31 protein-coding genes and 1 pseudogene (1 of these 32 only partly in view) are annotated in these 57,671 nt (G+C 45.7%); 17 read left to right on the forward strand and 15 right to left on the reverse strand.

Annotated features, from left to right (window positions below; translation table 11 throughout):
• The 3 genes from QUA36_RS19850 to QUA36_RS19860 form a co-directional block, all read right to left on the reverse strand.
• Positions 1 to 1,345: calcium-binding protein (locus tag QUA36_RS19850; RefSeq protein ID WP_333458817.1), on the reverse strand; the 1,345-nt coding region annotated here is incomplete at its 3' end.
• 34 nt (positions 1,346 to 1,379) lie between these two features.
• Positions 1,380 to 4,664, reverse strand: a complete 3,285-nt coding sequence (locus QUA36_RS19855) for an Ig-like domain-containing protein (RefSeq protein WP_333458818.1) — start codon at positions 4,662 to 4,664, stop codon at positions 1,380 to 1,382.
• A 379-nt stretch (positions 4,665 to 5,043) separates the two neighbouring features.
• A complete protein-coding gene (locus QUA36_RS19860; RefSeq protein WP_333458819.1) occupies positions 5,044 to 7,254 on the reverse strand; it encodes a recombinase family protein in 2,211 nt (736 codons plus the stop codon).
• A gap of 52 nt (positions 7,255 to 7,306) precedes the next feature.
• On the opposite strand from QUA36_RS19860, the gene QUA36_RS19865 reads away from it, so the two are divergent.
• Positions 7,307 to 8,674, forward strand: a complete 1,368-nt coding sequence (locus QUA36_RS19865) for a proton extrusion protein PcxA (RefSeq protein WP_333458820.1) — start codon at positions 7,307 to 7,309, stop codon at positions 8,672 to 8,674.
• A 116-nt stretch (positions 8,675 to 8,790) separates the two neighbouring features.
• Positions 8,791 to 8,991 carry a hypothetical protein gene (locus QUA36_RS19870; RefSeq protein WP_333458821.1) on the forward strand — a complete coding sequence of 67 codons (201 nt, stop codon included), beginning with the start codon at positions 8,791 to 8,793 and terminating at the stop codon, positions 8,989 to 8,991.
• 269 nt (positions 8,992 to 9,260) lie between these two features.
• On the opposite strand, the gene rodA is transcribed toward QUA36_RS19870, so the two are convergent.
• The 3 genes from rodA to QUA36_RS19885 form a co-directional block, all read right to left on the reverse strand.
• A complete protein-coding gene (gene rodA / locus QUA36_RS19875; RefSeq protein WP_333158680.1) occupies positions 9,261 to 10,520 on the reverse strand; it encodes a rod shape-determining protein RodA in 1,260 nt (419 codons plus the stop codon).
• 260 nt (positions 10,521 to 10,780) lie between these two features.
• Entirely contained in the window at positions 10,781 to 11,128 is a 348-nt protein-coding gene (locus tag QUA36_RS19880; RefSeq protein WP_333158678.1) for a VOC family protein, read from the reverse strand.
• Between the two features lie 61 nt (positions 11,129 to 11,189).
• Positions 11,190 to 13,601 (reverse strand): tetratricopeptide repeat protein, encoded by a 2,412-nt coding sequence (locus tag QUA36_RS19885; RefSeq protein ID WP_333458822.1) that lies wholly within the window; start codon positions 13,599 to 13,601, stop codon positions 11,190 to 11,192.
• 214 nt (positions 13,602 to 13,815) lie between these two features.
• Here QUA36_RS19885 and QUA36_RS19890 point away from each other — a divergent pair, with 214 nt between their 5' ends.
• From QUA36_RS19890 to QUA36_RS19900, 3 genes are all read left to right on the forward strand, one after another.
• Positions 13,816 to 14,022 carry an NfeD family protein gene (locus QUA36_RS19890; RefSeq protein ID WP_333036967.1) on the forward strand — a complete coding sequence of 69 codons (207 nt, stop codon included), beginning with the start codon at positions 13,816 to 13,818 and terminating at the stop codon, positions 14,020 to 14,022.
• A 29-nt stretch (positions 14,023 to 14,051) separates the two neighbouring features.
• Positions 14,052 to 14,240 (forward strand): NfeD family protein, encoded by a 189-nt coding sequence (locus QUA36_RS19895; RefSeq protein ID WP_333158673.1) that lies wholly within the window; start codon positions 14,052 to 14,054, stop codon positions 14,238 to 14,240.
• A 79-nt stretch (positions 14,241 to 14,319) separates the two neighbouring features.
• On the forward strand, positions 14,320 to 14,502 hold the full coding sequence (locus QUA36_RS19900; RefSeq protein WP_015175752.1) for an NfeD family protein: 183 nt from the start codon (positions 14,320 to 14,322) through the stop codon (positions 14,500 to 14,502).
• Between the two features lie 543 nt (positions 14,503 to 15,045).
• Here QUA36_RS19900 and QUA36_RS19905 read toward each other — a convergent pair.
• From QUA36_RS19905 to QUA36_RS19935, 7 genes are all read right to left on the reverse strand, one after another.
• Positions 15,046 to 16,368 carry an MFS transporter gene (locus QUA36_RS19905; RefSeq protein ID WP_333458823.1) on the reverse strand — a complete coding sequence of 441 codons (1,323 nt, stop codon included), beginning with the start codon at positions 16,366 to 16,368 and terminating at the stop codon, positions 15,046 to 15,048.
• A 23-nt stretch (positions 16,369 to 16,391) separates the two neighbouring features.
• Positions 16,392 to 21,329 (reverse strand): amino acid adenylation domain-containing protein, encoded by a 4,938-nt coding sequence (locus QUA36_RS19910; RefSeq protein WP_333458824.1) that lies wholly within the window; start codon positions 21,327 to 21,329, stop codon positions 16,392 to 16,394.
• Positions 21,329 to 24,754, reverse strand: coding sequence for an amino acid adenylation domain-containing protein (locus QUA36_RS19915; protein WP_333458825.1), 3,426 nt, complete (start codon positions 24,752 to 24,754; stop codon positions 21,329 to 21,331). Before QUA36_RS19915 ends, QUA36_RS19910 begins: the two co-directional genes overlap by 1 nt.
• Before the next feature lies 1 nt (position 24,755).
• Entirely contained in the window at positions 24,756 to 26,783 is a 2,028-nt protein-coding gene (locus QUA36_RS19920; RefSeq protein ID WP_333458826.1) for an AMP-binding protein, read from the reverse strand.
• 404 nt (positions 26,784 to 27,187) lie between these two features.
• On the reverse strand, positions 27,188 to 28,042 hold the full coding sequence (locus tag QUA36_RS19925) for a hypothetical protein (protein ID WP_333458827.1): 855 nt from the start codon (positions 28,040 to 28,042) through the stop codon (positions 27,188 to 27,190).
• 235 nt (positions 28,043 to 28,277) lie between these two features.
• The gene (locus QUA36_RS19930) at positions 28,278 to 28,502 is read right to left on the reverse strand and encodes a hypothetical protein (protein WP_333458828.1); all 225 of its coding nucleotides are present in this window, start codon (positions 28,500 to 28,502) and stop codon (positions 28,278 to 28,280) included.
• A 74-nt stretch (positions 28,503 to 28,576) separates the two neighbouring features.
• A complete protein-coding gene (locus tag QUA36_RS19935) occupies positions 28,577 to 29,677 on the reverse strand; it encodes a sigma-70 family RNA polymerase sigma factor (RefSeq protein ID WP_333458829.1) in 1,101 nt (366 codons plus the stop codon).
• Positions 29,678 to 30,248: 571 nt separating this feature from the next.
• Between QUA36_RS19935 and QUA36_RS19940 the strand changes: the two genes are divergently transcribed.
• Positions 30,249 to 30,374, forward strand: coding sequence for a hypothetical protein (locus QUA36_RS19940; protein WP_333458830.1), 126 nt, complete (start codon positions 30,249 to 30,251; stop codon positions 30,372 to 30,374).
• A gap of 107 nt (positions 30,375 to 30,481) precedes the next feature.
• On the forward strand, positions 30,482 to 31,681 hold the full coding sequence (locus tag QUA36_RS19945) for a response regulator (RefSeq protein WP_333458831.1): 1,200 nt from the start codon (positions 30,482 to 30,484) through the stop codon (positions 31,679 to 31,681).
• A gap of 182 nt (positions 31,682 to 31,863) precedes the next feature.
• Here the strand turns inward: QUA36_RS19945 and QUA36_RS19950 are convergent, their stop codons facing one another.
• Complete coding sequence (locus QUA36_RS19950) at positions 31,864 to 38,724, reverse strand: AAA family ATPase (protein WP_333458832.1); 6,861 nt, start codon at positions 38,722 to 38,724, stop codon at positions 31,864 to 31,866.
• Between the two features lie 468 nt (positions 38,725 to 39,192).
• Between QUA36_RS19950 and QUA36_RS19955 the strand changes: the two genes are divergently transcribed.
• Positions 39,193 to 39,426 carry a polysaccharide deacetylase family protein gene (locus tag QUA36_RS19955; RefSeq protein ID WP_333458838.1) on the forward strand — a complete coding sequence of 78 codons (234 nt, stop codon included), beginning with the start codon at positions 39,193 to 39,195 and terminating at the stop codon, positions 39,424 to 39,426.
• Positions 39,427 to 39,450: 24 nt separating this feature from the next.
• Here QUA36_RS19955 and QUA36_RS19960 read toward each other — a convergent pair.
• Positions 39,451 to 40,167 (reverse strand): annotated as a pseudogene (locus QUA36_RS19960) (lipid-A-disaccharide synthase-related protein); the annotation flags it as partial.
• Positions 40,168 to 40,289: 122 nt separating this feature from the next.
• Between QUA36_RS19960 and QUA36_RS19965 the strand changes: the two are divergent.
• The 9 genes from QUA36_RS19965 to QUA36_RS20005 form a co-directional block, all read left to right on the forward strand.
• Entirely contained in the window at positions 40,290 to 41,453 is a 1,164-nt protein-coding gene (locus QUA36_RS19965) for a GuaB3 family IMP dehydrogenase-related protein (RefSeq protein WP_333228620.1), read from the forward strand.
• A gap of 650 nt (positions 41,454 to 42,103) precedes the next feature.
• Positions 42,104 to 42,427 carry a thioredoxin gene (gene trxA, locus QUA36_RS19970; protein ID WP_006631199.1) on the forward strand — a complete coding sequence of 108 codons (324 nt, stop codon included), beginning with the start codon at positions 42,104 to 42,106 and terminating at the stop codon, positions 42,425 to 42,427.
• A 189-nt stretch (positions 42,428 to 42,616) separates the two neighbouring features.
• Positions 42,617 to 43,684 (forward strand): LOG family protein, encoded by a 1,068-nt coding sequence (locus tag QUA36_RS19975; RefSeq protein ID WP_333451710.1) that lies wholly within the window; start codon positions 42,617 to 42,619, stop codon positions 43,682 to 43,684.
• Between the two features lie 344 nt (positions 43,685 to 44,028).
• Entirely contained in the window at positions 44,029 to 45,234 is a 1,206-nt protein-coding gene (locus QUA36_RS19980) for an urease accessory protein UreH domain-containing protein (protein ID WP_333458833.1), read from the forward strand.
• Positions 45,209 to 45,682, forward strand: coding sequence for a hypothetical protein (locus QUA36_RS19985; RefSeq protein WP_333158660.1), 474 nt, complete (start codon positions 45,209 to 45,211; stop codon positions 45,680 to 45,682). Before QUA36_RS19980 ends, QUA36_RS19985 begins: the two co-directional genes overlap by 26 nt.
• Before the next feature lie 273 nt (positions 45,683 to 45,955).
• Positions 45,956 to 47,398 (forward strand): cytochrome ubiquinol oxidase subunit I, encoded by a 1,443-nt coding sequence (locus QUA36_RS19990; RefSeq protein WP_333158658.1) that lies wholly within the window; start codon positions 45,956 to 45,958, stop codon positions 47,396 to 47,398.
• A gap of 8 nt (positions 47,399 to 47,406) precedes the next feature.
• On the forward strand, positions 47,407 to 48,420 hold the full coding sequence (gene cydB, locus QUA36_RS19995) for a cytochrome d ubiquinol oxidase subunit II (protein ID WP_333458834.1): 1,014 nt from the start codon (positions 47,407 to 47,409) through the stop codon (positions 48,418 to 48,420).
• Between the two features lie 504 nt (positions 48,421 to 48,924).
• Positions 48,925 to 54,306, forward strand: coding sequence for an AAA family ATPase (locus QUA36_RS20000; RefSeq protein WP_333458835.1), 5,382 nt, complete (start codon positions 48,925 to 48,927; stop codon positions 54,304 to 54,306).
• A gap of 168 nt (positions 54,307 to 54,474) precedes the next feature.
• Positions 54,475 to 57,671, forward strand: partial view of an AAA family ATPase gene (locus tag QUA36_RS20005; protein ID WP_333458836.1) — the 5' portion only. Its footprint extends 2,197 nt past the window's final position; only the first 3,197 of its 5,394 coding nucleotides appear in the window; its start codon is at positions 54,475 to 54,477; its stop codon lies off the right edge, out of view.

Below are 57,671 nucleotides of genomic sequence, written 5' to 3' on the forward strand. Positions count from 1 at the left end.
TGGGATTCGTGGTTGTCCCCGTTGTGGGATTCGTGGTTGTCCCCGTTGTGGGATTCGTGGTTGTCCCCGTTGTGGGATTCGTGGTTGTCCCCGTTGTGGGACTCGTGGTTGTCCCCTCAATGGTGAAGGGATTGTCGTTTACGCGGGGTATTTGAGCTGTAGTGAACCTAGATTCATCTAGCGAGTTCGATCGAACATCAATCAAAACCGCCAAAAATTCCCCAGTTTGCCTGTCCCTAATAATCGTGTTGCTAGAATTCGAGCCTTGGCCCTGGAAAATTTCTAACTCTGTAAAGTTCAAACCTCCAGCCAGACCGATCGAATCTCCCGCATTAAAATCTCTAATTACATCAGCATCGCCGATTTCGCGGCCGCCAGTAGTAAGAAACCCGTTGCCATCAGGCGACGTGCCCACCCTACCGAGAACAAAGATATCCGATCCGTCGCCTCCTGTCAGAGTATCAGACCCGCGATCGCCCGAAAGAATATCATCCCCAGCATCTCCAGACAAAGAATCATTGCCGTCGCCCCCGAAGATCAGGTCATCACCCTCGCCGCCATCACCAGTATCGTTACCAATACCGCCGGTGATGACATCCCCGCCCTCCTGGCCCAACAAAATATCATTGCCCGCAGCGCCGATCAGGCAGTCATTACCCGTGTCGCCAAAAACAGTGTCACTGCCCTTGTCGCCCAAAATCAGGTCGTCCTCCCCACCACCGCGCAGACAGTCATTGCCTTTACCGCCGTACAGCGAGTCGTTGCCTTCAGCACCCAAGACAATATCGTTGCCCTGGTCGCCAAAAGCTACGTCACCGCCCTCGTCGCCAGAAACCAAGTCATCGCCTTTGCCACCCCGCGCCGTGTCATTGCCACGCCCGCCCTCAACAAAATCTTTACCAGCGCCACCGTTGAGATAATCGTTACCGTCTTCGCCCCTGAGTAGATCGTCTCCGTCCCGACTCAGAAGCGTGTCGTCGCCGGCACCCCCGGCAATCGTGTCATTGAACAAGCTGCCGATTAAATAGTTACTGCCCTCATTTGCGACAACTAAGCCATCGACAAAAAGTGGCTCTGGGGGAGGCGTGGGAACTGTCAGAGGTGGCCGCGGCACAGGCGTTACCGAAATGTCCGTGCCCGTCATCATCGGTTCCGTGCCCGTCATCATCGGTTCCGTGCCCGTCATCATCGGTTCCGTGCCCGTCATCATCGGCTCCGTGCCCGTCATCATCGGCTCCGTGCCCGACGACGGCGTAGGCTGCGGCACCGTCCCGCTATCCAAAGTATCCTCGTTCTCCTCGGGTAGCCGCCCTTCGAGAAAATTTAGTGATACTGCACTTGCCATTGTTCCGCCTCCTTGCGACGCTACTCAAAAACTACTAAATAAACTTAAAGTCAGATGCAGTAATGACTGTGCTGAGCGCTCCGGGCACTGTAGGAATAGAATTCAACACTGCCAAATCGAAAGCTGGGAGACTGTCATCTGCCACATTCGGGTCGAAGCCGAGAACGTACTTGTTAAAAGTATTGTTCAGGTACACGAAGAAAGCTCCCGTTTTGCTCGAACCCTTTTGATTCTTCAACACTGCATTTATTGCTTGAGCGTTATCAAATTTAGATTCAAACAAAATGACTGATTGCTTGCTGATGTCGTCGCCGCTAGACCCAATATTCCTGACGATAAAACTGGTGAAATCGAGAGTAGTTCCTGAGTTGGTTAAACCTGCGAAATTTGACGACCTGAACAAAAATCTGTCGGTCTCGCTGCCGTTAGCGTTAAAGTCAGCAATCACGTCCACGCCTTCGCTGGGAGTTTCATAGTAGAAGAAATCATTGCCAGCATCGCCCGTGAGCAAGTCAGAACCGGCACCGCCACCCAAAATGTCATTGCCTGCACCGCCGGAAAGCGAGTCGTTGTCATCGCCGCCCAATACCAAGTCATTGCCGAAGGCGCCGCTGAGACAGTCACTGCCGGCACCGCCATCGAGAGTGTCGTCGCCCGCTTGGCCGTCGAGGGAGTCGCTGCCGGCCTCGCCCAACACGTAGTCATTGCCCGAACCTCCGAGTCCCGTGTCGTTGCCTTGTCCACCCAAAATCGTGTCATCGTTGTCGCCGCCGGAGATGAAATCGTTATTGATACCGCCGTCGAGCAAGTTTCTGCCCAATCCACCGTCGAGGATGTCGTCGCCGGCACCGCCGTCGAGGGAGTCGTCGCCAATGCCACCAAGTAAGGTGTCGATCCCAGCGCCACCAAGTATCGAGTCCTCGCCGGATTCTCCCAATATCGAGTCATTGCCTGTTCCGCCATCAATGGTGTCGTTGTTGTCGCCGCCCAAGAGGTTGTCATTGTCATTGCCGCCGAACATCAGGTCGTTGCCCAGTCCGCCGATCAGCGAGTCTATGCCGTCTTCGCCGTCAACGGTGTCGTTGCCGAGTCCGCCGTCAACGGTGTCGTTGCCGATCGCACCCACCAGCGAGTCGTTGCCTGCTTCACCGAATACGAGGTCGTTGCCGCCATTACCATCGATCAGGTCGTCGCCGTCGCCCCCAGCGAGGGTATCGTCGCCTGCCCCGCCGAGGATGAAGTCGCTGAGGTTGCTGCCTGTAAAGCTGCTGGCCGGGAGTGCGCTGCGATCGACAATATTATCTACCACCGTGATGCTGAAGGATGCCGGCCCGATAGTTGCAGACCCGTCGGAGGCTGTAAACGTGAAACTGTCGCTGCCACCTGCTGCCAGCAAGTTGTATTTGACGATGTTGTTGTTGATATCGTCTTGGGTGAATTTGCCGCCCACGTTGAGAAAGGTGCTACCCCTTTGGACAAAACCTCTGGTAGCATCGGGGGCTTTAGTAATCGTGTAAACGATTTCCAAGGGGCTGTTGTCGGGATCTGTGACTAACAAATCGGCGGCAGTAATTGTCTGGGTAGGATTACTTTTGGCAACCACCACACCGTCGTTAATTATTAGCTGCGGCGGGTTACTGACGTTGATGGTTACTACCGCCTTACTTGTGCCGCCGCTGCCGTCTGAGATCGAGTAGCTGAAGCTGTCAGTACCCGAGAAGCCCGGATTCGGGGTGTATTTGAATACGCCGCCGCCCACGGGAACCAGGCTCCCTTTGTTTGCTGGAGCAAAAGTCGTGACAGTCAGAGCGCTTTGTTCCTGGTCAGTGTCGTTCAACAGAACGTTGAAACTGAGTTCTTCACCTGCAACCGTGGTGAAGTTGTCGTTAACTGCTCTTGGAGGTTGGTTAAAGATGGGCGTCGGACTTCCTGTCGGCGTCGGACTTCCTGTCGGCGTCGGACTTCCTGTCGGCGTCGGCGACCCGGGGAACATCGGCACCGGCTCGTCTGGCGGTGTTGGTGTCGGTGTTGGCGTCGGTGTCGGCGTCGGTGTCGGCGTTGGTGTCGGCGTCGGTGTCGGACTTCCTGTCGGCGTCGGACTTCCTGTAGGTGTCGGACTGTCTGTCGGCGTCGGTAGGGGAAGCGGAGTTGCGCTGCCGGGAACTGTGGGGGCAATTACAAATGAGCTTCGCCCTAGGGTTCTGCTGTCTACTCCGGGCAATACTGCTAAAAAGTCGCCGCTGACGCCGTTGCGAATAATCGTACTGCCGGCTTTCGTCTCAGTGCTTTGGAAGATTACCAAATCTTCAAACTTGAGGTCGCCGGTTAACCCGATTAAATCTTCGCCTTGGCGAAAGTCTGTGAAAATGTCGGCATCGGCGATGTCGGGGCCGCCTGTGGTGAGAAATGCCGCGTTAGTGCCGTCGCTGCTGCCGCTGGGGGAACTGAAGGCGCCGATGACGAAGACATCTCTGCCTTCGCCTCCTGCCACTACGTCTTTGCCTGCTTCGCCCCAAAGAACGTCATTGCCAGCACCGCCGTCCACGATGTCATCACCGTCGCCGCCGAATACGATGTCGTCGCCGTCGCCGGAAAAAAATGTATCCCCGCCGGCGTTTCCGTAGAGCCAGTCGCCTCCTTCGTTGCCAAATACCAAGTCTTCGCCATCGCCACCGAAGAGCGAGTCGTTGCCTTCGTCGCCCCAGAGGATGTCGTCGCCTCGATCGCCCAAAAAGCTATCGTCGCCAGAACCTCCACGCAAGCTGTCGCTGTCTTTTCCGCCGTAAGCCGTGTCTCTGCCTTCGCCTCCGATTACCGTATCGTTGCCGTCATTGCCATACAGCAGGTCAGGGTTATTTGCCCCCTCGATGGAGTCGTTGTCTTTGCCTCCGTACAGGGTATCGAGTCCTGAACCGCCGTCAAGAACGTCGTTGCCCTCATTACCGAACAGCACGTCGTCATCGTCGTTGCCAAATAGTAAATCGTCGCCTCGGACTCCTTGCAAGGTGTCGTTGCCTTGCAGCCCGGAAATCACGTCGGGGCCGGGACTGCCAGCTAAGGAGTCGTTGGTTTCGGTGCCACGGACTACGCCGCCGATGATTCCGGGCGAGGTACCTTGGCCTCCGCCCCCTGTGTCGTCTATGTCGCCAATTGTGTCGTCCCCGGAGGGAGGTGTTGGAGGTGTTGGAGTCGGAGTCGGAGTTGGCGTCTCTGGTGTTGGCGTCTCTGGCTCTGGCGTCTCTGGTGTTGGCGTCTCTGGTTCTGGTTCTGGTGTTGGTGTTGGAGGTGGTATAATTACTAATGGCACTGCACTTGGCATTATTTTGGCTCCTTTAAACGACGATCCCGATTTACTTTAAGAACTGATTAGTATCAGTTTGTTGCCACCAATCTGGCTTAAAATTGATTAATAACCCCATCATTTCTAACATACTAAATCAAAACTGCCACGGCTATAGATATTTTTTAAGCGGGACATCTTTTGATATCAAAATATTAATGATTGCACGTTTTGATGCCTATGTTGGGTATACTTTAATATCGCGCCATTTCGATAGAACGTAGAAGTCGGGCTTGGAGTGAGCCCGGTGTATTTATCCAGAATCAGAAAAAATAAAAATCTTCGCCGTCATAATTTTTTCTTTCCGAATGTCCAATGCTGAATACATCTGTGCCTCTTGCCTGCAGAAGCGAATGCCTTATGCTGACTGCTGACAAGAAACAGAGCTGTTAATTAGGGGCAGAAGCGGCCCGGTTTGTTCTTGTCCACTGACGGATAGTTCGCTGTGGCACAGGTAAAGCAGGGAACAGCGACTTAACAAATCTAGCAGAATTCGCCGCAGTCGCTGTTGGTCGGCCGCTGTTTCCTCTTCGGTTTCCCAGGGACGCCCCTGTTGCGATCGCAAAAATAAGGGAGCGCCAAACAATGTCGCCGCACCGCCGCTTAGCCACAGGGGCGAGCCGGCATCCAGCCAAAAGTGCCACTTGTGGGCGCGGCGGCTGCTGCGGTACTGGAAGATGTTGGCGAGGGTGACGGCTCTGGCTGCTGGGCCTTCTGGACGCACTGGAAAGGGGTTGGCGGTGACGGTTCCTTGCCGCAACAACTGGATGAACCGGGCGATCGTTTCTGAGTCGCCGCCGTTTGTTGGTTCTACGCGCTGCATTCGCCCGTTGATTTCCCAGTAGTGGGTGGCGGTTTCCATTAACTCGCGCAGGGCTGCTAGCCGATCGTAGGGGAGGTATCTGTCGTTCATGAGAAATTTCTGGATGGCTCGATCGAGCAGGGCAATTGGACTCGGCAACAGCCGCTCCTGCTGTTGCGATCGCTGTTGTTCGATCCACTCCACAATCTGCTCGTAGGCCCTGGCTGCTCGGTGTCCCAGTCTGTCCCACCGGGGAAAAGCTGTAATTGGCAGCAATTGAGGTCGATCGATATCTGGGCAAAAACAGTGATCGGCGATTAAACCTGCTCTCACTTGGTCGATCGATTTTTGATGGTGAATTTGAGATTTTAGATTGAACGTCGAGTTAGAATCTTCTGTTTCCAATGAACGGTGTTTCTGGCTGCCCAACACTACTAGCATTTCGGCGGCGCCGTCTCGATCGACTAAACGGCCGAGTCCCGGATAAACTAAGGCTAACAAAGTGAGTAAAGCTCGAATCTCTGGGGTAGTCGAGAGGGGGCGCTGATCGTTGAGAGATACGGCGGCGATACCATCTCGCGCCAGAATTTCCGTTAAACTGTAACGGGCGATCGCATCCATCCCAGGGGCAATTACGGCGATTTCCTGCGGTTCCACGGCTTGTGACTTCACCGCATCCACGATGATTTCGGCGGTTTCTCGCAGCAGTTGAGCCCGGGAAGTGGTTTGGAGCGATCGAACTTTACCGGGCAAACTCAAGCCTAGAGGATAAAAACCCTCAGTATTAACTGCTAAACTTACCGCTAAATCTCCAATCTCTGGGGCTAAACCGGCTTTGGCGTCCAAATTTACCACGCTTTGACAGCGGTCTTCGAGTCTGGCCAGGTATTCCGTGTCAGCCCCCAAGCCCAAACGCACTCCTCCCTCTGGATTGTAGGAGAAAGCCCCCGCTGCACCTTGGTCGAGCATTCGATCGAACAAATGGCGACTTATCGCCGGATAATCGTCAACATCGTCTGCGATCACAGCTTGATATCTAGAGGCCAAATGCTGCTGATAAGTGGCATCCGGCAACAAATCGCGCCAGTAGAGTTCGCAAACAATCCCGTAAGTCAGGAACCCCCGCGTCAAGCACCATTCCCGCCACCTTTCCAGCAACTCTCTCATGCTAGTCCACAGGTTGGTCGAGCCACCGTCACCAGCAAATCCCTGTTCTAGAATGCTGGGAATCTCTTCTCTCGGCGTACCGCTGACAGCAGCAAGTTGTAATAAGTCTAGAGTTCGACGCACCATTCGGTTTGGACTTACCCCTGTTTTTTGCAAAATCCCTTCGTCTAATTCGCGACGCCAGAGTCTCGCGGCAAGTTCCAGTTCTGTTTCAGGTTGCAGCCGTAGGGGAAATTGAGCCCTCAAATTCAGCGACTGAACTAGCAGGGGCCAAAATAACAATACTTCCTGCTCAAAAAAACCGAAGGGCGTTGTGGAGTGAAAGGTATATTTTCCTTCGGTAGCAACGGCGATGCGATCGGCCAATTCTAGCCGGTTGTCTCCGTTAGCTGCTAAGACTAAAATTGCTGGGGCAGTTTGTCCAGCCCGCCGCTGCCCGGAACTCGATCGCCCTGAAACTGTTGCAGGCAAAGGCTTGACAGTTTTGCTCCAAATGCAGAACTGCTCGACTAAACGAGTGGTTTTGCCGCTTCGGGCAGATCCGACAATCCAAATTGAATCCGAGACCTCGGTTCCCAATTTAGGTAAATTTGTTACCATACTGTGAATACTTTAATCACTAATGTCTACAGTCAACTAACAAGCTTTAGCTATGAATACTTCTCCGTGGAACAGGATTGTAAAATATCTCTACAGCCTTCACCAATGGTATCGAGAAACCCCTGAGAGGGCTATAGAACAGGCCTACGATGCTGCGTTAGCAATTAAGGCGATCGAAGACGAGCATTTTGGGGGTCAAGGAATCTCTGAGCGATCGTCGGGAGATTACGGACAAAGCACCCTGTCTTACTTTAAATCCGAACTGCAAAAATACCTCAAGGTCATCCAAACTAGAATGGTTGAGTTTAATGCTAGCCGTTCTTTTTTGGAACTGCCGGAGCGAGTGGGGGCAAAACCGAAAAGGGGGCAAAGCGCTGAGCCTCACCAGCACGGATTACACATCAATAATAAAGATAGAGCCTCCCTTGTATTTGAGAAGCTAGAGTTTATTGATGGAGTCATCGACAAGTATATTAATAATAGTAGATCGACGGCAATTGTTCCGGTTGTCAGTTCAGTAAATGTGCAGGCAAGATCTACAAATAGCAGCTCTCCACCTGACACAAGAAATAAAGGTTCAGCTAATTCTGTTCAAATTCACGATGGTGAGGTTGACACTAACTATGAAGAAGTGAATTTATTACCGCGATCGCTTTTGGGAACTTTGAATCGAATTACTAAAGATTTAGACCCGGAAGCAGAAAAAGAAGTAGTTAAGAATTTCCGCAATTCCAAAGTAAAAACAATTATTTCTCTGAGATTTATTTTGCTTTTGATTTTAGTTCCGCTGTTGACGAATCAAATTTCCAAAAACTTTCTAGTCGGCCCGGTAGTTGACCATTTTAGAGGTCAAGAAAATGCTCCAGTTTTCCTAAATGTTAACCTGGAAGAAGAAGCATTAGAAGAACTGCAAAGATTTGAGGAACACCTCAAATTTGAAAGGTTAATAGGCATTGCTCCGTCGCTTTCTTTAGAGGAAACGGAAAAGAAGATTGCCGAGAAAGCAGTTGAAATAGCGGAGGAATACCGCGGTGAAAGTGGTGGAGCTATTAAAAATATTTTTTCCGATTTGATCTCCTGCGTTGCCTTTGCCACGATTATCGTCACTAACAAGAAAGAGATTGAGATTTTAAAGTCTTTCATGGACGATGTGATTTACGGCCTCAGCGACAGTGCGAAAGCTTTCGTAATTATTTTGTTTACAGATGTGTTTGTCGGATTCCACTCGCCTCATGGTTGGGAAGTAATTCTCGAAGGTTTATCGAGGCATTTGGGACTACCAGAAAATAGGCAGTTCATATTTTTGTTCATTGCAACTTTTCCAGTGATCTTGGATACGGTATTTAAGTATTGGATATTCCGTTATTTAAACCGGAGTTCGCCTTCGGCTGTTGCTACGTACAAGAACATGAACGAATAATCAGAGGCGAAAGAAGTTCGGCAATGGATTCTTTAACGGATGTAACGGATGTAACGGATGTCATGAAGAAGGAAGTTCGGCAACGAGCAATGTACGGGATGTAACGGATGTAACGGATGCCAGTCCGATGGAAGTCGGAAGTTCGGCAACGGATTGGCTCGACGGATGAAACGGATGTCAGTCCGATGTCCGTCGGAAGGAAGAAGAAAGGAAGAAGAAAGGAAGAAGGAAAAAAAGATGTAATAAGAGCAATGGTTTCAGGCATTAAGAACGTCCTCAGTAGGGCGTTCACTGCACACAAAGTGGCTTACCCATAGCGCACAAAACCATTTATTGTTTGCGTCAGGAGTGGTTTAATTAAGTTGATGTACTTAAGGTGTTGGGCCTCTAAATTCTATTGGGGGGCGGGTTCTCGCGCGCGCACCACAAGAATTTTATCAAACTTGCTTGACTGTCATAAAAGCTCGGCTCAGGAACCGTAAAACTTAGATGCACCTTGGGAGATGAAAAAAAATACGATCGCCCGCAGAATTTCTCGAAAGAAATCAAAAGGGCGATCGCATTCCCAGAACCAATTACCAATGACCTAATTCCAACGCTTCTTGCGCTGTCGCTGGCTTGCCACCGCCTCCACCAGCCCCAGGCCGAGAAAATTACTCAGCAGCGACGCATTCCCGTAACTTAGGAAAGGCAGGGGAATGCCCGTAACCGGCGCCAAGCCAATGTTCATCCCAATATTTACGAACACCTGAAAAATCAACATTGACAGTACGCCGATCGCCAGCAAAGAACCAAAATTATCGTTAGCAGTTTGAGCGATCGTCACCAACCGGAAACAAATTATCCAGAACACCAACAACACGCCAATACAGCCAATAAAACCCAATTCTTCGCCAATAGCTGAAAAGATAAAGTCCGTATGCTGTTCGGGAATAAAGTTAAGCTGAGTTTGCGTTCCCTGAAACAAACCCCGGCCCTTCAGTTCCCCAGCGCCAATAGCAATCCGAGATTGAATCAAGTGATATCCGCTGCCTAAAGGGTCTTTCTCAGGGTTTAAAAACCCTGTCAGGCGCATTTTTTGATAATCCTTGAGTACATTCCAAAAAATATGTCCGAGGTGTCCAGAAACAACGTTCACCAACACAGCACCGAAAGTCCCTAACCAGGGCCAAGGCAGGGTTCGCCAAGCGATAATACCCGCAACAACTACCCAGGCTATCCAAATCGGTGTAGACAGGTTATTGAAGAGAACTGATATGAGAGGAGAGAATAGCAATATTAGCCAGCCGGGATTGACATTACCCCAGTAAAACATCCCCATTGTGATCGCGCCGAACACTAGGGAAGTACCTAAATTTGGTTCGGCAAATATCAATCCCCAGGGTACGGCCATAATCGCCAGCATCCTCAACATATTGCCCACCGTGGGAACAGTCTTGTCATGCAGGAGAGCTGCTAAAGTGACAATCATGCCTACTTTGGCAAATTCTGACGGTTGCAGGTAGAAGCCGCCGATGTTGATCCACCGCTGGGCACCGAGCCCTGTAGTACCGATAAAACGCACTGCGATCAGCGACAAATTGATTAATATGTAAATCGGCCATTTCCACTCAAGCAGTATTTGGTAACGGCAGCGGGAAATGATGATGGCGAGGAACAAACCGACTGCCCCAGTTACCCAGTGCCGCCACCAGTCGATCAGCCCCTGGTTGATTTCGACGCTGCGGATCATGATTCCCCCGAAGATGGTGAGGGCGATGCAAGCGGCCAACAGCCAAGGGTCTGCTTCTTCCCAGGGTTTGAAGATTGATTTCCAGCGGTTTCTGACTTGTATTCTCTGCAACATGAGGATTTTAGATTTTAGATTTTAGATTTTAGATTATCGAGCTGATTTTCGGAACTTGTGGATATATTTCAGATTCACAGCCTGCACCTTACTGTAGAAGCGTCGGTGTAAGTATGTAACTTTATTCGGCGAGTGTTAGGGAGGTTCCGGGCCGTCAGCAACGGGCCGCATCGTGCGCGGACACACTAATATGTAGGGTGCGCCAGGCCGCGCACCTTACGCGGATTTAGTTTGATCGCGATCCGCAAGTCCGAAAATAGTCAGGCCGGTTCGTAAAGATACTCGAAGCCGTTCCCATCTGGATCTCTGCCGTAAAAAGATGCAGTACCGTCGCGGTGTTCGTGAATGTGGGTGACGGAAACACCATCGGCTTTGAGTTGTTGGTAAGCCGATTCCATTTCGGCGCGATCGTCAAATACAAACCCAAAATGCGGCCCTGCTTGGTCGTAACTCGGACTCAACAGCGCCAATCCGTCCTCTCCTGCTTTCAAATAAGCCCAGTCTGCATCTTTCCAGACTAACTCCATACCCAAGTTGCGGTAGAATTCAGCAGACTTCTCTATGTCTTGCACGCAGACGGCTACGTGTCCCAATCGTTTTAGTTTCATATCTACAAACTTTATGGTTGTTCTTTCATTTATTGTATCTATTTTCTGATTTGTTGCTCGATTAATTAGGTATTTTTTCTGTTTTTTTTGTGGCGGCTAACTGGGCTTTTTCTACTTGTTTGCTAGCGTCCATTTCGCTGAACAGTTGAATGGCGCGCTCAAAATTTTCTTGACTTTTCTCGATGTTACCAAGTTTTTGTTCTGTTAGTGCTAGTTGATAGCAAGCTTCGGCTCGGTCTAATTTAGCGCTGGCTCGATCAAGTATTTCTATTGCTTCTGCATGGTGCTGCAGGGCTTGGTCAAATTCTCCCCGTTCTCGGTACAGCGCTGCTATACCACTGAGAGCTTTGGCTTTGATGGTGCTGTACTGGTTTTGGTCGGCCTGGGCGATCGCTTGGCGATACAAGCTCAAAGCTTTCTCTGTCTCTCCCAGGTTTTGATAGGTGGCGGCGAGAAAAACTAACTTGTATCCCGTACCTACCAACTGACTGTTTTCCCGATCGGCATAAAGTTTTTCGGCGAGCTCTTCCGCCTCTTTTTTGGCTCCGATACAGGAGTTGAGGAAAGCTAACCCGACATTGATCGAATAGCTATTACTCCCAATTTCGTCTCGCGAAGTTTTCAGCTTGACAAATATCTCCATAGCTGATTCCAATTCCCGCATTTCTATTTGACAAAAACCTATATTAATTGCAGCGTTAACTTTCCAAAATTCCAGATTAGCTTGTTTGCCGTTTTCAGATTCGCTGCTTTTCGCTATAATTTGCAAAGATTTAGTAGCTTTTATTTCTGACATTTGATGGCATTCTATGGCTTGATTGATTTCGCCTAATATCCGATAACAAATGCCTAAAAGACTGTATAAACCGCTCAAATAATAATCAGAAGTCACATTGTTGACGATGCGAGTAGTTGCTGAAATTATTGGCTGCAAGAAACCTAATTTGTAGAGCGCTCTACCGAGCTTGTAATCTTGGGCAAACTGGATATTGATTTTTTTGAGGATGACGCTCGCGGCCTGCTCGAAACAGCTAATTGCCACATAATGATAGTAAGCTTCAAAAGCTTTCAGGGCATCTTCTACAGTTTCAATATTTTCAACACTCTCTGTCCAGAACTCGGCTGCTTTGCGGTTTGCAGTTTCCCAGTCTCCGGGCGTGAGCCGATCGACCGCTTCTTCCCGAATTGCTGGATGCAGCCAGTATTCGCCCTTCTGAGACTCGACTAGCGATCGGTGCAACAGCGATTTAATGATTTGTCGGCGTCCGGCTTCGGGAACGTCCCACAGCAAGCACAAAAGTCCGTCAGTAGGGACTGTCGGCACGTCTTGATAGCGGTAACAGCCCAAGCGACAGAGGAGTTGATAGGCTTCAGGGTCGAGTTCGAGGAGGCGGTTAAATTGACTGGTAACTAAATTTTTTAAGTCAGTTTCAACGAGCGGATGTTGGCTGTTTTCCAGCCAGTAAGCCGCCATATCTCCGTCAAAATCTTCTCGGATAGTGCCGCAAATAATGCCCATTGCTTTAGCATTGCCGCCGTAAACTTTGTGCATTTCCTTGAGGGCGACATCATCTATATTGATGTTGCGGCAGCTAAAAAATTGCTGCCAAACTTCCACATCTAATCCCGGAAGCAAGTAGTGTTCGACGGTGACATCAGAATCGCAAAGTCGATCGCGACTGGTAATCAGCGTTACCGACTGCACCGCTGCGTCAGCCAAAACTCGCAACAGTTCCACGTAAAGCCGGTGGGGTTCAATAAACTTACCTTGTCCGTCGAGTGCGGCTTCCAAATTGTCAATCAATACGCCGACTTTGTGAGTCTGAAGCTGTCGCTTCAGCCGCCCCAGGGTGACGCCAAAGTCTGGCCCTGGTTCTTCCTGAAAGTCTTGCTTGAGCCATTCTTCGATCACGCTTTCCAAGGCTGTGATGTTTTCTGTCTCTTTTGCCATCAACAGTTCAATGGTTCGATCGAACCCTTGAGATTTGAGATACTGTCTGGCCAAAGTTGTTTTGCCGATACCGCCGGCACTTTGGATGACAATCACTTTAGCACCTTGGGCGACAAGAGTATTGAGATCTTCGATCGCCCCGAACCGGCCCAAAAAGTTCGGGTTTTCGATTTCCAAATCCGCATCAAGTCCGAGAGATACTTGGGCCGGAACAGTTTGTCCCGACTGCGGTTCTACTGTCGAGTAGCTGCGCCAATACCGTTCTACAACCGCTTGAAGGTTGTCTCTTTTAACTTTTTCGCCTTCTCCAAACAGCGCTGAAAGCCGCTTCCACAAATTAGAGGCGGCATCTTTAACAGTCCCTACTCCATATCCTTCACTATCTGCAACCTGTTGGTACGTCCTGCCTTGCACTCCCATCCATGCTTCGCGAAAGATAGCGCTGTCAAGGTTGTCGAGAGTTTTCAGGTTTCGAGCCACAAGTAACGAGTTGGTAAAATCCAGTGCACGATCGGCTTCCATTTAGTCACCAGGTTTAGCGTTACCCATCTGAGACAACTTTAACAGACTTTTTCCGACTCGCTTACACGCTCAAACATTTGACTTGTATAGACTTTTACCGACTGACACGGCCGAGGTTGGCCGGGGATACTGTTGAGTGTGGAGGGGAAGTTGACAGACAAGCTTCTAACTTACACACCGATCGAGTCGAGTTTATATTCAGGAGCAAGCAGCGATGTCTATTAACGATGTTGAAACAGCGATCGTAGATGAACAAATTCGCCCTCAAGAATGCGGCCGCGTTCGTTTTCAAAACAGTTGGTGGCCAGCGAAGTGCGATAGAGACATGACTTTTGAACCCGGTGAGGTGGTTCGCGTCGTGGGAATTGAAAATATTACTTTGATCGTTGCAGCGTCGTTTGCGATCAATTCTGAAAGTTAAGGGAAATCTACAATCGGGAGTAAGCAATCATGAATTTTGACAATTCCGAAAAAGCGATCGTGGATGAAGAAATTCGACCTAATGAGTCCGGTCTCGTTCGTTTCCAAAACAGTTGGTGGCCGGCGAAGTGCGATAGAGACCTGACTTTTGAGCCTGGTGAGGTAGTTCGCGTAGTCGGAATTGACAATATTACTTTGATAGTTGAAGCGTCGTTATAAATCAAGGGGTTAGGGAGTCGAGCTATAAGTTTATAGCATCCCAACGTTCAGGCCAACCTAGAAGCAGGAGAAAGTAATCATGACTGTCAGCCATTTAGAAAGAGCGATCGTTGAAGAAGAAATTAAACCAAATCAGTCCGGCAGTGTGCGATTTCAAAGCAGTTGGTGGCCTGCCAAGTGCGTTCGAGAAATAACTTTGCAACCCGGTGAAGTTGTTCGCGTCGTGAGACTTGAAAACATTACTCTGATAGTTGAGGCGTAGTTGGGAAACAATCTGTAGGCGGGGAGTTATCGGAAGGCAAAAGGCACTTACGCTGAAGATAGAAGACAGAATTTAAATCTCATAGAGCCATTATTGGGATGACCAACCTCACACTTTTATCTGAAAGCATAAGCGCGAGGTTGGGCTATCCCAAAATTAAGTAAAACCAATCTTTAGCAGAAATTTATCATGTCTATTATACCGCAAAAGGTGGATCGGCAAAATTAAATTTCATACTGATTGTGATGTCGTTAAAGTCACCTTTAGCAACAGCACTGGGGGAATCTTCGAGACCAAAACCATTAGTTCCTAGGGAAATAATATGGCTTGAGCGATCAAGATTAGCTTCCTTATCAGCAAAATAAGTCGCTCTCTATTCAAGACCCTCACACCCTTTCTTTTCTTATACAGCGTATTCCAGGTTTATCAAGTAGGGACAAAGGCTTTCGCCGTGTCCCTACGGTGGGGATAGATCGATAGGCGGGGGCCCTTCATAAACATGGAATATGCTGTATTATGCAACGCCGAAAAACTAGGGTAATACTAAATCACATCAGGTAATTCGCGTTCTATAAACCACAAGCGAGGATAGCGGTAAATGGAAACTGTTACCAAGATGGCGATAATTTCCATCGTAATAAATAGGAGGCCAATCCCGCGACCTGGACCCACGCCCAGGATTTGTCCGATGCTGCCTGCAAGTAAGCCGTCAGCCGCCATGAGAGGTTCAAAGATGCGATCTGCTAAGGGGCCTGCTATAACATAAGCGAGAGGGATACAGGAGAGGGCGATCGCCTGCATTGTAGCGAAGACCCGGCCTTGAATAGCCGGAGGCACTTTTCTCAGCAAGATGGTAAAAACCGAGCTATTGATGATAGGTACACTCAAAAAAAATAAAAACATAGCTAATGAGAAAAGTGTGGCGTCAGTACGCAATCCCAATGCTAGGATACACAAATGAGCGAGAATATCGAAAACAAAAATGCCCCGGATGAGCGGTTTAGTTCCCCCCCAAATACTGATAGCTACACTGCCAACTAGCATCCCCGCACCACCCATAGATTGAATGGTTCCGAGAACGGTGACAGAGGTGAATGATAGTACCAAGGGGGTGAGCAAAGCTTCAACCGTTCCCGCAACAAAATTGTCCAGAGCGAATACAATTAGCAAGGCTAAAAATCCGGGGCAACCAAAAATATAAGTCGCACCTTCGATCGCCTCTTGCCAGAGAGAAGTTTTTTCCTCTTTTGGAATGGCATCAGTCTTAGTATCAGGAAAGCGAACCAATAATAACGTGGTGAGGGCAAATAGGAAAGTTGCAAAGTCAACTAAAATCACACCTTCAAGCTCGATAATTCCAAGCAAGACCCCTGCCAACAGGGGCGAGAGTAGTTGGGCGCAGGCTTGTGCTGATTGCACCATCCCATTGGCGCGAGGTAGGTCCTCTTTCGGCACCAGCAAAGCGGTGGAAGCAGTGTAGGCAGGTAGCTGAAAGGCTTTGAAGACGGAACTAAGACCAACAGCAAGATAGATGTGCCAAAGCTGAAGGTTGCCAGCAACGAGTAATAGGGCGATCGCCACAGTGGTTACACCAGCGCCCGAGTCCGATAGAATCATGCACCATCGACGGTTCCATCGGTCAACCATTGCACCAGCGATCGGGGAAACTACGATACTGGGTAGCAGACCAAATAGCAAAATTAGCGAAAATTGGGTGACTGAACCCGTGCGCTGGTACACCCACACTCCCAATGCGAAGTTAGTCAGACCCGACCCAATCAGGGATATTAGTTGTCCGAACCAGACTATAAGGAAAACGCGCATTTCGCCTGTAAAGAGTCGGAGATTTTTAAGACTACGCATCATAGCTAATTTCTGCTACTTAGGGGTTATTTTGACTCTACTTCCAACACATAGCCTTCGCAATGCAAGTCGGCTGCCTGGAAGCCCAACCGCTCTAAACCTTGATAATGGTGCACACAATTTTCTAGATTCGGCAATCCTACAGTCGGCTTCATATCGTCAAAACGAGAAGAGAGGAGACTAGACATAACGCAGCCCATAATATTCAGGGGATTGGTTGGCTCAAAAGAGGCTGACCATAAATTTTCAGCGATGTTATTTTTTATCCATTCCGGTAGGTAGATGACCGTTTCTATCGGGTCAGTTGATTGAAGCGCCCCTCCTTCAGTAAACCAAATATCCTTCTTCTCCTTAAAGCGCTGAATCGCCTGTTCTGGGTCAAAGCAATGTGGGCCAGAATCATCAACAATTAAAGTATGGGGTTTTATCCGCTTGATATCGAGGATATCGGGAACGTTGGTAGCCCCAACTATTAAACTAGCGTCGTAAATTTCCGGGGGCAGTTCTGATGAAGATGAGGAGGTGGCGATTTGAACGGAACCTCGAAATCCTAAATCATCGCTCAGTTCGCGTTGAAGATTTTGAAGCGATTCCAGTTTACTGTAAATATCGCACACTATAATCGATTGAGGATGTGGCAAACATTTTAACATCAGGCGCAGGCTATTAATTCCAATTGACCCCAATCCGATGAAAGCGACTTTCTCTCGCTGTAAAGAACGGTTACTAATCTGTAAAATTTTCTTAATGGTCAGGACGACAGCCGAGCAGGTAGTAGCGTGTCCTGTAGTGATTTTCGGTAAGTCAGTACGCCCCTCAATAGCTTGGGCAATGGCACGACCATAATCGGTTGCCGAGGGAATCAAACCCGTTAAGGAAACAGTTTTCGCCCCGAGTCGTCCTGCCATTTCTAAAGCGTCAACAACCATTTGTACGAGTTTCTGCTGGTCGCTGTATAGTTCATCCTCGAATATAGGGAGGATTAGACCCGCTATCCGGCCCCATTTAGTTTCCATAACAGCATCCCACATCGGAAGGTTTTCAAACCACTTTTGAAGGATTTCCTTGCGACTCAAGCTTGTTTCTTTTAGTAAGGAAAAGGGAATATAACCCAGAGCTGCTGAATCAACTGGTGCTATTTTTCCTACAGCTAACAAGGATAGCAAGGAGCGCTGTTCTAGTTTAAAAAATGGAGAGGAGTCTGTGATTTTTGGTAAAGAAGCAGTCATCGGTTTTTCAACTTCGGTTTGAAGTTCTTTTGGGTTGACAGATGGCTCAGTGGTGAACAGCGGCTCGATGGCTTTGGCTAATTTAGCTATAGTGGGATGCTCAAATAGAAGCTTGACTGAAACTTTAAGGTTCATCTCTACTGAGAGCTTGGATACCAGTGAAACTGCTTGCAGTGAATGTCCTCCTAGTTCAAAGAAATTATCATTAATGCCGACCTTTTCTAATCCCAGAACTTGAACCCAGATAGCAGCCAGTTTCGCTTCAGTCGGAGTGCCAGGACCAACAAATTGGTCTTCCTGTTCGTTGTGAAAGTTATCTGGTGCGGGTAAGGCGCGACGGTCTATTTTGCCGTTGGGTGTCAGCGGCAACGCTTTCATCAGCACAAACGCGCTCGGTATCATGTAATCAGGTAGCTTTTGTTTCAGGTAGTGGCGCAGGTTGCGAGTCACTGTGCGCTGCAAAGTTTTCCACAAGTCTTGAGTGTCCAACTGATAATCTACGCTTTGCTCGATTTGAGCCTGTTCGCTGGGTGTAAGATGAAAGCGAATCCCAGCCTGTGGTGGACGCGACCAAACTACTGTCCCAGAAAGCCAGCGCGGTTCGCTCTCTCCAGGTAGTTGCATCTGCACGCCGACGCTCTTACCTCGCTCGATAGCTGGCACCCCCACCAAACCAACGCCGCCAGTGGAGATATCCTGTGTGTGGATTGTGATGGTGTTACCGTCTAGTTCTAGTTGGCATTCACTGTGATAAGGGACACGTTCTGGAATAAGGTTAGAGACGAGATAAGCTACGAGGCGCTTGTTTCCAGGTGCATCTTCTCGGTCAATGGCTGTCACTGAGCGCACGTTCGGATGTTTTGCCAGTACAGCCTCAATTTCTCCGAGTTCGATGCGGAATCCGCGAATTTTCACTTGGTCATCTATCCGATCGAGGTATTCGATATTGCCGTCGTTCAGGTAGCGAGCCAAATCTCCAGTTTTGTAAAGGCGCTCAGTGGCGGACTCACTAAAAGGATTGCGAATGAACCGCTCACTGGTTAACTCAGGACGGTTGAGATACCCCCGTGCTAAACCAGCACCACCGATGTGCAACTCACCAGGAATACCAATGGGTACAGGCTGTCTGTTCCCATCTAAGATGTAGGTCTGGACATTCCCCAGAGGACGACCGATCGGCAACTCCTTCAATGTCGTGTCCGCTACCGATAAATCATATATCGTGGCTCCCACAGTAGCTTCTGTCGGGCCGTAATTATTCACCAGACGAACTCGCTCTCCCACACACTCAAGCCAAGTTTTCAGTCGATCGACCAGTGCTTTTTCTCCGCCAATGATTATTAAGCGCAATGATGGGGGTAATGCCACCGTTTTTTGACTCAAGAAAGCGGTCAGTTCATGCCAGTAGGCTGTCGGTAAAGCCATTACAGTGATTTCCCAATTCTTGCACTTTTGCAAAAATCCCTCAAGGGAGTCCAGCATGGAATCGGTACGCAATACAAGTGTGGCACCAGAAGTTAGGCTAGTATAAATTTCTTCGGCACTGACATCAAAACTAATAGAGGAGAATTGTAAAATGCGATCGCACTTCTGTATTCTATATTCAGCAGTCGCAACCGTTGTGTAATTGACTAGCGATTCATGTTGGATTAAAACGCCTTTGGGTTTTCCTGTAGACCCTGATGTGTAGATAACATAAGCCAAGTTTTTTGGCTTTACTGGGATGGAAGGGTTTTCTTTGCTGTGAACAGCAATTTTTGGCCACTCAGAGTCCAAGCAGACAACACACGCAGAATTTTGGGGAAGTTTCTCCAGTAATTTCTCTTGGGTAAGCAGAACGGGTACTGACGAGTCTTCCACCATGAAAGCTAACCGATCTTTCGGATATGCAGGGTCGAGAGGAACGTAAGCACCCCCAGCTTTGAGGATGCCCAACAAACCGATTACCATTTCCAGAGAGCGCTCTACACAAATCCCTACTAACACTTCTGGTTTCAGGCCCAAGCTTTGCAGGTAGTGCGCCAACTGGTTGGCTTTTACATTCAACTCTCGATAGGTGAGTTGTTTTTCTTCAAACACCACTGCTACGGCATCGGGTGTCCGTTCCACCTGTTCTTCAAACAACTGATGGATGCACTTATCCTGGGGGTACTCAGACCAAGTGTTGTTCCACTCCACTAATAGCTGCTGTCGTTCTGTTTCTGTCAACAGGGGTAATTCTGAAATCTCTTGTTTGGAATTGACGACAATACCTTCAAGTAAGGTCTGGAAATTCCTGGCTATCCGAACGATGGTAGACTCATCAAATAGATCCGTACTGTATTCCCATTCTGCTACCAATCCACAAGCGGTATTCTCCATTGATAAGCCCAAGTCAAACTTCGCTGTGCCGAGTTCCACTGGATAAGAACTTACCGATAATTCAGGCAGTTCCACAGAAGGCACTAAAGCATCGTCAAAGGCAAACATCACCTGGAACAGCGGTGTGTGGCTTAAGTCTCGTGTTGGGTGTAATGCCTCTACCAACTGCTCGAAGGGCAGGTCTTGATTGGTGTAGGCTTGCAGCGCCACTTCCCTGACTCTGCCGAGTAACTCCTCAAAACTGGGGGTACTTGATAAGTCGGTACGCAGAACTAAAGTATTGACAAAAAAGCCAATTAGCCCTTGAATTTCCTGCCGGTTACGACCTGCTACGGGCGTACCGACTACGATATTATCTTGCCGGGATAAGCGGTACAGAAATGTCTGAAACGCTGCCAAAAGCGTCATAAACAGAGTGACTCCCACTTGCTTACTCAAAGCAGTAAGTTCCGCGCTCAATTCCTGGGGAAGAACTGCATGGTAATATGCTCCCCGGAAGGTTTGAACCGCCGGTCGCGGTCGGTCTGTGGGCAATTCTAATAAATTCGGAGCGTTCTTGAGTTGTTCCTTCCAGTAGTGAAGTTGGGTTTCTAGTATTTCTCCAGTTACCCACTGTCGTTGCCAAACCGCAAAGTCGGCATATTGTACTGGCAAATCTGGTAAAACTGGATGCTTAAGAGTGCAAAAGCCTTTGTAAAGCTCTGTTAGTTCTTTGAGCAATACGCCCAATGACCACCCATCAGAAATAATGTGGTGCATGGTAAACAGCAAGACGTATTCTGTTTGGTCTAGCAGTAGCAACGTGACTCGGAATAAAGGTTCTCGCTCCAGGTTAAAAGGTCGATTCGCTTCAACCGTAACCAATCGTTGCGCTTCGGTTTTTCGCTCGGTTTCAGGCAGGTGCAACAGGTTTACCAGTTGTACCTGACAATTGAAACTTGAGGCAATAACTTGAACGGGTTGACCTTCTACCGTCGCGAAGTTGGTGCGTAAGGCTTCATGTCGCTGGATAATTTCGTTGATGCTGCTTTCTAAAGCCGCGATATTAAGCTGACCGCTCAGACGAAACGCCAGGGGGATGTTGTAAAAGGAACTGTTGGGCTGTAACTGGTCGAGGAACCACAGTCCCCGTTGGGCAAAGGAAAGAGGAAAGGTGTTTTGTTCTGTTCTGGATATCGGAGCGATCGCTGTGGTAGTGGTTTGAATATTGGCTTGTTGCAAAAAGGAGATTATCTCCGCTTTCCTTCCGCTCATCTCTGACTTCAGTTCAGCGGTGATAGCACCTTGAGGAGCGTTGCACCGCAGGCGATCGCCTTCGAGAAACAGGTTAATATCCAGCTTGCGTAAATAATTTACAAACTCAACTATATCCATTACAGTTCAAACTCCTCTCTTTCGTCACTTGTATTAATATTTTCGAGGTTTTCGCTTGTCCAAAGCGTGGCATCAATGTAGCTAGAAAGGCTGGCTACCGTTGGCAACTCAAACAACTTAGACAGAGGGAGATGCAGTCCCAAACTAGAATTCAATTGGGAAACGACTTGAGTCGCCAGTAACGAATGCCCGCCTAATTCAAAAAAATTATCGTTGACGCTTGCTTGCTCTACTCCCAAAACCTTTTTCCAGATAGATGCTACTAATTCTTCTGTCGGAGTCTGAGGAGCGACAAACTCTAGTGTTGGAATCAAACTATTGAGATCTGGTGCTGGCAACAACCGACGATCTACTTTGCCATTGGGCGTTATCGGCAGTGCCGGTAGGGTGACGAAAGCGTTGGGAATCATGTAATCGGGCAACTGCTGTTTGAGAAAGTCGCGCAGTTCGCTAACAGTGGGTGCTGCTGACTCCTGAACGGGGACAATGTAGGCGACTAGGCTTTTTTGGCCTGGAATATCTTCTCGAAGCGCAACTGCGACAGAGAGCAAGTTGGGATGTTGACTGAGTGCTGCCTCGATTTCTCCTATTTCGACTCGGAAACCGCGTATTTTTACCTGGTCATCTATCCGACCGAGATATTCGATGTTGCCGTCGCTCAGGTAACGAACCAAATCTCCAGTTTTGTACAGGCGATCGCTGGGAGAGTCACTGAAGGGGTTAGGAATGAACCGCTCATCGGTCAACTCCGGACGATTGAGGTATCCCCGTGCCAAACCAGCACCGCCGATGTGCAATTCTCCTGGAATGCCTATGGGTAAGGGCTGCCGGTTCTCATCTAAGATGTAGGTCTGGACATTACCAAGGGGACGACCGATCGGCAACTCCCTCAATGTGGCGTCGGCTGTCGATAGCTCGTAGATTGTGGCTCCCACAGTGGTTTCCGTCGGGCCATAATTATTTACCAGACGAACTTGCTGCCCCACACACTCAAACCAAGTTTTCAGTCGTTCCGGTAATGCTTTTTCTCCACCTATGATGATTAATCGCAATGATGGAGCAATGGCAACTTTTTCTTGACTCAAGAAGGTGGTAAGTTCGTGCCAGTAGGCTGTAGGAATTGCCAGAACGGTTATTTTCCAATTGTTGCACTTCTGCAAAAATCCCTCAACGGAGTCCAGCATGGAATCAGTACGCAAGACCAATGTTGCACCAGAAATCAGGCTGGTATAGATTTCTTCGGCACTGACATCAAAACTAATTGAGGAAAATTGTAGAATGCGATCGCACTCTTGTATGCCATATTCAGCACTGGCAACTGTTGTGTAGTTGACGAGTGATCTGTGTTCGATTAAAACGCCTTTGGGTTTGCCTGTAGAGCCAGATGTGTAGATAACGTAAGCCACATTATTTGACTTGACGCCACTACAAGGGTTTTCTTCGCTGTAAGCAACAATTTCTTCCCAGTCAGAATCTAGGCTGATAACACGAGCCGAATGTGGAGGAAGTTTCTCCTCTAGCTTTTCTTGGATCAGCAGCATTGGCACTGAGGAATCTTCTAGCATGAAAGCCAAGCGCTCGGAGGGATAGTTTGGGTCTATGGGAACGTAAGCACCGCCAGCTTTGAGGATGCCCAAGATTCCGACAAGCATCTCAAAGGAACGCTCTACGCATATCCCCACCAACACTTCAGGCCCTACTCCTAGCGATCGCAAATAGTGTGCCAACTGATTCGCTTTTGCATTCAATTCGCGATAGGTGAGCTGTTCCTCTTCAAATACCACTGCTACAGCATCAGGGGATTGTTCCACTTGCGCTTCAAATAACTGATGGATACACTTATCCTGCGGATACTTAGCCCAAGAGTGGTTCCACTCCACTAATAGCTGCTGTCTTTCTGTGGGTGTCAGCAGGGGCAATTCTAAAATCTTCTGTTTGGGATTGGCGACAATTCCTTCCAGCAAAGTCTGGTAATTTCCCGCCATCCGAGCGATCGTATCCGCTTTAAACAAGTCAGTATTATATTCCCACGAGCCTAGCAAGCCCGTTTTTGTTTGCCAAAGTGACAAGCTTAGATCGCACTGAGCCGTTCCCCGTTCCACTAGCTCTGGAGTCAGTATAATACCAGGTAACTCTAAAGCATCTAGTGCGAAATTTTCCAATACGAACATTACCTGATAAAAGGGATTGTAGCTGAGGGAACGCTCTGGTTGTAAAGCTTCTACTACTTGGTCAAATGGAACATCCTGGTGTGCATAGGCATCTAAGACAACTTGCTGTACTTGAGTGACAAACTCTGAAAAGCTCGGGTTCTCTTTAATTTGAGTCCGCAACACCAAAGTATTGACAAAGAAGCCTATTAGTGATTCAATTTCCGTGCGATTCCGATTGGCAAAAGACGAGCCAATACAAATATCATCCTGACCGCTATAGCGGTGTAGTAATACCGCAAAAGCTGCCAGTAACGTGACAAAAAAAGTCGCTTTTGATTGCTGACTAATTTCTTGAAGTTTAGCAGTTAAATCAAAATTGATTTTAAATTTTTTAATAGCTCCAGAAAAAGTTTGAATTGAAGGACGGGGATAATCTGTTGGCAATTCTAATAATCGCGGTGCATTTGCTAACTGCTCCTTCCAATAGTCAATCTGCCGTTGTTGCAATTCCTCAGTTAACCATTGGCGCTGCCAGACAGTAAAATCGCCATACTGAATAGCCAACTCTGGTAATGGATTTGCAGAACCACTAGAAAAGGCTTGATACAGAGCAGATAACTCTTCAATCAATATTCCCATTGACCAGCCATCTATAATAATGTGGTGCAAGGTTAATATTAATAGATGATATTCTGATCCCAGACGCAGCAGACTGAATCGCAACAAAGGGGGCTTGCTTAAATCAAAAGGTTGGCGAACTTTTTGGGTAATTATCTGTTGAACTTCCGCTTCCTTTAAACCTTGTAAATCTCTGACTGGTAGGTTGATATTTAAAGATAGAATGATTTGCTGTACGGGCAATTCATCAACCGTAGTAAAGATAGTTCGTAAAGCTTCGTGGCGGCGAATAATTTCCTTGATACTCTGCTCTAATGCAGCTATATTCAGCACTCCAACAATCCGAAATTGGCAACTCTCGTTATAAAATGGGTTTCGACTATCTAACTGATGGAGAAACCAAAGCCTTTGCTGAGGGAAAGACAAAGGTAAATCGTTATTCCTATTAACAGTTCTTATTGTTTTAGGGGTTAATATTACAGTATTTTGAGCCTCTTTTAGGAACTCAATGATTTTTGTTTTTTGCTCTAACAACTCCTCCTTGAGATTTGATGTCATTACTCCTTTGGGAGCGCGATAGCAAAGTTGGTTGCCTTCTCGGCAAATTTTGATACCTAAATCCTTGAGTGATGCCAAAAATTCAACTGCCGTCATTTTACAAGTACCCCCCTTCGTATTCTTCTTCTGTATTATTAATAAAGGCGCTTTCAGATTCTGCTGCCCAACGCAGTAACTCAATGTTAAAACTTAACTCAGCTACAGTAGGAGAAGCAAGTAAACGGTGTAAAGACAATTCAATAAACAAAGCATCTCGCAGTCGGGAAATAAGCTGGATAGCTAGAAGAGAATTTCCTCCTAATTCAAAAAAATTATCGTTGATGCTAATAAGCGGTACGTTTAAAACTTTTTGCCAAATTTGAGCGATTTGTTGTTCTACCTCGTTACGAGGTGCTACCAGTTCGCCTTCTTTTTGACGGTTCAATTGCCGCCTTATATCAACTTGTTTGAGAATAGGTTCAAATTCACCTCCATTGAAGCGTTGACTTAGTTGAGAACGCTGGATTTTTCCTATGGCAGTTTTGGGAATCATTTCTTTCTCTACTGGTATAAGATAATCTGGATTGATTCCCACTTTGTTTACTACTTTGGCGCGAATCTCTTTAAGGAGATTTACTAAGTCATCGCTATGAGAAAGTTTGGGATTGAAAAATATGGCTAATTTTTCAGTATTGCTTCCAGCACCTCTTACAGCACAAGCTGCTGTGTAAGAGACTTCTACTCCTTGAAGTTCTTCGACAGTTGCTTCTATTTCGTGACAGTAGTGGTTAACTCCATTGATGATAATTACATCTTTCTGTCGCCCGGTAATCGTTAATCGTTCTTTCCGAATAAATCCTAAATCTCCTGTGTAAAACCAGCCATCTTCAGTAAAAGCTTCTTGGTTTGCTTTTGTGTTCTCATAGTAACCAGAAGTAACCGAAGCACCTTTCACCTGCAAGATTCCAATCGTTCCTTCCTCAAGTACCTGGTTGTTGATATCCACAATTCGCATGGCAAATCCGGGAATAGGAGATCCTACTTCCACAAATTTTTGTTCATCTGTGGTTGAATTTAACAAAAAGGTTTCAGAATAGGTTACTCCTGAAGATGTCTCAGACATTCCCCAGGCAGGGTGCATTGCTGTATCAGGTAGTTGATAGGATATGAGCAACTGCAAAAATTTTCTGGCTGTTTTGGCGACGATAGCTTCCCCTCCATTGAGAATAAACCGCATCGAAGATAAATCCCATTTGGGGGTTGCTTGGGTGGGGAGGTTTTCTAGTTTTTCATTAAGCAGCCCGTAGGCAAAATTAGGTGCCCAGGTAATCGTAGCTCGATAGTGAGAAATCCAGTCCAACCATTTTGTAGGTTCTTGTAAAACTAATTCCGTGGGAGCATGGATTTGCTGACAGGCTACATACACATCCCGGAGGTGAAACATAATTAGTCCCCCAACATGATCTAGGGGAAACCAATTTACTGAGGTATCCTCACTGGTAAAACTGTTCATAGCAGCAGTACCCATGCAACGTGCGATGAGACTTGTATGGCTCTGCATAACGGCTTTGGGCGTACCCGTACTTCCAGAAGTCAAAAGTAAAATTGCTAAATCTTCTGGCTGGCTGTTATGCCAGTTCAAGTCCGGTTCAGAATTGTATAACTCATCAATAGTTTCGACCTGAAAGTTTTCTAAATTAAGAACTTTTGATAAACCACGAATCTTAGAAGTTAAAGAAGCACCTGTCAGCACGAGGGGATTCCCCAACATCTGCCAAGCATTCTGAAGTTTGCTTGTGGTACTGTTAACTTCCTCATAGGATGGAGCGATGGATAAGGGTACTGGCACAAAGCCCCCCAACACGCAGCCCCAAAAAGCAGAAATGAAATCTTGATTGCCTTTTAGTTGAAAAATTACTTTATCTTGAGGTTTGAGTTCTAGCTTTCTTAATCCAGCTAAAATTTTTTGGGCATCTTGCCATAATTCCCGATAAGATTGAAATTTCTCGGTGCCATCAGGCTGAATGTAGACAATACCTTTAGTTGACTGTTGAGCGGCTCGTTGCAGTACCTCTCCTAGACTTTTGGGAGTATCTTCCGAGTCTTGTAGCGGTTTGCCGTGACTGATTGCTAGATTTGGGGCCATACAAGTTTAGAATTTGTCTATTGACTGGACACTCATTTTTATCACCTGAACCTCTTATCAAAGCTACTGTGATACGGAATACGGTACTGACAAGTCTATAAAAACGAGCCGCGTCAAGGTGTATTTGTAGGGGCGCAATGCTTGCGCCCCTACAAGAAGTCTTTATAGACCTTTAAATAGCGGATTCCGTATAACGCAGTAAATAGGTTGAGCTTATGTAAACTAAGATCACGGAAGTGACTAGGCGGTGGGCTAAGAGTAGAAGGATTAAAGAGGCGATCGCTGGATGGATAAGCAGGGAAATGGGCAGGGGTAATGGCGTTTTTCACCGCTTACACCCGTTGCTTCAAGCACCGAGAGGTTCAAACCCCTGCACGATCGCTCGGTTGCAATTGCCATCAGAGCTATGCTTCAAGCATAGCTTCTCGCTTCTCTACCCGTAACTTATTCCATACCCGAATTAGCTCTTCGATATAAGCTTCAACGACTCGAATTGATGGTGGCGAACCGCCTGATGGGTTATTTAAATCAACAGTCCACTCTATCCAATTTGCGCCTGTATCATTCCCATTTGGATCCCTTTTTGCAGGATTTATACCGTCATAGGAAAGATACTTTTTTTTGTCAGCACCTTCTTCCTTTTCTATCCATGACTTACTTCCAGAGTTGAGGGCTTCCGATACTAGATAAATCAATTCATCGAGTTTCAATTCATTGTGGTCAATGACTGACTTACAAAGCACGTATGCAACAGCAGTATCATTATCCTCAGTTAACTGTACTGATGTCATATGGTATTTCCAGAGACAGATATCCGCTCGCACAAATGCATTGTTTTCAGGCACTACAACATATATTTTTTGTTCAGATTCCCCTGCTTCTGTACTTCCAATAAACCCATCAATAGCTGTTGAGATTAGTGCCTTAACCCCATTCTGAACAGCTTTTTTAGTATCTTTGTTTTCTCCCCCTATTGAAAAAAAACTATCTATAGCTTGTTCGAGATGGTCGCCACATTGTTGACTGAATTTTGACGTTGCAGCAACATGATACTGTTCGATAAAGCGAATAGCGCGGATTCCAGGTATTTGTATCCTGTTTACTTGTGCTGGATTCAAAAACTGTTCGTTTAACTCAGAGCGAAATGCTTGAAGTTTCGCTTTGGAAACCATTAAAAGTAACTCTAGCCGATCTTTTATATCCTTTTGGGCTTGATCCTGACCTGTAACGCTCTTTATTGCCTGTGTCATCGATCCCATTTTTTTCTCCTTAGCTTAGAATAGATTGTGAAATTAACGGTTTAGTTTTGTTAGGAAAAATCCCATCCTATTGATGTACAGTGCGACTGCTTAAATCACTCAAGTTTCTCAATAAGTTAGACTGCAATCGCCTCCCACAATTAAGAGAAGCGATCACCTTCTCATCCCAAACTCTACCAATTGCGATCGCACCCGTTAGTCTCAAATTCAACCAAAAAGTGATCGCCTTATTTTCTTAAACTATTTGGTTCACCATAAATACATTATTATTAACTACACCATAAGTTACCTGGTAATTTTGATTGTTGAAATTAAACTGCATATTACCCCCATTAGGATTAATATTTTGTCCATTCGGGTTGATAAATTGTTGCAAGTGATTTGTGAAAAGTTGCACATTAATATTGTTGTTTTTCAAAAATATTAGAGCATCTGGCTCATATTGCACAGTCATATTCATGGCTAGTTTTTCCTTTGTTAGTTTTTGGACATTAGCTATGGCATGGTTTGAAGATAATTATTTTATTTTACCTTCTACCCTTTTCTAAACATAAGGACGAAATATTGAGGGAACTTCTGAATTTTCCGAGAGCCGGGACACCATATAATTTCATGATTTCTTGTAACTCTGGGGTTGGGCTGCGGAGGGGAGCGGGACGATCGCACAAATTCTCCCCCAACTTTCCCCACCAGTAGTCTCCCCCAACTTCCAGTTTCTTCATCAAATTGTGTCAACGCCAAAATCAATGCTAGCAGCCTTTTACCTAGTGCCACCTCAACCCACTGACAACCATCACTCCTTACTTCTAGCCTCCCCCCAGGACTCACCGCCACAAAATCCGACTCAAACTCCTGCTCGGATACCACCTCCTCCAGCGATTCCTCAATCACAACACCCTCAGCTTCCCCCACCGCAACGGATAGCGTCACCGTCTCATCCACGATCGGCTCAACTCCCGCATTCTCCAGAGGAGTTTCCTCAATTACCGACTCTATTACCACTGGTGTGACTGACACTTCCGTATTTGTCTTTTCCTCAATAAAATAACCCCGCAATTCCTTTACTAGAATTCCCCGCGCCTGGGAGATGCGCTTGCAGACATTCGGGTAGGAAATTCCTTGCCTTTCGACTATCTCTTGATGAGACAGTTCTTCATAAAAATGCAGGATAAACGTCTCGCGCATTTTGGACGGTAACTCATCAATAGCGGCGCGAATGACCCGGTTTTTATCGTCACGCTCCAAGGCGCTTCCAGGCGTGTCGTCAACCCCAACCCATCCTAAATTCTCTCGCTCCGCATACACTTCTATATCCTCCACTTGGTTGGCACAAGGGCGACGTTTTAAATCGATCCAGAAATTCCGAGTCAGTGTCGTGACCCAAGACTTGAAGTTTTCGATTGTTTCCGCGTACTTTTGTGCTTTTTCAAACGATTTGAGCATCGCCTGACTCAGCAAATCTTCCGCTTCGGTTAAGTTGCCGTTTGTCCACTTGAGGCAGCACCGCAACAGGTAGTCTTGGCACGGTTGGAAGAGGTGCCAAAAGGCACGGGTTTCGCCTGCGGCAAGACGGTGTAAAAGTTGTTGTTCTTCGGCTCGGTTGGCAATGGGGTGAGTATGAGTAGTGGCTTGCATGATGATTTCACCTAGTCAATGGATTGAAAGCTAAGATGCACGGTTTATGGCGTTGCATATTTGCGGGATGGTTTTGAATTTGATCAAAGCTGAAAACCCTTATTGTTCGGGCGGGCTCTTCAGTCCACCCTACAAGATTCATCCCGAAATTATGCAATGCCTTTTTTTGAGGCTGTATCCTTTCCATATCTCTATCATTGCTCCCCTACCCTGCCACTGTCAGTCGGAAAAGTCGGATCATAAAGTCGGAAAAGTCGGATCTTTGCCTAATTGGCCTATTTCTGAGTGAGACATACCATATACAGCTCTAAAATACATCAGTAATAATACTGAAAATTAATCGAATAGTCGGCGCTAATCGGCCTATCTTTTTATTTGAAAATATAAAAACTAATCAAGCCTTGTCTTTTGGATAAATACAAGGCTTGATACTGATTTATAGGGTTGCCGCCTAGGTAGCGAGCTCAGATTCATGAAAGATGTACCAGTTTTTCAGATTTTTTAAGAGCTTTATATATGTCAAAGAGTCGAGGTTGTAGGCGTTCAGGGGGTGACAAGCAACTGAAAAGCTTTGCAATTAAAGGGTTTAAGCCGATCGCCCTCACAAAGAATTAGGCGGCCGCGATCGCCTTTTTCCGGTTGCGACAAGGTGGAATCAGGATCGGGGGCGATCGTCCCGGAGCGTAAGTGTCAATAAGTCTGTCATAATAGCTATTAGGAATTTCTCCACCGACTTACTACGGTGTATAACTCAAACTAGGGTGCAAAACTGGAAAAACCTTACCCGATGAGATTGATTTGTATATGACTTTTGAAGAAGCCTTAGAATTTATTGAATCAGCCTTAGAGTCCAAAACCAGTAAACCATTAAATTTTCTTGAGCAGGAAATCTTAAAAGCTGCTTGGAAAAACGCAACTTATAGTGCTGTTGCTGACAGCTTGTACCTCAGCGTAGGACATATCAAAGATTCATCTTCCATCCTGTGGCAGCGCCTTTCAGACGTAATGGGAGAAAAAGTTACTAAAAATAACTTCCGCTCTCTGCTAGAGAAGCAAAGCACCACAAGTGATCTCGCCGAAGCCGAAGTCGAAGGCGAACCTATGACGATGGCTTCGGTAGGAGAAAGTGACATCAATGAATTAGAAAATTACAAAGGCAACATTTTAATTGTTGATGACATCCAAGAGAATCTCCGTTTTCTAACAAGAATTCTCACTAAGGAGGGGTACAAAGTTCGCTGCGTCACCAATGGTTCTATGGCCTTGAAGACTGTTCGCCATTATCCCCCCGATGCTATATTGCTGGATATAAAAATGCCAGACATGGACGGTTATCAAGTCTGCGAAGCCCTTAAATCTGATGAAAACACCTCAGAAATTCCGATTATTTTCTTAAGCGCACTTGACCAAGTTTTTGATAAAGTTAAAGCTTTTAAGCTAGGGGGATCTGACTACATCTCTAAACCTTTTCAGCCGGAAGAAGTGCTAGTTCGCCTCGAAACTCAGGTCACTATCCAGCACCAAAAACGCCAGCTTAAAGAAGCAATCGAGCGACACCAGCAAACCGCAGAAATTGCCTACCAATCTCGCAGCCTGCTGGCAAATTTGCTAAACTCATCTCTGGATGGAATAGCCGCAGTGGAGGCGGCGAGGGGAGATATCGCTGGAGAAATTCAAGATTTTCGCTGCTTGGTAGTTAACCCTGTCTTTGCCAGACTCTTAGGGAAAAAACGAACAGAACTCGCGGCCGAACCCGTGCTGAAAAAACTGCTTAATCAATTGAGTCCAGGATTGTTTGATTTATTAGTAGAAGTTGTTGAGACTGGAGAATCGCTTGAAGGAGAGGTTCATCTAGAAAATGATTACCTTGGCAAATGCTATTATTTCACTGCTGTTAAATTGGGAGACGGTTGCTCAATTACCATCCGCGATCTTACAGACTTAAAACAGTCGGCATTAAAGTCAATGATGGAACTGAACCAACCGCGTAGTAGCATCAAATAGCATAAACGGGACTTACGCAATCCGATCCAAGAAATCTCGCTTTTAGCTGAGTCTCGATCCCCCTAAATCCCCCTTAAGAAGGGGAGTAGGGGTTGACTTTGAATACTCTTGTCCCCTGCTTCTTAAGGGGGGCTAGGGGGGATAGATCGAGAGTTTACTTCATAAACCTGCAATCTGCTGTCTCAAGATTCACCAACCAAGGGTTCAGTTAAATCTAGAATCTTCTCAAACTGAAACTTATTCACCCAATTTCTGAGAGTTTGAAGCTCGAAAGCTTGAGATTCAGGAATCTCCTCTAGGAGTTTAAAAACTAATTCCGAATCCGCGTCAATAGCTGCTTCATATAGTTTTACTATCCATTCTTTTGACATCGCTGCTAATAAATTAGTGAAATTTAACGGTTCTCCAGTCACATTAGAAGGGGGAGAGGGTAGCTCTTCTTCCTGATAAATATAACCGACTCCCAAATGTTTAGCCATAATGTCAAAGATGGCTTCTGTGTGGAACGGTTTTCGTACAAAATCATCACAACCAGCCGATAAAATAACTGCCTTTTCTTCTTCCCACACGCTAGCAGTAATAGCAATAACAGCAGTAGCTTGACCTTTAAGGGTGCCTTTAATGCGTTTCGTGGCTTCATAACCATCCATAACGGGCATTCTCATGTCCATCCAGATCAGATGGGGTGAGTAGGAATCCCAAATTTCAAGCGCTTCAATACCGTTAGTCGCTTCTTCCACTTCAAAACCAACAGGTTTGAGGAGTTTAACTAACAGTTGCCGATTGTAATCTCGATCGTCCACCACTAGGATGCGATATTGGGGTTGGTTAGGCGCTAAGGCAACGACGCGACGACTGTGGGGTTGATTTTGAATGGCGCTGGCATCAGCGATGCCCACAGGAATGTCAAATTTAAATGTTGTGCCCGTTGTGTCTTCTAAAAATTCCTTGAGAGGCATTCCAGGAGTGAAAGCTTTACCATGACTAATGACAGTTATTTCACCTCCCATCAAGCGGACAAATTGACGGCTAATCGTCAGTCCTAATCCGGTTCCTTGCTGCACTTTTTGACCGGATGCTGTTTGCACGAAGGGTTTGAATAGACTCTCCAGTTCCTCTGCCGCAATGCCAACTCCCGTATCTTTTAATTCAAAGGTAATGGTTGTTTGTTGTTGGTTGTTGGTTGTTTTGGTTCCGGCTTCACTTTGGGCTTTTACCTGTTTATTTTTTACTTCTAAAGACACCCCTCCCGAAGAGGTAAACTTAACGGCATTACTGACAAAATTAATCAGCACTTGCCGCAACTTAACTTCATCAGCGCAGATATATTTAGGAACATCTGCAGCACATTCAAATCGTAAGTATAAGCTTAGAGCGGTGGCTTTCAACGCAAACATATCCTCGATTTCAGCTAAAAAATGATGAAGGTTTAAATTGTTTTCAGATAGCTTCATGCCTCCTGCTTCAATTTTAGAAAGGTCAAGCACCTGATTAATTAGAGATAATAAATGCTCTCCACTGCGCTGAATGATGTTGAGGTTCTCTTTTTGTTCCGTTAACAGATTGGTATCCTGATTCATCAGTTGAGAAAAACCGAGAATGGCGTTCAGGGGAGTTCGCAATTCGTGGCTCATGTTGGCAAGGAAAGTGCTTTTGGCGAGGTTGGCGGCAACTGCTGCTTCTTTCGCTTGTTCGAGTTCTGCTTCAACTTTTTTGCGCGCGCTGATATCTCGTCCTACCGCCTGGAATTCAACAATGCAACCGGAATCATCAAATATCCCTCGGTTAACCCACTGCGTCCAACGCACTTGGGAGCTAACAATCACCCGATTTTCAATTGTGAAAACGGGATTTTCTGGGCTAATGGAATTGACGACTCGGGTTACATATTCGCGGTCTTCTTCAAACACGACAGGTTCGTAGTGATGCCCGATGAGTTGTTCCCTTGTCAGTCCAAAAAATCGACAGAAGCCTTCATTAACAAAGGTAACGGTACCATCTGGCAGATACCGGGCAATCAGTTCTGTCTGGTCTTCCAGAATACCAAGGTAGCGTGCCTCACTCTGCTGCAGAGCCTCTTCTGTTTTTTTGCGCTCGCGAATTTCCTGTTCTAAACGGACATTTTCAATGACCGTAATCTGTGCTTGCTGGCGTGAGCTAATATCTTGAAAAGCTGCGATCGCATATTCTACATTACCCGTGTCATCAAAAATTGGCGTGCTAGTTACTTCTAAGGGAACGATTCGCTCACTGTAGTGCAGTTCCAAGTCATCCGCCTGAGCTTTTTCACCGCGAAGCGATCGCACCAAGGGTAGCTGTTCCACTGGATACATCTCCCCAGTGCCTGCCCGATAAACGTGATAGGTTTGTGAGAGTTGCTCAATTTCGGCTTTGGGTAAATCTTGAATATTCAGTAACTGCTGTGAAACTGGATTGGCGTAAACCAGTTGTCCTTTGGCGTCGTGAACGGATATGCCAAAAGGAATGGCATTAAGGATTTTATTCAGGCGATTTTGCGTCGATTGTACCTGAGTGTAGAGTCTGGCGTTGGTAAGGGCGATCGCCGCCTGACTTGAAAGTAATTGAATCACTTGCAGGCGATCGAGTGTAAAAACCCCATCTGCTAAATTATTTTCCAAGTAAATAATTCCAATTAATTGCCCTTGATTGAGCAGAGGGGCGCAAAGGATAGACTTGGGCTGCTGTGTTTTGATATAAGCATCTTGGGTAAATCGGCCTTCACGGGCAACATTGGTTTCAATCAGTCCTTGTTTAGTCCTCTCAACATAGTGAATAATCGACAAAGGAAGACAGGTTTCTATAGGAGTCGATTGCAACACCATCACTTGATTTGAGTTAGCCTCACCTGACGCTTCGACTCGCAGTTGTCCTTGAGACTCTAAAATTAGATAGCCAGTTTCTGCCCCGCAGCTTTCCAGCAGAATTTTCATCAAAGTCGTGAGGAGTTTATCCAACTCAATTTCACTAGCAATTGCCGCAGATGCTTTCATCAAGGCTGCCAAATCCAGGAGTTCACCTGAAGAGCTGTTAGATGTATCAGACAGAGTGTTGCGGGAATTTATGGACATATTGGCTGTCGTAAAACGCTTTAAAAGTTCTGGATACTGCCGTTTCAAATCTGTCATTTTAGCGGTGGCGCCCCAACGTAAATAGCAGTAGTAAGCATTTGTCATATAGGCTTGAGCAACTTGCTCTTTTCCCCAAGCGAGGTAGAATTTGGCAGCCAATTCATTAGCCAAAGCCTCTTCGTTGATGTAGTCATGTTCTTTGGCTAAGGCAATGGCGCGATCGTAGTAGTCGATCGCCCTAGCATTTTCACCCAAAACTCGATATCGCTCTGCCTCCACTAGATAGAATTTATGGAGATGAGTCATCGGAGCAAACTGCGCCCATTTTTGAATTTTTTTCTGGTTGGCTTTCACCTTCGGGAGGATGAGTTTTTGCTCGGATTTTGGTGCGTCAGAATAGATAGCGAGATAAAGTAAAGAATTGTAGAAATGGTAGAGAGGAAGAGTACCTACAGCGCTATCGCTATATTTTTCGGCTAATTTAGCATTTTCTATAGCTTGCTGATAGTCTTGAAAAATATAGCAGAGAAATAGCTTATAAAAATAGACCGAGCGACAAAGATTTTGAGCATTCGCCTCTCGATGCAAGGGTAACATTTTTGTTTCATCATAGCTTTCACCGATTAAACGGCATTTATCTTCAGCCTGTCCCATCAAGTTCAATAAAACCTGTCGATTGAGTTGGTTATAGTAATATGATGTTTCTTGCTTAAGTTTGCTGAGTGTATTACTGTACATTGCCATCTCTGCCTCGACAGTTGCCAATTCCTTCCCCAATACATAGGAGTGATAGCAGTATACACAAACTGAATAAGCTGCATATTCTAAGTCTCCAGTCTCTAGGGCGATCGAGTAAGCATTCTGCAAAGGGTTTAAAGTTTCCCTAAGATGCTCTTTCCAATGTTTGACAAAGTAATTAACAATAAATATGGTTCTGGCTGCGAGTTCTTTAGTATTAAACTTATCGAGTAACAAGAGAGCAAGTTGCCCAAATTTATAACCAGTCTCAATGTCTCCTACAGTTTCCCCCGACAGAATTAGTCCGTAAGTAGCATAGGCACAAGAAGACACAGAAGTATTCCCGTATTTGATGGATAAATTGACCTGTTTAAACGCCATTAGCGCTAGCAATTCAGGCGTGGCAAAATGGGCAGCAGAAACTACACTTGATAGGATACGCATTGCTGCCAACTTATAAGGGTCAGTCATCACTGGTAAGTCGATTAAGTCCTCGATTCGCTTCCCTGCTAAACTTAACTTAGTCTTCATCAGTTCAAGGAAAATATTTAATTTTGTTGGCTTCTTGGGAAAACGAATCCCCAACAGCTTTAATACTGAAAGTGCCGTCTCTATCGCTTCTAACGGTTGGTTTTGTGCTGTATAGGCTTGAATTTTGACTTCATAGACTTTCACTTTGTCCAGCAATGAAGTAGCTTGTTGAAGCACAATGTCAGCCAATTTTTCCATTTCCTCAACGTGGCCACTTAAGATAGCAGCTTCTACTATTTCCACATAAAGTGCCAGAGTTAGGTCATACTGACGAAGCCAACTATCTGCACTCAGGCAATTTATACCAATTCTTAAGTAATTCCAGGCTGGTTTCCAAGCTGCTGATGCCTTCGCTTTTTTGCCAGCAATCAGATTTAATTGAGCAAGTTTATCTCTTTCTAACTGGATGTCAATTGTTTCAATACCGAAGTTTAGTTGATTGACAATATCAAAAATCTTTTGTTGGAGTACCTGTGGTGGCGTATTTTCTAACAACAGTTGCCCCACTTTCCAGTGAACCGCTTGCTTATCGTGTGGGGGAATTAGGGAATAGGCGGCTTGCTGGATGCGATCGTGAGCAAATTTATAAGTAATTTTTAACTCCTTTGTATCTCGATTGGTTTTCAGGAATTTGTAATCATCTCCAAGGGGTAATATAAATCCTGATTGAATAGCATTCCATAATTCATCCGCCGTTTCTTTTTGAGAAGTTTCATTAATAATTGAAAGGGTGGGTAAATCAAATTGGTTGCCAATGCAAGCGGCTAATCGTAAAATCTTTTGTGCTGAGTATGATAATGTTTTAATTTTATTTGCCATGAACTCAACAACGTTATAAGTAATATTTCTAGTTATAATTTCCTCTAAATTCCAATACCAAGCGCCAGCATTAGTATCAAATTTCAACAATTGCTCTGTATCAAGTGACTTGAGAAACTCTTTAATAAAAAATGGATTTCCTTGTGTTTTTTGCAAAACCAACTCGGCTAATCTTTGCGTAGGGACGCACTCGGTTTTCAGCGTATCCGCAATGAATTCATTAACCTGGTTTAAATTTAAGGGTGAAAGGGAGAGATGATTAATTACTACTCTCTGTTTTTCCATCTCAGATAAAGTCAGCATAGTAGGATGAGTTGCACTGACTTCGTTATCTCGATAAGCTCCGATTACAAACAGATATTGAGTAGTAAAATCGGTCATTATCAACTGAATCAATTGCAGCGTAGCGCTGTCTGTCCACTGAAGGTCGTCTAGAAATAAGACGAGGGGATGTTCTTTTTGGCAAAAAACTTGAATAAAGTTTTGAAAAGCTAAATTAAACCGATTTCTTGCTTCTGTTGCAGGTAATTCGGGGACTGGATTCTGTTTGCCAATAATCAGTTCCACTTCGGGGATAACATTAATAATAATTTGTCCGTTGATTCCTAATGCACGTCGAATCTTCTCTCGCCACAGTTGTAATTGGGGTTCAGTTTCGGTGAGCAATTGTCGCACCAATTCTTGGAAGGCAGCGACTAAAGCTTGATAGGGAATATCGCGTTGCAACTGGTCAAATTTACCTGCAATAAAGTAGCCGCTTTTTTGAGTGATGAGCTTATACAGTTCCTGAACTAAAGCTGATTTCCCAATACCAGAGTATCCAGAAATTAGCATGAGTTCTGTTTGTCCTTGTACGGGCAGATTTTGTGACTGAGTTGTCGTTGGGGTGCTCGCCCCTAGTTGTTTCTCTTCTCCCGACGCTACGCGAACAAATGCACTCAATAAGGACTCAATTTGTGATTCTCTCCCGTACAGTTTTTGAGGGAGTTGCAATTGAGGAGAGATATCTTGGTATCCCAATAAAAAAGCTTGAATTTTACCCTTTCTAAATTGATCGAGACAAGTTTTTATATCTGCGTTGATTCCCCAAGCACTCTGATATCTATCTTCCGCAGTTTTTGCCATTAATTTCATGACAATTTCTGAGACAGTAAAGGGAATTTCTGGATTAATTTCATGAGGTGGAGTGGGTTGTTTGGCAAGATGGCAATGGACTAACTCAAGTGCATCGACGGATGCAAAAGGCAACTGGTTGGTTAGCAGTTCATAGAAAGTAACGCCAAGAGAATAAAAGTCGGTGCGGTAGTCTAGTGAGCGATTCATCCTGCCTGTTTGTTCGGGAGATATATAAGCCAATGTCCCTTCTAGAAGATTAGGACTTTTGAGGCTGGGATTCTCTTGGGATAGGATGGTAGATAAGCCAAAGTCAATAATTTTTAATTGTCCGGTTTGAGGATTCAAGACAATGTTAGATGGATTGATATCTTTGTGAATGACGTTTTTTTGATGAACTTTGCCTAACGCATCTGTGATTTGGATGGCTAGGTGGAGAAAATCTGGTAAAGCCAAGGGATGACCTGACTGCAAGATTTTTAAGGACTCTCCTCCAAAATCTTCCAACAACATGACTTGTGTGTTTTCGTATTTTCGCAGTTCGTAGGCTTTAATCGTTTCATCTACGTTGAGAAGGCGAGTGATTTCGTATTCCTGTTGATAGCGGTAGAGTTCTGATGGTGTGGGATAATCCTCTTTGAGGAGTTTCAAAATTAAAGGTTGCTGATTTGATTTGAGGATGCCTCGGTATACGAGGGAATTAGCACTTTCGTAAATCTGGCTGACAATTGTGATATCTGGCAGTGAAATCATGTTGGGAATTATTGCTGCCTAAAAAAAATGAGTATACAAACAAATATAACATGGGTAGGAGCGGGTGAGAGCAGCAGTAAACTCGCTCCGAATATAAATCCTTGCCTGACCCCCCTACAACTCCCAATCTTTTATTATTGCTTTTTTGCTCTGGACTTACTTACACTATATTTAGCGTACAAGTGTACTACCACTTGAAGCCTCTAGCTACTGTCCGATCGCCAAAACTCGCAACTTGAGAAACCGACAATAATTAATGATAAAATAGCTTGAAGATTCAGCTCCCCAATTGTGGTAATCTGACAACAATCCACTTTCATTCTCGATCGAGTGCGTGCAGCTAGGCGAATCGGTAAAAATTTACAAAAGTTTCTGCTTTTTACCATAGCGTTATTTTTCGCAGTATCGCTGTTAATTAAAGTTACTAAATTTCACAATTATTTCGGCATCAACCGTGCCGATACCGAAGTGAAAGTTGTTGCCCTCACCTACGATGACGGGCCCTATCCTCCCTATACAAATCAGCTTTTAGATATCTTAGACCGCTATCAAGTTAAAGCAACTTTTTTTGAAATCGGCCGCAATATTGAGAAACATCCAGAAATCGTGAAAATGATTGTCGCGAGGGGAGAGGAGTTGGCAAACCATTCCTACTCTCACAAATCGCTGTTGCCATCCAGATCGCGTCGCAATATCATCTAATTGAGGCATCAAAGTCGGAACTAAAGCTGCCCAAAACTGCATCGGTACAGTAGAGTTAGTAGCAATTTTTTTAACCAGTTCCAGCAGCAAAACGAGGTTGTTAGTGGCTTCGGGGAGGCGAGAACCGGGGAGAAGGGCGATCGTCCGAACTCCGGGTATTAACTGCAAATCTTTGCCCGTAGAATTGAGGTTGTCCATGACAGGATTGCCGACAAACAGAGCTTTCTTTAAACCCTGCCGGTTTAAGTCAGCAGCAGTCAAAGCATCTCTAGTAAAAACCACCAGACATTTCTCGGAGCAAAGCAACTGCCACAAGATTAAACCCAAATTGACTCGCCCTTCGTAATAACGAGAATGAGCCGATAGAAAAATTATATAGGGGCGGTTGCTGGCATGGGCGATCGCCGCCGCGACAATATCCCCAGTTGCCACCACCAAATCGCAGTGGGGCGAATGCCTCCAAACAACCTGCAATTGCTGCCAAGTCAAAGCAATTAGCCCTGCCCCAATATCTTTGAGGAAAAACAAGGGATTCATGTAAAAAACTCCCCCAGACGGCATTTGACTGGTGGGCCCAATAATTGGCACGGTCGATCGGCGGTAAGCAGCCCCGTCACCAACAACCGGCATCGCCGAAACATCAACATCCACGCCAGATGCTCTCAAAGCTTTGAGAATTTGACAGTTAATCGCGTCTTCCCCGTGGCCGTTGCTGAGGAAAAGTATCCCCTTCGGTTTCATATAATCAGAATACAATCAGAATCAGTGCCGAGCTTTTTTTAAAGACAGCCGTGCGATAGCTAAACTCGGGCGGGCTAACTTTTTGTTAGTCTAATTTAAATACATTGTGGAAGTGAAACAGCGTGAATATTGAAATTGGGCGGGGCAAAAGCGCTCGCAGAGCTTACGGCATAGATGAAATCGCGCTTGTACCGGGACAGCGCACCCTCGATCCGAGTTTGGCAGATACCAAGTGGCAGATTGGCGGGATCGATCGAGAAATCCCGATTATCGCCAGCGCCATGGATGGAGTAGTCGATGTCCGCATGGCCATTTTGCTGTCGGAATTAGGAGCAATGGGCGTGCTCAACCTAGAAGGAATTCAAACCCGCTATGCCGACCCGCAGCCAATATTAGAGCGAATCGCGAGTGTCGGGAACCACGAATTTGTTTCCCTGATGCAGCAACTCTATGCCGAACCCATCAAGCCAGAATTAATCGACCTGAGAATTAAAGAAATTAAAGCAGGAGGAGGGATTGCCGCCGTCAGCGGTACACCAGCCGGCGCGAGCAAATACGGCCGGGCGGTTGCTGAATCTGGAGCCGATATATTTTTTGTGCAAGCAACAGTAGTCTCGACAGCTTTCCTTTCCCCTGAAGCGATCACGCCTCTAGACTTAACTCAATTCTGTCAAGAGATGCCGATCCCAGTAATTTTGGGCAACTGCGTGACCTACGAAGTCGCCCTGAATTTAATGAAAACTGGCGCTGCAGGCATTCTCGTGGGCATTGGGCCGGGGGCTGCTTGCACATCTAGGGGCGTATTGGGTGTCGGCGTTCCCCAAGCCACAGCGGTAGCAGACTGCGCCGCCGCGCGGGACGACTACTATCGCGAAACTGGCAAATATGTGTCGGTGATTGCTGACGGCGGTTTAATTACCGGCGGCGATATCTGCAAGTGCATTGCCTGCGGTGCCGATGCAGTGATGATTGGTTCGCCCTTTGCCAGGGCAGCCGAAGCTCCCGGCCGCGGCTTTCACTGGGGGATGGCGACTCCCAGCCCGGTTTTGCCGCGAGGCACTCGCATTCGCGTGGGGACTACGGGTACTGTGGAGCAAATTTTGCGGGGACCTGCGGTGCTAGATGACGGTACGCACAACTTGCTCGGAGCTCTGAAAACTAGCATGGGCACCTTGGGCGCTAAGGACATTAAGGAGATGCAGCAAGTGGAAGTGGTAATTGCTCCTTCTCTGCTGACTGAGGGTAAAGTCTATCAAAAAGCTCAGCAGTTAGGCATGGGTAAGTAGATTTACCGATCAAATACCAGCATACCTTGACAAAATTTGTTCAAGAGTCTCGAAATTTACAGAATATTGTGGAATTATCGAGAAGGAGATGTCACAATAGAAGAAGCGGAGACGAATGTTTCCGTTCACTCCTCACACCACACTCCGCCCGGACTACTGTTCGGGCGGTTCCTTTTTTGCCGGAAATCTTGGCTCTTGCTTACTAGATACAGAACTGAGGCTTGTAGCTCCGGAGAGGGGAAGAGTGGGAGAGTGGGAGAGTGGGAGAGTCTGGGAGTGGGAGAATTTTTCTTCTACATAAGTGCATTCGGCCTTGATAAGTGCATTCGGCCTTGGGAACATAAGTGCCTTCAGAAACCTTGTGCCTTCTTCCTTCTACCGTCTTCCTTCTTCCTTCAGAAGCCTTCTCTTAAAATCGTTGACAATCAAGCATCCAGGATACAAGCCCCCGGATTCATTCCAACGCGCAAACTCAGGACCCAGAAATCAAAAATCTGTATCCGATGAAACTTGCCCCCCGAATTTGTCCGTGGGGTCAATGCTTCAATTCTTTAATCTAAAATCTAAAATCTAAAATCGATTGACGCAAGTGGTTACACTTTTTGCTAAACTTGTTATCCGAGAAATAGTATTTACAAGGATGGCTAGGGATGTCAGCAGCCGCGCAAGTAACCGACTCTACCTTTAAGCAGGAAGTGCTCGATAGCGAAGTTCCAGTTCTAGTGGATTTTTGGGCTCCCTGGTGCGGGCCCTGTCGGATGGTGGCGCCCGTCGTAGACGAAATTGCCCAGCAATATGAAGGGCAGGTCAAGGTAGTAAAAGTTAATACCGACGAGAATCCTAACGTGGCCAGCCAATACGGTATCCGCAGCATTCCGACGCTGATGATATTTAAGGGCGGTCAACGTGTGGATATGGTCGTTGGGGCAGTTCCGAAAACTACTCTGGCCAACACTCTGGAAAAGTACATTTAACTGAACTACGAGCGGTTTCGCGCTGTTCTTTTTGGGCCGCGACAGCTAACTCGCTTCAGAACCGGGGCAAAGCTACTGGAAAAGTTATTAGTGGCCAGCAGGGTAATTTGCTGGTGGCTATTGGCTTCTAACTTTGGCTTGCCCCTTAATTTTTATTAGCGACAATTTGTTATCGTTTCGGAAAAATTCATGATTCGTTCTGGGTCTGGTCAAGGTTTTGAGTCCCTCCAAGCTGAAGTGATGGATTTGCTCGATCGCTTCCCAATGTTAAAGCACTCTGAGTGGATCGAACGATCGCTCTCTACAATAGTGCAAATGGCCGGAGAGGATCTCGATCGCCTAGACTGGAAGATTCTGGCTGCGTCGCTCCGAGATATGGAGAGCGCTTTTGAGATGTTTTATCCTTACCGACACGTTCGCAAAATTGTGATTTTTGGTTCGGCGAGGGTGTCACCGCAATCGGCAGAATATTTGATGGCCAGAGATTTTGCCAGGGCGATCGCCCAGCAGGGGTTTATGGTGATTACTGGCGGCGGTGGGGGAATTATGCAGGCGGGGAACGAGGGGGCGACTGCTGAACGTTCTTTTGGGCTGAACATTCAGTTGCCTTTTGAGCAGAGTTCTAATCCTTTCATTGCCGGCGATCCCAAATTGCTCAATTTTAAATATTTTTTCACTCGTAAGTTATTTTTTCTCCGGGAGAGCGATGCTTTAGCTCTGTTTCCGGGTGGTTTTGGCACTCTGGACGAGGCTTTTGAGTGTCTGACTTTGACTCAAACTGGCAAGTTCGGGCCGGCTCCTTTGGTATTGATCGATCGACCCGGAGGAGATTATTGGCACGATTGGAATTATTTTGTGCAAAAACAATTGCGGGGCCGGGGTTTGATTTCAGCCGACGATCGCAGCCTGTATACGATTACTGACGATATAAATGTTGCTTGCGAGGCGATCGGTAGTTTTTATCTGGTTTATCACTCCTGCCGTTACGTACGCGAAAAATTGGTAATTCGCTTGAAAACAGAGCTTTCTGAGGAGAAGGTCGATCGGCTAAATGCTGATTTTAGCGATATTGTTGTCACCGGAAAAATTGAAAAAAGTCAAGCTTTGGAACCGGAAATAGGAGATGAAACTTTCGATATGCCGCGCCTGACTTTGCATTTCAACCAGCGGGATTTTGGGCGGCTTTATCAGCTAATTGCGGCTATTAATCAAATGGGTGCAGCTTCGCCGACGGCGGCCCATCCAGAACAAAAGTAGTCATTAGTGATTAGTGATTAGTGATTAGTGATTAGTGATTAGTGATTAGTCATTAGTGATTAGTCATTAGTCATTAGTGATTAGTCATTAGTCATTAGTGATTAGTCATTAGTCATTAGTGATTAGTGATTAGTCATTAGTCATTAGTCTGTAGGGGTGGGTTTCACGAGAAATATTTCTAACTTACTCAGGGGATAAATAAACCCGCCCCTCTGAGGGAGATAAATTAGACCGACAATCTTTTGACAAAATTGATAGGCTGCATTTATGATAATCAACACTAATAAATTATCAATCAGCAGTAAAAAAACTAATAACTAATGACTGCTGACTACTGACTCCAGATGCTAGACCTGCTGCTAATTGCAATTTTGGGATTTCTCGGCAGTTTCGGTCACTGCGCTGGGATGTGCGGCCCGCTGACAATGGCGTTTTCTCTTTCTAATTCCCGCAACGATAAATTAGCTGCTTTCCGCTTTCATTTGCTGCTAAATTTGGGGAGAATTGCTGCTTACGCTTTGGTTGGTGCTGCAATTGGCGGACTGGGTTCGGTGTTAATTGCTGGCGGACTTTTGGCAGGTACGGGTAGCGAATGGCGGCGGGCGATCGCACTTCTCACGGGCACGATGCTGATTTGGTTCGGAGTAGTGCAAATTAAACCGAACTTGCTGCCGGGATTGCCGCTGCTGCACCCAATGTCGCACGATCGAGTCGGACAAGCAATGAACAAGCTTTCGGCGCAAAAAAACTGGTGGGTGCCGGTTGCTTTGGGTTTGCTTTGGGGTTTGATTCCCTGCGGTTTCCTCTACGCGGCGCAGATTAAGGCGGCGGAAACGGGAAACCCGGTTTTGGGTGCGGCGACGATGCTGGCTTTTGGACTCGGCACACTGCCAACTATGCTGGGTGTGGGTTTTTTTGCTGGCAGATTGAGCGCGGACAAGCGCAGTCAACTGTTCCGTGCGGGTGGTTGGGTGACGGTGGCGATCGGGATTCTTACCTTGTTGCGAACCGATGAAATGGTTGATTTTACTGGCCACGCAGCGCTGCTGTGCTTGATGCTAGCACTGTTGGCGCGTCCGGTTAGCAAGTTTTTGCCGCAACTGCTGCGCTACCGCCGCGCTTTGGGTGTGGGCGCGTTTGTCCTAGCAGTCGCCCACACGTTTCATATGCTGGATCATACGCTGAAATGGAATTTTGACGCGCTATCTTTTATGTTGCCGCAGCATCAGTTGGGAATGGCGGCTGGGATGCTGTCGCTGCTGTTGATGTTGCCGGCGGCGGTTACAAGTTGCGATCGCATTCAAAATTATTTAGGCCAACTGTGGCGAATGCTTCACCTATTAAGCGTTCCAGCTTTCTTGCTGTGCGCTGTACACGCGGCACTCATCGGTTCCCACTATCTCGGCGGTTTTGAATGGAAGTTGCACAATCAACTGCTGACAGCGGTGTTAGCGGTGGTTGTGGTATTAGTTGTGTTTGTGCGATCGCGCTTTTTTTGGTCACTTTTATCACTAGAAAATTTCTATGTTTCCCCTGTCAAACAAAAGTAAAAGTTTAGGATTGTTAGTATTTTTGGGAGTGCTAATTGAAGCAACAATTCCCAGTGCGTCGCAGTTAAACTCGATTTCAGTTTTGGCGCACGAAGTCGAAGTATCGGGAGATGTAGCCGCTACCTTTCACCTGGAACCCAACCACAACCCCCGCGCCGGACAGCCTGCGAGAGTGTGGTTTGCCCTAACTCGCAGGGGCGGTCAAATTATCCCGCTAGAGCAGTGTAATTGCAAATTGGCTGTTTATCCTAAAAATCATAAAGAGGGGGATAAGCCGCTGATGCAGCCGCCTTTAACCGCCATATCTGCCGAGAAATATCAAGGGATTCCGGGAGCTGATATCGTGTTTCCCAAGGCTGGAATTTATGAACTAGAATTGAGCGGGACAGCCAAAAATAAAGCTAATTTTAAACCCTTTAAACTGACTTATACAGTCACGGTTCGCTAAGATAATCTTTCCCTCACCGAACATAAATCTTGTAGGGCGGGTTCACCAACAATAAATGCCTCAAACCCACAATCTGATAAACCCGCCCCCACCCGACGGCAAATCATAATCTACCTATTTTAACATACAAAAAAATACAACCGAAATCTGTATAAAACCTTAAAAGTTGCCCACTCTACAAAATGTCACAAATTTTTACATTACATTATAACCAGTGTCAATTCTAGAACTCGTGCAAGCTAACCTCTCTTGAACTGACTAAAGGACATAACGATGGATATCTTATCTAACACCGTGGCGCTATCACGGATGCAATTTGCGCTAACCGCCATATTCCATATGCTGTGGCCAGTTCTGACTACGGGAATGGGAATTTATCTGGTAATTGTTGAAGGAATGTGGCTGAAAACTCGCAATCCCGACTACTACCATCACGCTCGTTTTTGGTCTAAACTCTACGTCCTCAACTTCGGTATTGGAGTAGCTTCAGGAATTCCGATGGAATTTCAGTTTGGCACAAACTGGGCACCATTTTCTGAAGCTGTTGGTGACTTTTTTGGCAGCATTTTGGGATTTGAAGCTTCAATGGCATTTATGCTAGAAGCCGGCTTTTTAGGCATTATGCTGTTTGGTTGGGAGCGCGTTCACCCGATCGTCCATTATTTCGCTACAATCATGGTAGCCTTCGGCGCTAACCTATCCACAGTCTGGATTTTAGTCGCTAACTCTTGGCTGCAAACTCCTGCGGGTGGAGAAATGGTCAATGGCAAGTTTATTGTCAGCGATTACTTTCAAGCAATTATGAACCCGTTCGCATTAAACAGCATTCTCCATATGTTTTTTGCGACGTTAGAAACTTCGCTGTTTGTCATTGGCGGAATTAGCGCTTGGTATATTCTTAATAAGCGCAACCAAGCGTTTTTTTCCAAGTCTTTAAAAATTGCCATAGCGACAGCAATCGCCGTTGCACCTTTGCAGATATACATCGGACATTTGAGCGCCGAACAGGTTTATCACTACCAACCCACTAAATTAGCAGCAATCGAAGCTAAGTGGGAAACTTCACCAGCGGGAGAGTCAGCCGATTGGACTTTGCTAGCTTTGCCTAATGAAAAAGCCCAAAAAAATGACTGGGAAATTAGCGTACCCAATGGCTTAGGATACGTTTTGGAATTCAAACAAAAACTCTCCGAACCCGTACTCGGATTGAAGGAATGGAAGCCAGAAGATAGACCGCGAATGGTGGGTTTAATCTACTATTGTTTCCGCATCATGTCCGGCATTGGATTCTTCTTTTTAGGACTGATGCTGTTCAGTATAATTCAGTGGATGCGAGGCAAACTTTCTGCTGAAAATATTAGCAGTCAACCTTGGCTAATGCGCGCTTGGGTATTAGCTGCTCCCCTGGGATATATTGCTGTAGAATCGGGTTGGATTGTCCGCTGTGTCGGCAGACAACCTTGGGCTTTATATGGGCAAATTCGCACTGCTGACGCGGTGTCAAACATCCCCGCCAGCAATGTTTTAACTTCTCTCAGTTTCTTTGCCGTTGTTTACAGCTTTTTGTTTGTTTGTGCCTTGTATTTTGGCAGCCGAATTATCCGCCAAGGCCCTAATTTAAGTCTGCCTGTGCCAGGTTTAGACAATGAACCTGCAATCGAAAGTCAACCTGCAGAACACATTCCCGATCAACGTCCCGTAGAAGCACAACAATAGGAGATTTTATGCAAGCTTTGGAGCATTTTCTCCCACAAGTTTGGTTTGTAGTTTTGGCTTTGTTCCTATTGCTTTACGTCATGCTAGATGGTTTTGACTTAGGAGTAGGCATCCTGTCTTTGACTGCTTCCGACGAGGAACGCAGGGGCATTTTAATGACGAGTTTGGGCAACGTTTGGGACGCGAACGAAACGTGGCTGGTGTTGATGGGTGGCGCTTTATTTGGCGCATTTCCCCTCGCTTACGGCACGATTTTGACAGCGCTATATATACCAATTTGCATGATGCTTTTTGGTTTGATATTTCGCGCTGTAGCCTTTGAATTTCGCGAGCATTCTAATCGCAAATTATTCTGGAATTATGCCTTTGGTGCTGGCAGTTTTTTAGCAGCTTTAGCTCAAGGATTTGCCCTCGGTGCCGTACTTGAAGGCATTGCGGTTGATGAAGCCGGTCACTTTGTGGGTTCTACTTGGGATTGGCTGGATTGGCGATCGATCTTGGTTGCTTTGACGCTGATTCAAGGCTATGTTTTGATCGGTTCAACCTATCTAATTATGAAAACGGAGGGGGAACTGCAAACAAATCACTATCGCACGGCTAAAATTGCGGCGGTGACGACTTTAATCGGAGCAGTTTTAATTACGATCGCCACTCCGATTTTTTACGAAAGTGCTAGATCCAGGTTGTTCGATAAACCGCTAGTTTATGTGTTTGCCACGATTCCTTTGTTGGGAGTGCTGTTGGTGGGGCTGCTGCTGAAAAGTCTCGCAAACAAAGAAGAACGCACGCCGTTTGTCTGGACGATTCTGATTTTTTTGCTTACTTTCATCGGCTTGGGATTGATTGTTTTTCCCTACATTATTCCCTCACAAATCACGATTTACCAAGCCGCAGCTTCGCCCAGCGCCCTGGTATTTATGATTGTGTTTATGGGCATTCTGCTCCCGATTATGATTTTTTACAACATCTACAATTATGTTGTGTTTCGGGGTAAGGTTGTCGGCGGCCACTACGGGGAATAAAACATAATACAACCGCAGATCCAGGCAAATATACGCAGATAGTATCAAGTTTATATGCTGGTTTATCTGCGTATATTTGCGGTTAAAAATTACAAATAATTGTTTTATGATACCATCACAACTTACGAAACTATACTATACATACCATAGCGCCAATAGTGCAGAATAGGGAAAGGAACTGGTTGAGAATTAGCGAGATCGCACCTCATGGGATTTGAAATTTGCAATCTGAGATTTGATATTTGAGATGGCTTCCACTGATGAGTCCGAGGGATTTTGATCAGGATGCGGAGCTTTTTTCACAGGTACACGGATGAGTCCGGGGGCTTGTCACCAAATTGCTTGATTGTCAAATAATAGTTGATAAACATAGGGAAAACATTACAGTTAATTCTGTACCTAGCGAGGGTGCAGAGTTTGCGATCGCTATCTTTGTCAAATAATAAAATACAATGGAATAGAAGGTTTTAATTTAACAGTTGTATAATAAAGGGTCAACCAGTTATGGATGCGATCGCAAATTTGTCAGGTTATGAGATTACAGAGAAACTTTATGTAGGTACACGTACCCTAGTCTATCGAGGCATCCGTACCCGTGACCAATACCCAGTCGTAGTCAAACTGCTGCGAAACAAATACCCCACCTTCAACGAGCTCGTCCAGTTTCGCAACCAATATACTATTGCCAAAAATCTCGACTTCCCTCACATCGTCAAAGCCCTGACGCTGGAAGTCTACCAGAATAGCTATGTCTTAATAATGGAGGACTTTGGCGGAGTCTCCCTATGTACTTATCTCAAAACAGCAACAAATGAAACCCAACCATCTGAAGCTTTACCTTTAGCAGAATTTCTCCAACTCGCCATACAACTAACAGACATTATTCACTATCTATACCAAAACCGAGTTATTCACAAAGATATTAAACCCGCTAATATTCTTATTAATCCCGACACCAAAAAAATTCAACTAATTGACTTTAGTATTGCATCCCTCCTACCACGAGAAACTCAAGAAATCCAGAATCCCAATATTTTAGAAGGAACCTTAGCCTATCTCTCTCCCGAACAAACTGGACGGATGAATCGAGGCATTGACTATCGTAGTGACTTTTATTCTCTGGGTGTGACTTTTTATGAATTGTTGACAGGACAGTTGCCATTTATCTCGGATGATCCGATGAAATTGGTGCATTGTCATCTCGCCAAACAGTCGATACCCATTCATCAAATAAATCCACAAATTCCCCTAATTTTATCAAAAATTGTCAGTAAGCTGATGGGGAAGAATGCCGAAAAGCGCTATCAAAGTGCATTAGGACTAAAGTACGATTTAGAGATTTGTTTAGTTCAATTACAAAAAACCGCCACAATAGAACATTTTGAACTCGGAAAGCGAGATATTAGCGATCGCTTTACTATCCCCGAAAAGCTCTACGGTAGAGAAAAAGAAGTTGATCAACTATTAGCTGCCTTTGAGCGAGTCAGCCTGGGAGCAACAGAAATGATGCTAGTAGCAGGTTTTTCGGGAATTGGGAAAACCGCTGTTGTCAATGAAGTTCATAAACCAATTGTCCGTCAGCGCGGTTATTTTATCAAAGGCAAATACGATCAATTTCAACGCAACATTCCCTTCAGTGCCTTTGTGCAAGCCTTCCGTGACTTAATGGGTCAATTGCTATCAGAATCGGATACCGAACTGCAAACATGGAAAACCAAGATTTTAGCAGCAGTAAGAGACAACGGACAAGTCTTGATTGACGTGATTCCTGAGTTAGAACGTATAATTGGCGCTCAACTTCCTGCAACAGAATTGTCAGGAAGTGCCGCCCAAAATCGCTTTAATCTGGTAATGCAGAAATTCGTGCAAGTTTTCACGAGCAAAGAACATCCTTTAGTGATGTTTTTGGATGACTTGCAATGGGCGGACTCAGCCTCCCTAAATTTGCTACAATTATTGATGAAGGATACAGGATATTTATTAGTATTGGGGGCCTATCGAGATAATGAAGTTTCGCCCGTGCATCCATTTATTTTAACAGTGAATGAGATAGTTAAAACTGGGGCAACAGTGAATACGATTACTTTGCAACCCTTAAGCCAACCAGATATGAATTTGTTGGTGGGGGATACGCTGAATTGCGAATCATCACTTGCCCAACCTTTGACAAAATTAGTCTATCAAAAAACTCAGGGAAATCCTTTCTTTGCCACTCAGTTTCTCAAGGCCTTACATGACGATCGGCTAATTAGCTTTAATTGGGATATTCGGCATTGGCAGTGTAATATTGCCCAAGTCAAAACCTTAGCTATCACTGATGATGTCGTTGAATTTATGGCATTACAGTTGCAGAAGTTTCCCAGAGAAACTCAGGATGTTCTCACATTAGCTGCTTGTATAGGAGCGCAGTTTGATTTGAATACCTTAGTAATTGTCAGTGAGAAATCTGCTGGAATGACGGCTACCGCTTTATGGAAAGCATTGCAGGAAGGTGTGGTGATTCCCACAACCAAAATCTATAAGTTCTTTACCCAATCGGATAGTGATGAAGTTTTCCAGGCTTCAGCTAATCCAACTTATCGATTTTTACACGATCGCGTCCAGCAAGCCGCATATTCACTCATTCCCGCTTCACAGAAAAAAGCAACGCATCTCAAAATTGGACAATTACTTCAGCAAAAATCTTCAAAAATAGAGCAAGAAGAAAAACTGTTTGATATTGTCGGACATTTGAATCGAGGAATTGAGTTAATTACCCAACCGAGCGAACGAGAAGCCTTAGCTAAACTGAACTTAGAAGCAGGTTGTAAAGCCAGAAAATCTACCGCCTACACAGCAGCTAGAGTTTATCTGCAAACAGGCATTGATCTACTAACAGCCAACTGCTGGCAAAGCCAGTATGAATTGACCCTGAACCTCTATGTTGCTGCTACCGAAACCGCTTATTTGAATGCTGACTTTGACGGCATGGAACAGATTGCAGCACAAGTGTTGCAAGCAGCCCAGACAATCTTAGACAAAATCAAAATTTACGAAATTCAAATCGCTGCCCAGACAGCACAAAGCAAGTCACTAGAAGCCATTGCAGTAGCAACAGATGCACTCGGGCAATTAGGGATTGAACTACCCACTACACCTGATGAAGCTTTGATTAGCCAAGCGCTACAAGCTGTTGCCCGCCAACTTCAAGGTAGGCGGATTGAAGACCTAGTTAATCTGCCGACGATCGCTGATGCCAAGGTTCAGGCTGCCATGCCACTGTTAGGAACGTTATATTCTCCCATCTTTCTGGGAATGCCGGGTTTGCTGCCCCTACTTAGCTGCAAGATGGTAAGTTTATCGCTCTCCTTTGGGAACACGCCAGCATCGACGGTGGGGTATGGCATTCACGGACTGGTGTTGTGTGCCTTTTTGGGAGATGTGGAAACGGGGTATGCCTTTGGTAAATTGGCTCTTTCATTGCTTGATAGGTTCAATGTCCGGGAATTCAAGTCCATGATTCTGAATCTATTTGGAGCCTTTATTCAGCATCGCAAAGAAGCCATGAGGGCAGTGATGCTGACGACGAAAGATAGCTATACGGCTGGCATGGAAACTGGCGATTTTCTAAGCGCTGGCTACAGCATGGTCACTTACAGCTATATGAACTTTTTCAGTGGGGTAGAACTGAGCAATTTGGAACCAGAAATTGCAAGTTACAGCACCGCGTTGGCTCAGGTAAAGCAATATTCGGCTCAGATTTATGTAGATATGGTGCGGCAGACGGTGAATAACTTAAGGGAAGTCGAGATTGTATCGGATTGCTTAATCGGCGAAGCCTACGATGAAACAGTGATGATGCCCAAGCATAATCAGGATTATGAATTCACTGCCATCGCGGAGGTTTATATCTACAAACTGTTGCTTGCTTACTGCTTTGGTAACTACAAAGAGGCGAGCAATTACATTAGCCAAGCCGAGCCATATTTGATAGCTGTACCGGGATGTATTTTTATTCCCATTTTCCATTTTTATGCCGCTCTCACGTACCTGGCGATTTTACCAACACAGCCAGAAATTGAGCAAGCTGATATTCTGGCCTCTGTGGAAATCCATCAAACGACTCTGCACGAGTGGGCGCAAAATGCTCCCATGAATCATCTGCATAAGTGGTATTTAGTTGAAGCAGAACGGCAGCGGGTTTTGGGTTACAAGGCAGATGCACTGGAAATGTACGATCGCGCGATCTCCCTCGCTCAAGAAAATCTATTCATCAACGAAGAAGCCCTCGCCAACGAACTCGCAGCTAAATTCTACTTGGAATGGGGCAAAGAAAAAGTAGCTCAAGCCTACATGATTGAAGCGTATTATTGTTATGCCCGATGGGGTGCTAAAGCCAAAATTGACGATTTGGAAAAACGTTATCCTCGCCTACTCGGTATTATCCTTCAGCAAGCTCAAGCCTTTAGTTCATTAAAGGAAACGATCGCCCGGGGAACGATTAGTTCTACTCACTCTTCTAGCAGCAACTCTGAATTTCTAGATTTGCCTACTCTGATCCAAGCCTCTCAAGCCATTTCTGGGGAGATTGAACTCGATAAACTCCTGACTACTCTCCTAAAAATAGCGATCGCGAATGCTGGGGCAACTAAGTGTGTCTTATTGCTCAAACAAAAACAGTATTTACAGGTAGTGGCTCTTGTAGCAGAGGGACAGGAACCTGAGCTATTACCATCAATACCTCTAGAATCAAGTCAGGATGTAGCGATTAGTTTGGTCAATACTGTCAAGCGTAGTTTGAAACCTGTGGTAATAGTTGATGCTAGGGTAAGTTTCCAGGTTGCGAGCGATCGCTATATTGAACAGCACCAGCCGATCAGTGTTCTTTGTATTCCAATCCTTAATCAAGGGCAGTTGATAGGAGTTTTATACCTGGAAAATAACCTGACGGTTGGCGCATTTACGAGCGATCGCATTGAAGTGCTAAATTTGCTGGCTTCTCAAGCTGCAATTTCTTTAGAAAATGCCCGTTTGTATCAAGAATCTCAACAAGCATTTACCGAACTCAAACAGGCACAAATAAAAATAGTTCAAAGCGAAAAGATGTCAGCATTGGGAAACTTAGTGGCTGGGGTTGCTCACGAAATTAATAATCCGGTTGGTTTTCTGGTTGGTAATATTCAACCCGCCTTAGATTATATCAAAGATTTGTTTGGATTGCTCGATTTGTATGAACAAAAATATCCGCAACTCGATCCAGAAATTCAAGAAGAAATCGAGAACATCGATCTGGAATACATCCGGGAAGATTTACCGAAATTAGTAGGTTCGATGCGGGAAGGTGTGAAGCGGATTCGGGATATTAGTACAAGTCTACGGACATTCTCCCGTGCGGATACTAACTATCCCGTAGCTTGCAATATCCACGATGGCATCGATAGCACTATTATGATCCTGAAACATCGCCTCAAGGCTAACGAAACTCGTCCAGAAATCAAAGTGATTAGGGAATACGGTAATTTACCACAAGTTGAGTGTTATGCCGGACAGTTGAATCAAGTATTTATGAATTTGTTAGGTAATGCGATCGATGCTTTGGATGAATCAAATCAAGGACGACATTATGCAGAAATAGTCAATGAAATTACCATTAAAACCGACGAATTTTATGGTGACAAAAAACAAGCGAGGATTCGCATTAAAGATAACGGTGTGGGCATAAGTGAAGCAGTGCGAGAGAGGATTTTTGATGAGTTATTTACTACCAAAGAAGTAGGGAAAGGGACGGGGTTGGGATTGGCGATCGCACGGCAGATTGTGGTTGAGAAACACGGCGGTACAATCGAGGTAAATTCTGTATTGAGAGCAGGGACGGAGTTTACAATTTTATTGCCGATGAAAGGATAAGACTATTATCTTGATAGAGTAGAGCGCCATCTTTCTCTTCAAAAGTGAAAAAGAATAAAAGCGGTAGAGTCTGTCGCTTGGGATTTCGCAGTTTTATTTTCCTCAGACTAGACCAATAAAAGTGTATAATTAGTTACAATAGTCAATGTCTGAGATGGGGTAATCCAGATGAGTGCAGCAGTGGATTTGACGAAGCGAGTTTCAGGATATCATCTGGTTGAGCAATTATACTGTGGTTCCAGAACCCTAGTTTTTCGAGCCATTCGAGAAACAGATCAGCTTCCGGTTGTCATTAAACTATTAAATCGAGACTATCCCAGCTTTACCGAACTGCTGCAATTCCGCAACCAGTACACCATCGCCAAAAACCTACGTCTGCCGGGAGTCGTTGAACCCTACAATTTAGACTCCTATCGCCACAGCTATGCCCTAGTAATGGAGGATTTTGGGGGCATTTCTCTGCGAGATTACGCCCAAGAGGCCTCGCTGACTCTGGCAGAAATATTGGAAATTGGCATTCAAATAACTGACATTCTCCATGGACTCTATCGGCATCGAGTCATCCACAAAGATATTAAGCCAGCTAACGTCCTAATACATCCCGAAACTAAACAAATTAAACTCATAGACTTTAGCATCGCCTCCCTACTTCCAAGAGAAACTCAAGAAATTCAACATCCCAACGTTTTAGAAGGAACCCTCGCCTATATTTCTCCCGAACAAACCGGACGAATGAACCGAGGCATAGACTACCGCACCGACTTTTATTCTCTGGGAGCCACCTTTTACGAACTGCTGACAGGAAAACTGCCATTTGAATGTGACGACCCCATGGAGTTGGTTCACTGCCATATTGCCAAACAACCTCCTGCAATAAACAGCCAAGAAATTCCGCAGGTGATTTCGGATCTGGTGATGAAGCTGATGGCAAAGAATGCCGAAAAACGCTATCAAAGTGCCTTGGGATTGAAACATGACTTAGAAAGGTGTTTGCAGCAGTGCGAAGAAACTGGAAAGATAGAAACTTTTGAGTTAGGAACGCGGGATGTATGCGATCGCTTCCTGATTCCAGAAAAACTTTACGGTCGGGAACGAGAAATACAGCAACTTTTAGCAGCCTTTGAACGAGTAGCACAAGGCAACAGCGAAATGATGCTGGTTGCAGGCTTTTCCGGCATCGGAAAAACCGTTGTCGTCAATGAAGTTCACAAACCAATTGTCCGACAGCATGGCTATTTCATAAAAGGAAAATTTGACCAGTTTAATCGCAATATTCCCTTTTCGGCATTTGTGCAAGCATTCCGCGATTTAATGACACAATTGCTCAGTGAAAGCGATATCCATATCCAAGAATGGAAAAACAAAATTTTAGCAGCAATTGGTGACAACGGACAAGTCATTATTGAAGTCATTCCCGAACTAGAACGGATTATCGGACAACAACCCCCAGCCCCAGAATTATCAGGGATAGCTGCTCAAAATCTGTTCAATTTGCTGTTCCAAAAATTTATCTCTGTTTTTACCACAAAAGAGCATCCCTTAGTGATGTTTCTGGATGACTTACAATGGGCGGATTCCGCATCTTTAAAGTTGATGCAGTTGCTCATAGGTGAATCCCAGTCCAGTCACCTGCTATTAATTGGAGCCTATCGAGACAATGAAGTTTCCGCTGCCCATCCCTTGATGTTGACCCTAGATGAAGTCACTAAAACAGGGGCAACTGTCAGTACCATCACACTTGCAGCTCTGGCTCGAACCAGTTTGAATCAATTAGTAGCAGATACGCTGAATTGTTCTCCTAGGTTAGCAGAACCGCTGACGGAATTAGTGTATCAGAAGACAAAAGGAAACCCATTTTTTGCGACGCAGTTTCTCAAGGCATTGCATCAAGATGAATTGATTATTTTCGATATTAAAGAAGGATATTGGCAGTGCGATATTAGCAAAATTACAGAAGCAGCACTGACGGATGATGTCGTTGAATTCATGGCGCAGCAGTTACAGAAATTACCCGTGGAAACTCAGGAGGTTTTAAAATTAGCCGCTTGCATTGGCAATCTGTTCGATCTGACAACATTAGCAATTGTTTCGGAAATCTCGGAGACGGAAACGGCAACGGCTTTGTGGAAAACTTTACAGGAAGGTTTTGTTTTACCTCAGAGTGAGATTTATAAATTTTATGTAGGGGAAGAAGACCAGATCGATCGAGCTACTTCTCAAACAGTTGCCTATCGTTTTTTGCACGATCGCGTCCAACAAGCTGCCTATTCTCTCATTCCCGACAAGCAAAAACAAATTACCCACTACCATATCGGGCAACTACTGCTCCAACAAATTTCCCCCGAAGCCACAGAAGAACGCATTTTTGAATTGGTCAATCAATTAAACTATGGAACGGCTTTAATTGCACAACAAACCGAACGCGACGAACTCGCCCAACTCAACCTTACTGCTTGCCGCAAAGCCAGATCGGCAACTGCCTATCACGCAGCCCGCGAATATGCCACAGTGGGGCTGAAACTGCTGGCAACTGACTGTTGGCAGAATCAATACGAACTTACTTTAGCTTTGTCCGAGTCGGCTGCAGAGACAGACTATCTCAACGGCGAGTTTGAGACAATGGAAGAATTAATTGAGGAGGTATTGCGAGAGACGCGCTCGCTATTAGACCAAATCAATGTTTACGAAGTCAAAATACAAGCTTATACAGTTCAAAAGCAATTTATAGAAGCGATCCAAACTGCTTTTGCTATTTTAAAATTATTGGAAATAAGCTTCCCCGAATCGCCAACAGATGCAGATATTCAACAGGAATTTGCGTTAACTAAATCTCACTGGAGCGAGCTGGAAATTAAAGAATTAATCCATTTGCCAGAAATGAAGGAGCCGGAAAAAAAAGCAGCTTTACGCATTCTCAACAGCATTGTTTCGCCAGCCTATATCGCTCTCCCTCAATTTTTACCCCTAATTGCCTGTGAGCAAGTGAAACTATTAATTAAAAATGGCAACGAGCCGAATGCTGCTTTTGCTTATGGGAATTACGCCGTAATGCTTTGTGTGATAGTTGGAGACATTGAATCAGGTTATCAATTTGGTCAACTGGCTTCCAGCCTCTTGTGTAAATTCAATGCTAAAGAAATTACAGCCAAGGTAGTTCTGTGTACCGACGGAGATATTAAACATTGGAAAGAACCCGCCAGAGAAACTATTAAACCTTTACTTTCAGCCTATCAAATCGGTTTAGAAACGGGAGATATACTTTTTGCTACATATTGTGCTTTTTACGGTTTTTGTAATTCGTATTTCGCTGGCACAAACTTGACAGAACTAGAACAGGAAGTAGCAAGTTACAGTCAGGCATTTCG

It is taken from the genome of Microcoleus sp. Pol10D4 (assembly GCF_036701555.1).
GTDB lineage: Bacteria > Cyanobacteriota > Cyanobacteriia > Cyanobacteriales > Microcoleaceae > Microcoleus.

Excerpts from the sequence above, each read along its gene's own strand:
- QUA36_RS19885 (WP_333458822.1), bottom strand. The coding sequence starts at position 13,601 with ATGGAAGCCGATCGTGCACTGGATTTTACCAACTCGTTACTTGTGGCT.
- QUA36_RS19985 (WP_333158660.1), top strand. The coding sequence starts at position 45,209 with ATGTTTCCCCTGTCAAACAAAAGTAAAAGTTTAGGATTGTTAGTATTT.
- QUA36_RS19930 (WP_333458828.1), bottom strand. The coding sequence starts at position 28,502 with ATGAATATGACTGTGCAATATGAGCCAGATGCTCTAATATTTTTGAAA.
- trxA (WP_006631199.1), top strand. The coding sequence starts at position 42,104 with ATGTCAGCAGCCGCGCAAGTAACCGACTCTACCTTTAAGCAGGAAGTG.
- QUA36_RS19900 (WP_015175752.1), top strand. The coding sequence starts at position 14,320 with ATGACTGTCAGCCATTTAGAAAGAGCGATCGTTGAAGAAGAAATTAAA.
- QUA36_RS19860 (WP_333458819.1), bottom strand. The coding sequence starts at position 7,254 with ATGGTAACAAATTTACCTAAATTGGGAACCGAGGTCTCGGATTCAATT.
- QUA36_RS19915 (WP_333458825.1), bottom strand. The coding sequence starts at position 24,754 with ATGACGGCAGTTGAATTTTTGGCATCACTCAAGGATTTAGGTATCAAA.
- QUA36_RS19920 (WP_333458826.1), bottom strand. The coding sequence starts at position 26,783 with ATGGCCCCAAATCTAGCAATCAGTCACGGCAAACCGCTACAAGACTCG.
- QUA36_RS19910 (WP_333458824.1), bottom strand. The coding sequence starts at position 21,329 with ATGGATATAGTTGAGTTTGTAAATTATTTACGCAAGCTGGATATTAAC.
- QUA36_RS19880 (WP_333158678.1), bottom strand. The coding sequence starts at position 11,128 with ATGAAACTAAAACGATTGGGACACGTAGCCGTCTGCGTGCAAGACATA.
- cydB (WP_333458834.1), top strand. The coding sequence starts at position 47,407 with ATGCAAGCTTTGGAGCATTTTCTCCCACAAGTTTGGTTTGTAGTTTTG.
- rodA (WP_333158680.1), bottom strand. The coding sequence starts at position 10,520 with ATGTTGCAGAGAATACAAGTCAGAAACCGCTGGAAATCAATCTTCAAA.
- QUA36_RS19905 (WP_333458823.1), bottom strand. The coding sequence starts at position 16,368 with ATGATGCGTAGTCTTAAAAATCTCCGACTCTTTACAGGCGAAATGCGC.
- QUA36_RS19950 (WP_333458832.1), bottom strand. The coding sequence starts at position 38,724 with ATGATTTCACTGCCAGATATCACAATTGTCAGCCAGATTTACGAAAGT.
- QUA36_RS20000 (WP_333458835.1), top strand. The coding sequence starts at position 48,925 with ATGGATGCGATCGCAAATTTGTCAGGTTATGAGATTACAGAGAAACTT.
- QUA36_RS19895 (WP_333158673.1), top strand. The coding sequence starts at position 14,052 with ATGAATTTTGACAATTCCGAAAAAGCGATCGTGGATGAAGAAATTCGA.
- QUA36_RS19945 (WP_333458831.1), top strand. The coding sequence starts at position 30,482 with ATGACTTTTGAAGAAGCCTTAGAATTTATTGAATCAGCCTTAGAGTCC.
- QUA36_RS19925 (WP_333458827.1), bottom strand. The coding sequence starts at position 28,042 with ATGGGATCGATGACACAGGCAATAAAGAGCGTTACAGGTCAGGATCAA.
- QUA36_RS19935 (WP_333458829.1), bottom strand. The coding sequence starts at position 29,677 with ATGCAAGCCACTACTCATACTCACCCCATTGCCAACCGAGCCGAAGAA.
- QUA36_RS19990 (WP_333158658.1), top strand. The coding sequence starts at position 45,956 with ATGGATATCTTATCTAACACCGTGGCGCTATCACGGATGCAATTTGCG.
- QUA36_RS19865 (WP_333458820.1), top strand. The coding sequence starts at position 7,307 with ATGAATACTTCTCCGTGGAACAGGATTGTAAAATATCTCTACAGCCTT.
- QUA36_RS19855 (WP_333458818.1), bottom strand. The coding sequence starts at position 4,664 with ATGCCAAGTGCAGTGCCATTAGTAATTATACCACCTCCAACACCAACA.
- QUA36_RS19980 (WP_333458833.1), top strand. The coding sequence starts at position 44,029 with ATGCTAGACCTGCTGCTAATTGCAATTTTGGGATTTCTCGGCAGTTTC.
- QUA36_RS19870 (WP_333458821.1), top strand. The coding sequence starts at position 8,791 with ATGCCAGTCCGATGGAAGTCGGAAGTTCGGCAACGGATTGGCTCGACG.
- QUA36_RS19975 (WP_333451710.1), top strand. The coding sequence starts at position 42,617 with ATGATTCGTTCTGGGTCTGGTCAAGGTTTTGAGTCCCTCCAAGCTGAA.
- QUA36_RS19890 (WP_333036967.1), top strand. The coding sequence starts at position 13,816 with ATGTCTATTAACGATGTTGAAACAGCGATCGTAGATGAACAAATTCGC.